Raw genomic sequence first — 56,106 nt, forward strand, 5'->3', positions numbered from 1 at the left:
AGCAGATCCGCTCGCTGCAGAAGCGGGTGGGCATCACCGCGGTCTATGTGACGCACGACCAGGAGGAGGCGATGGCGATCTCCGACCGCATCGCCGTCATGGAACGGGGGGTCATCGTTCAAATCGGCACCGCTCACGACCTCTACTATCGCCCGGCCACCGAGTTCGTCGCCCGCTTCATCGGCCGGACGAACCTCTTGGCCGGCCGCGTCCTGTCGGCGGGCGAGGTCGAGGTCCAGGGCATGCGTATCGCTCTTTCGACGGGCCGGCCGATAGGCGCCGCGGTCCGGCTCGTGATCCGGCCCGAGATGGTCGGCATTGTGCCGGCGGATTCCGGCCCGCCGGTCGGCCGGGTCGAGCAACGCACTTTTCTCGGCGAGAAGACCGATTACATGGTGTCGCTGGGTGACGCCATGCTGCAGGTCTCCACGATTGACCACTATCGCAAGCCGCTGATCAATGTCGGCCAGTCGGTCGCGGTGCGTTTCCATCCCGAGGGCATTCACATTCTGGACTAAATGGCCTCTCGAGCGATGGCGCGCTCGCCGACCGGACCAGGGCACCGCTTGTCAATCCGGCCGATTTGCTGAAATTCTCGGGCGTGCGCCGGGTCCCCTCGGACCGACCGCGTCTCTGACGGGCAGTGACCATGCGTTTGCGCTGGAAAATCGGGCTGATCGGCGCTGCCGTGCTGGCGACAATCGCGGCTATCCTGGTGCTTTTGCCCCATGTGATCGACGTCGAAGCCTACAAGCCAGGGCTGATCACGGCGGTGCGCGACGCTACGGGCCGTGAACTCGTGATCGATGGGCCGATGCGCCTTTCGGTCCTTCCGGTGCCGGGCATCGGTGCGGGCAAGGTCCATTTCTCCAACGCCGTCGGTGCCAAGGGCGCACAGATGATCGACGTGCGATGGGTAGCGATCACGCCTTCCTGGTGGGCGTTGCTGCAGGGACGCTTCGAGGTCGGCACGCTCACCCTGTATCGCCCGACCATCGTCCTGGAGACCGACGCCAACGGCAGGCCCAACTGGCAGTTCGATCCCGGCGGCGGCACCAGGCAGCAGCAAGGGGCACCGAGCAGCGGCCTTCATCTGGCTATCGGGCGGCTGGCCATCGTGCGTGGGAAGGTCACCTACACAAATCCGCGCGATGGCTCGACGCTCTCCGCCGAGAACGTCGACGGCGGCGCCACGGTGCGCTCGTTCGACGGCCCGTTCGAGATCGATGGCAGCGCCACGGTGAACGGCATCCCGCTCAAGCTCGCTCTCGCGGTCGGCGACGCCGGTGCCGACGGCCATCGCACGAGGCTGTCGCTCGAGGTATCGAGCGGGAAGCTCGCCTTCGATGGCAGCCTGACCGCGGTCGCGCCCGACGCTACGGCGCAGGGTCGTCTTTCTGTCGAGACCGGCCGCCTCAGCGACTTCGTGAATGCGCTGTGGGGTGCGCTGGGAGGTGAGAAACCCCGCTTCGATACGACGGGTGCCGGCCGCTTTTCGTTTGCAGGCAACGTCGTCGTTTCGCCCAGGACCGTCGCGGCCAACAACTTCGAGATCCGGGCAGGCAAGGACGAAGCCAGAGGTTCCCTTTCGCTTGTATTCGAGCCGGTGCCGACGCTCACCGGAAAGGTCTCGCTCTCGCATCTAGACGTCGACAAGTGGCTCATGATCCTGTCGCGGCCGATAGACTTCGCGCCGGCGACCGTGAAGGCCGCCATCGCACCGAGGGCGAAGGACAAGACGTCGTCGCCGTGGTCTGCGCTCGATGCCGATGTCACGGTCGACGTTGGCGAGGCACGCTATCGCCGCGGCATCATACGCAATCTCTCCCTGCCACTTGAGATCAAGAAAGGTGTAGCGACCCTGCCGCGCGTCTCGGCGCTTCTTCCGGGCGACATGAAGCTGGAAGCCGATACGGCCACCGGCCGGTTCAGCCTTTCCGGCGGCGATCTGCGCCAGACGTTGAACTGGCTGGACATCGACACTTCAGGTATCCCGGAAGGCAGGCTGCGGACGCTGAGCGTGGACGGGAAAGTGGCTTCGATGCCGGGCAGTCTGCAGGTGAGCGATGCCCGGTTTGCGCTCGATGACACGACAGGTACCGCAGGAGGGACGCTCCTTCTCAAGTCACCGTTCTCGGCGGCGCTCCATGCCGAGGCGAATCAAGTCGATCTGGAAGCCTACCGACCAACGGTATCTCCGACGCCGATGCCCGACCCTGTTGCACCTGCACCCTCATCGCAGCAAGGGGTGAAGGTGTCGCCGGCCGACACTCCCACGATCGCTCTGAAATTGAAGGTCGGCAATCTTGCCTTCCGCGGCCAAATGCTCAAGGGCGTCGAAGGCGATGTGACCGTCCAGGGGAGCCATCTCCAGCTCGCCGGCGTCAGGATCGCCGACGTCGCCGGCGCCAGGCTGGATCTCAAGGGGGCGGTGGATGATTTCGGCACCGCGCCGCACTTCGACCTTTCTTTCAATGTCGCCGCCTCCGATGCCGACCGCCTGCTGGACTATGCCGGTCTGCCACATTTCCTGAATGGGAGGATCGGGCGCGCCACCGCGAGCGGTGGCGTCTCCGGCACCTTCGCTTCCGTTGCGCTACGCGACGTCGCCACCAACTTTCTCGACACCGAAAGCCGCATCTCGGGCACGCTGTCGTTCGGCGACAATGTCGCCTATGATTTCCCCGCCTTCTTCCTGCACACCCGTGATGCGAGCGCGCTGGTCTCGGCCGCGAGTGGCCGCGCGATGTCGAGCGTCGGCTATATTCGCGCCACGGGCAGCCTCAAGGGGACGTCGCAACAGGCGCGTTTCAGCGGCGAGATCAGGGCCCGCGGGAGCCGCATGAATGGCCAGATCGAGACGACCCTCGACCGCCATCCGCGCCTCGTTGCGAATTTGAAAGTACCTGGCGTGCTCAAGATCGACCGCTGGCTGGGAATAGATCCCAAGTCGGCGGCGCACATCGCCCCGGTCGAGGACGCATCCGATCCGACGCCCAGTCCCACGACCTCGCAGCCGATCAATTTGACGGCGCTGCGTGCCTTCGATGTCAAGCTCTCCATGCAGGCGGACACGATGACCTTGACGTCGCTTACCGTCGAGCAGGCCGAGATCGAGGCGGCCTTGACTAACGGCATGGTCAAGGTGGCGAAGCTTGCCGGTGCCTTCTACGGCGGTGCCGCCTCCCTTGCCGGAACGATCGACGCATCGGGCTCGGCGCTCTCGGTCGATCTCGCGGGCGACGTGCGTGGCATCGCACTCGACCGGTTGCTGAAGGGCACGCTGGGCCGCAATACCCTCGCCTCATCCGGTTTCTCGATCGCGATCGAAGGCAAGGTGGATGCGACGGACTTGCGCATCACGGGATCGGGCATTTCCTCCCAGGAGATCCGCAATGCTCTATCAGGCGCCGCGACGGTGAGTGGTTTCCTTCATCCCGTCGTCGTCGACGGATCGCCGGCCTTCGCCAGCTTTGCCGCGAGCGTCGGCGGTATCTTCAGCGACGGTCTGGCGTTCGACGCCCAGGTGCTGAAGAGCTTCATCGGCCGACAGAATCCGCTATCCGGACAGGTCAGCCTGGGCGCCGGCGGCTTGACGATGGAGAACCAGACGATCCGCGGCGCAAGCGCGACCGCCCGGATCAGCGGGCGAGCGAGCTTCGCCGACGACATGATCAACTCGATCGTGACGCTCGACAGCGGCGCGGATCGCTACGTCACCACCGTCAAAGGCCCGCTCGCCGCCCCCGATCTCAACACGACCCGAAATTCGCTGCGTTAGGCAGCGCGATCCTTCAGGACCTGCCAGGCCTGGCGGAAAGCCTTGGCCATTTCTTCGGCCGCAAGAGCGCCGGAGAACAGCACATGGCCCTTCAGGGCGAAGCTCGGCACGCCCTGGATTCCGGCATTGCGCACCATCTGATCGTTCGCCAGCACTTCGCGGCGGCCCTCGTCGCTCACCAGCATCTTCCAAACCGCGTCCGGCTCGAGGCCGCCGGTGCCGCCGATCGCGGCCAACAGCTCGGGATCACCGATATCGGCACCGTCGCAGAAATATCCCTTGAACAGCGCCTCGACGACATCGTCCTGGACGCCCTGCTGGGCGGCAAAGCGGATCAGCCGATGGGCGTTCACGGTATTGGGCGTGCGGCTGAGCTTCTCGAGATGGAACTCGAGCCCGACGGTGGCAGCCGTATCGGTGATCCGCCGATCGATCGCCTGCGCGCGCTCCAGGCCGCCGAATTTGGCGGCCCGGTAGGCCGCCCGCTCGACTCCCTCGGGCGCCATGTCGGGATTGAGCTGGAAGGGATGCCACATCACGCTGAAGCGAAGCTGGTCCTGCTCCAGGAGTTTCAGCGCGGTTTCGAGCTGACGCTTGCCGATATAGCACCAGGGACAGATCGCATCGGAAATGACGTCGATACGTCCAGCGGGGGCGATCGTGTCCATGACAAGTCCTTTCCATTCGGCTGGTGTAACCTATACCCGCACTGCGACCTGAACAACGAGGCCCACCATGGAAAAGCCCCGCTACCGCTCCGCTTTGATCGTCGGCACCGGACCGGGGCTGAGTGCGTCGTTGGCCCGACTGTTCACCAAGCATGGCCTTGCCGTGGCGATCGCAGCCCGCCAGACGGACAAACTCGCGGCATTGGCGACAGAGACGGGCGCGGCCGTATACAAGTGCAACGCTGCCGACCCGGCGGATGTTGCGCCCGTGTTTGCCGCGCTCGACGCGACCGGCGGGCCCGATGTCGTGGTCTACAACGCAAGCGCACGCGTGCGCGGCCCGCTGGTCGAACTGGCCCCCGACGAGGTCAAGCGAGCGCTCGAGGTGAGCGCGTTCGGCGCCTTCCTGGTCTCGCAGGAGGCGGCGCGGCGCATGCTGACCAAGGGCCATGGCGCCATCCTGCTCACCGGAGCAACGGCAGGCGTCAAGGGCTTTGCGCTCTCGGCTACCTTTGCCATGGGCAAGTTCGCTTTGCGTGGCCTCGCGCAATCGATGGCCCGCGAACTGGCCCCGAAAGGCATCCACGTCGCTCACTTCGTGATCGACGGTGGCATCCGAAGTGCGGCACGACCGGTGCCGCCCAACCACCCTGACAGCCTGCTCGACCCCGATGCCATCGCCGAGACCTATTGGGCGGTGCTACAGCAACACCGCAGCGCCTGGAGCTGGGAAGTCGAGGTGCGCCCGTGGGTGGAGAAGTTTTGAACCCCGCAGTTTGCCTGTACTCGAACGAAAAGGAGCAATCCAAATGAAACGTCCGGCATCGACGTTGGCGGTCGTGGTGCTTGCAGGCATCGGCGCCGCGCTCCCGGCCTTCGCTCAGATCGAACCACCCCATCGCAAGCCCGGAATGTGGGAGCAATCCATCCAGCTCTCCGCCGACAGGACGATGACCATGCAGATGTGCATCGACGAGGAGACCGAGAAGCAATATTCGGCGATGGGCCGGAACAGGCCGGGCTGCACGCAGGAGTTCCACAAGATTCCCGGCGGCTATTCCTTCAAGGGTACCTGCGAAGGCAAGACGGCGACCGGCACGGCAGTCGGCGATTTCGACAAGGCGATCAAGGTCGAAGTCGACAGCGAAGGCACGCACATGATCTCGAACCTCAGATATCTCGGTCCCTGTCCGGCCGGCCGCAAGGCAGGCGACGTTGTCGTACCGGGCGGTCGGGTGGTGAATATCAAGGATCTGCCGCACTGACATCGGCAACCAGCATCACGCCGCGCAGCAGCCGCAGGACGGCGTGAAGGTCGGCGGCGACGTGCAGGCACTTCGCACGGACCTCGTCCGTCGGCTGCACAATGTCAGGCACCATGATTGCCATCGTGCCGGCGGCGTGCGCGGCGGTGAGTCCGGCGTTGGAATCCTCGAAGGCGATGCAGTTCGCGGGTGGCACGCCGAGCCGGCGGGCAGCCTCGAGATAGACGTCGGGGTGAGGCTTGCCGCGACCGACATCGTCGCGGGTGGCGATCGCCTTGAAGCGGTCGAGCAGGCCGGCACGTCCAAGATACCTGGCGACCGTGGCCTGGCTCGACGAGGTGGCGATGCCGAGCGGCAGTCCGCATGCCGCAAGAAAGTCGAGCAGCTCGACGGCGCCCGCCTTCAGCGGCACGCCGGCTTCGAAGGCGCGGCGGGCATGCTCGTCGAAATGGTCGGAGAAGGCTTCGAACGCGAAGCCGGGACCGTAGAAATCGCGGATCATGCCGTCGCAGACCGGGCCCGGAATGCCGATCATCGAGTGGCAGAAGGCGATCGGCATCTCGAGCCCCATCGCCACGGCGGCGGCCTGCAGGGCGTCGATATAGACGGCTTCGGTGTCGATCAGCAGGCCATCCATGTCGAACAGCACCGCCCTCACGGGTTTCGCGAACATTCTTTCGTTCTAAGCTCGGCTCAGTAAACAGCAAGGGAGAGAAGAATCATGCATATCCATAATCTCTACGTCGATGCCAGCGGGGAAACGCATTTTCGCGACATCGAGGTCGAATGGAAAGACCAAGGCCGCGGCGGCAAGACTTCAGCCGTCTTTCCGGCGACCGGCATCATCTTCCGTGAGACGCCGGGGACTTACGACTACGAATGGCATCCCGCTCCGCGCCGCCAGTACATCATCAACCTCGACGGTGCTGTGTCGATCCAGGCGAGCGACGGGGAAACGCGCATCATCGGCGCAGGCGAGGTGCTCCTGGTCGAAGACACCCATGGCAAAGGCCATTTTTCCAAGGCGGTTGAAGGCAAGATGCGCCATTCGATCTTCGTGCCGATCGAATGACGGGGGCAAGGGTGCGAAATTTCATCGCCGACCTTAGGCTTTATGCCGGTGCCGCGGGCGGCAATCGCGCTAAGCTCGCCTTGCCCGCATCAGCCGAGGAGTGAGCCATGTCCGTCGCGACCGCCGATCCCATGCTCGATATCGTGACCGCCGCGAAGCGGGTATTGCCTGGCGGCAGCTTCGGCAACATGCCGGCCGAGGTGGTCTTGAAGGACGGCAAGGGCGGGCGGATCTGGGACGAGGCCGGTCGCGAGTATGTCGACTTCCTGCTGGGTTCGGGGCCGATGTTCATCGGCCATGGCCACCCAGAGGTGACAGCGGCCGTGCAGGGCCAGGTGCCGCTCGGCACGACCTTCTTTGCCAACAACCGCCACGGCATTGCGCTCGCCGAGGCGATTGTCGCCGCGGTGCCCTGCGCCGAGCAGGTGCGTTTCGTGTGTTCGGGCACCGAGGCCGATCTCTATGCCATGCGCGCCGCCCGCGCCTTCCGCCGGCGCGACAAGATCCTGAAATTCGAGGGCGGCTACCACGGCATGAGCGACTACGCCCTGATGTCGATGGCGCCGAAGAACCCCGGCAATTTCCCCCGCGCGATCCCCGATTCGGCAGGTATTCCGAAAAGCGTCCAGGACGAGATGCTGATCGCGGCCTTCAACGACATCGAGATGACGGAAAGCCTCATCAAGGAGCACCGCGACGAGCTTGCCGGCGTCATCGTCGAGCCGTTCCAGCGCCTGCTGCCGCCGGCACCCGGTTTTCTTCAGGCGTTGCGCCGCGTCACGCAGGAGCACGGCATTCCACTCATCTTCGACGAGGTCGTGACCGGGTTCCGCTTCGCCTACGGCGGCGCCCAGGAATACTACGGCGTAACGCCCGATCTCTGCACCTTGGGCAAGATCGTGGGCGGCGGATTCGCGCTCGCGGCCATCGCCGGCCGCGCCGACATCATGGCGCATTTCGACAAGCTCGCCGTCGCCGACGAGGACTTCCTGTTCCAGGTCGGCACGCTGTCCGGCAACCCCGTCGCTTCGGTGGCGGGCCTTGCTACGCTCGAGGTGCTGAGGCGCCCCGGGACCTACGAGCGCGTCTTCCAGACGGGCCGCACGCTCATGGCCGCCCTCGACGATCTTCTCAGGAAGGCAGGCATCAAGGCGCGCGTGATCGGTGAGCCGCCGCTGTTCGACGTCGTCTTCACCGAGCAGCCGGTGCGCGACTATCGCGGCACGCTGAAAGGCGACAAGGTGATCGCTGCGCGCTTCAACCAGCTCCTGCGCGAGCGCGGCATCATGAAAGGCGAGTCGAAATATTATGTCAGTCTCGCCCACACCCAGGCCGACATCGACCACACGATCGGCGCCTGGGCCGACTCCATAAAGGCGCTGGCGAAAGACTGATTCTTTCACGAGCACACCTGTGCAAAGCAGGAACCGGTCGCGGCGTGGCCGCCGCTATGGCGCCTCCAGCCCGCGCCGCTTCAGCACCGGCGCCAAGCCGGGATCGGAGAGAGCCGCCAGGAGGGCCGTCGAGGCCTCCTGTTCGTGCGTCACGGCGGAAATGGCACCAGAGTAGGTCGTATAGACCTGAATCGCATCCGGCAGCAGTCCGGCAAAACGCACCGTCGGTACGAGGCGCAATTCACTCGCCTGCTGGAGGGCAAGGTCCGCGTCGCCGCGGGCGACCGCCTCGCCGGCCGGGCCACTCCTCACTAGAACGGCTTTCCGGCTCACCTCGGACGAGATCCCGAGCGCCTGGAAAATCTGGACCAGGGCGTTGCCGCTGGTGCTGCCCGTAGCCGGATCCATGTACGCGATGCGGCGCGCCTTCAAGAGGGTCTGCCGGAACGCCTCGACACTGTAAATATCGGGTTGCGGTGCATTGAGGCTCACGGCGACGCCGATGCCGACGCGGGCCAGCGGCGTGATCGAATCCCCGGTCACAGTGCCGACGTCGGCCAGTGCATCGAGGCCATCCGACGTGAGCACGATCACGTCGAAGGTCTCGCCGGCGCGCAGACGCCGGATCAAGGCCCCGGCGGTATCACTCACGATCGCGACCTTGTTGCCGGTCTGCTTCTCGAAGGCAGGAATGACGTCCTGCGCCACCGGGCGGAAGGCACCGGTCGTCATGAGCTTGATGTCCGCTGCCGATGCAGCTGCCGTGCCGGCCAGCATCAGGCCGAGGCTGAGGAGGATACGGGCAGCCGGTCCTGTCATGTCGGCACTCCCTGGACGATGCTGGCGACGATCACGCGGCCGCCCTTGCAGACGAGCATCGTCGAACCGTCGGCATCGATTCGCAAGGCGTGATGGACGGGCAGACGGTGCAGATCGTTGCCCGTGTCGAGGATCGCCGGCCCGTCAGTGCAGTAGACGATATGTATGCCCATTCCGACCGTGCCGCGTTCGCCTGCATCGAGGACATCGAGGTCGATCGTGACGGCGCTGCGGGCCCCGATCAGATTGACCACCTCGACCGGCCCCGCTTCGAGGCGACTCGTGACAGGCAGTTCGCCCGCGAACCGGACCGGCTTGAAGGGGCGGCGCTCGTCGATCTCGCCCTCTGGTGTCTCGAGCACGAGTCCCTTGCCGGCGATCACCATCTGGATTCGGTCGAAACCCGAATAGTCGGAGAAAGACCCGGACTCGGCAATGGGCGTGCGGCTGAACCTCCAGACTCCTTCCTGTGCCGCAATGTCGATGGTGAAGCCGCCACCGTTCTTCCAGGGCATGCGCCGATACTGCGACGGATCGAGGAGCGTGATCATGCGTCAGGCGGCGGCGACCGTCCCTTGCTCGAGCAAAGTCACGATCTCGGCCTCGGCATAGCCGTGCTCGGCGAGAAGGGCACGCGTATGCTGGCCGGACACGGGTGCCGTGCCGCGTAGTGTGCCATCCTCCTGCCGCGGCATGCCGGGTAAGGCCGGTACCGGGACGGCCACGTTGAGCCCCGCCTGGCCCAGCCATTGGATCACGCCCGTCTCCTTGACGTGCGGCTGCGCGATGAAATCTGCGTAGCTGTTCAACCGCTCATGCATCAGACGGGCGCGGGCAAGCCGCTCGCTCCAGACCGCCCAGGGTCGGCGCGCGAAGGCGGGCCGCAGGATGGCGTAAAGCGCGTCGCTGTTGGCGAGGCGCGAGGCCGCGTCAGCAAAGCGCGGCTCATCGGCCAGGCCGGGCATCTCGATCGCTGCGCACAGGCTTCGCCAATCGCGATCGTTGATGGCGACGATCGATATCCAGCCGTCGGCGATCTCGAAGACGCCACCGGGGGCCCCGCCCGGCCTCATGGTGCCGCCCTCGAGATGACAGGCCATGAGCCGGATCGATTGCAGGGCCGCTGCCGCCTGCATCAGGCTGACGTCCAGATAGTGGCCATGGGACTCGTCGCGCCGTGCATAGAGTGCGGCCGACAGCGCCTGGAAGGCGTAGAGGGCGGTCGACATGTCGACCACGATCACCGGCACCCGATGAGGGATGCCATCCTCACCCCGGTTTTCGTTCATCAGGCCGGTATAAGCCTGAAGCACCGGATCCATGGCCGGCCGCTCGGCCAGCGGTCCGGTCTGGCCGAAGCCGGAGATCGAAAGATAGATCAATCGCGGTTCGCGAGCCGCAACAGCTTGATAGTCGAAGCCCAGCCGTTTGATCACGCCAGGGCGGAAGCCTTCGAGGAACACGTCGGCGCCCTTCAGAAGGCGCCAGACCACGTGTTTGCCGGCCTCGGTCTTGAGGTCGACCGCGATGCTGCGCTTGCCCAGGTTGCCGATGATCGAGAAAGCGGTGTGGCTGCCATAGCGCGTGCCGAGCGTGCGCGCCCAGTCGCCGTCGCCAAGGCCCTCGACCTTGATGACCTCGGCGCCGTGCTGGGCCAGCAGCATGGCGCAGTAGGGCCCGGCAATTCCCTGGCTGAGGTCGACAACCTTCAATCCGCTGAAGGGCGCATCGTAGCTCATCCACTCCTCACTATCGGCATCCGGTGCGGCGTCTGGCTCATGGCGGTTGCCTCCGATCGATACGGTGGCCCACCATAGCGCGGGATTCGCAGGAGCTTCCATGTCGACCATCCGGCATCTTTCGTTCATCGGTCTTGAATATGCGTTCGCGCCGGAGAAGGCCTACGGCATGTCGCGCGGCGGCGGCTTTCGGCGGCAAGGCGGGCTTGTCGAAGTGGAGACCGATGCCGGCGTAACGGGAATCGGCGAGGCGTTCGGCAATCCCTTCGTCACGCGGGAGTACTTCCGCATGATCGAGCCGTTCTTCGTGGGCAAGAGCGTGTTCGACTTCGAGCATATCGAGGCCCGCATCAGAAACTCGATGTACCATCTGGGAGTCGGCAATCAGCTCACGGCCTGCCTTGCCGGCATCAACGTCGCCCTGTTCGATGCCATCGCCCGCGGCTTCGGCGTGCGCCTTTGCGACCTCGTCGGAGGTTGCCGCACGACGCGCATTCCAGCCTACGCTTCGACCGGCTTTTTCTCAGACGATCCGGCGCGCCAGCTTTCTCACATGCTCGCCGAGGCGGCCGGGCATCCCTACGCCGGCGCCAAGATCAAGATCGGCCGTGGTCTCAAGAGCGACCTCGAGCGCGTGCGCCAGGCGCGCACCGCCTTGGGGCCGGACAAGCTCCTGATGGTCGACATCAACGGCGCCTATACGGTCGACGTGGCGCTCGAATGCGCACGCGCCATCGCACCGTTCGACATCCACTGGATCGAAGAACCCCTGCCGCCGGGCGACTTTGCGGGCTATGCCGAGCTGCGCGCCCGCTCGCCCATTCCCGTTGCCGCCGGCGAGGCCCATCATACCATGCGCGACTTCCGCGCCCTGATCGACGGCCGCTGCGTCGACATCGTGCAGCCGTCGATTCCCGGCGTTGGCGGTCTTACCGAGGCGAGGCGCATCGCCACGCTGGCCCTCGCGGCGAACGTCCGGCTCGCGCCGCACGTCTGGGGCGGCGCGGTCGGGCTCGCGACCGCCTTGCACTTTGTCGCTGCGCAGCCCGCTTCGCCACATGTCGATCACCCGCCGCATCCGCAGATGCTCGAATACGACATGAGTGACAATGCGCTGCGCACCGAGCTTCTCAAGACGCCGCTGAAGCTGGACGGCGGTCACGTCCTCCTGCCGGAGGGACCCGGGCTCGGCATCGAGCTCGACCCTGCGACCGTAAAGCGCTACCGGGTTTGCTGAATGAGGGAGGGCGTGCCAACATCGCGTTTGCGGTGCGCGAGACGCCGCTTTTGTCGGGGAACTTCGCGTATGGTCAAGGTCGATCGTCGTTCAGTCGTCGCAGGCGCCGCGCTTTTCGCCTTTTCGCTGCCGTCCGCTGCCGACGCCCAGCAAGCGATCAAGATCGGTGTCCTCTATCCCTTGAGTGGCAATGCCGCGAGTGCCGGCAATATCGCCAAGACGGCGATCGAACTCGGCGCCGATCTCGTCAACAAGGGCGATCCCGAGCTCGGCAAGCTGATGCCCATCGCCAAGGGTGGTGGCCTCTCCGGGCTGAATGGCGCCAAGATCGAGCTTGTCGTCGCGGACAACCAGGGTACTCCGGCGGCTGGCCAGAACCAGGCGCTGAGACTCATCACTCAGGAGAAAGTGGTGGCCATCCTCGGCGCCTATCAGTCGGGCATCACCCAGACAGCGAGCGCCGTCGCCGAGAAATACGGCGTTCCGTTCCTGACGCCCGAGTCCACCGCGGCTGATCTCACCGAGCGCGGCTACAAATGGTTCTTCCGCACGACCCCTATCGCCACGAACTTCGCCAAGGCCTACTCGGATTTCCTCAAGCAGCAGAAGGCGGCCGGTCGGAAGGTCGATTCGATCGCGATCGTCTACGAGAACACCGAGTACGGCAAGTCGACGTCCACAGCGATCGCCGATCTGTTCGCCAGGGAAGGCCTCAATATCGCGATGAAGGTCCCCTATTCGGCGAACTCCACCGATGTGCAGCCGCAGGTCCTGCAGCTCAAGGAGAAGAGCCCGGATGTCGTGATCTTCATCTCCTACACGTCCGATGCGATCCTTTATGCCAAGACGATGAAGTCGCTGAACTGGAAGCCCGAGATCATGGTGGCTGACGACTCCGGCTTCAATGATCCGGCCTTCGTGAAATCCATGGGTTCCGAGGTCGAAGGACTGATCAGCCGTTCGGTCTTTGCGCCCGGGAAGCCCGGCAGCATTCCGGCAATTGCCGACGCGCTCTACAGGAAGAAGAGCGGCAACGACCTCGAGGACGGCTCGGCACGTGCCCTGCAGGGCTTCCTGGTTCTGGTCGATGCCATCAACCGCGCCAAATCGACCGATCCAGCCAAGGTTCGCGAGGCGCTGGTCGCGACCGACATGAAGGCCGACCAGATGGTCGCGGGCTACAACGGCGTGAAATTCGATGCCAAGGGCCAGAACACGCTGGGATCGAGCCTCGTCATTCAGATGCACGGCGGCAAGTACGTCGCGGTATGGCCGAAGGAGAAGGCCACCGCCGATATCAGTTTGCCCTACAAGGGCTGGACGAAATAAGACTGAACCAACCGAGAAACGTCATCCTTGGGGAGGCAACGATGTTGAAGGCACTTCGCGCGGGGCTCGCGGTCGGCGTCGCCGCGGTGGCCCTCGCCTGCACCACGCAGGTATGGGCCCAGCAGACGGTCAAGGTCGGTGCGATCTATCCGCTCAGCGGCAATTCCGCGAGCGCGGGCAACTACGAGAAGATGGCGCTCGAGCTCGGCGCCGACATCGTGAACAACGGCAATCCCGACCTCGCCAAGGTCCTGCCGCTTGCCAAGGGCGGCGGCCTGCCGGGACTGAAGGGTGCCAAGATCGAGATGGTCTTTGCCGACAACCAGGGCACTCCGGCCGCCGGCCAGAACCAGACGCTGCGACTGATCACGCAAGAGAAGGTGGCGGCGGTGATCGGCGCATACCAGTCGGGTATCACGCTGACGGCGAGCGCCGTGGCGGAGAAATACGGCATTCCCTTCCTCAACCCCGAGTCGGTCGCGGCAAACCTGACGGAGCGCGGCTTCAAATGGTTCTTCCGCACGACGCCCGTGGCCGCCGACTTCGCCAAGGCCTATTCCGCCTTCCTCAAGGAGCAGAAGGCAGCGGGACGCAAGGTCGACTCGATCGCCCTCGTGCACGAGAACACCGAGTACGGCAATTCGGTCGCCAGCGTGATCGGCAACACCTTTGCCAAGGACGGCCTCAACGTCGGCATGAAGGTCTCGTACTCGGCGAATTCGACCGATGTGCAGCCGCAGGTCCTGCAGCTCAAGGAGAAGAATCCCGACGTCGCGATTTTCATCTCCTACACGTCGGACGCCATTCTCTATGCCAAGACGATGAAGGAGCTGAACTGGAAGCCCGCCATCCTGATCGCCGACGACGGAGGCTTCAACGATCCGGCCTTCGTCAAGGCGATGGGTTCGGTGAGCGAGGGCCTGATCAGCCGTTCGGTCTTCGCGCCCGGCAAGCCGGGCAGCGTGGCCGCGATCTGCGATGCGCTCTACAAGAAGAAGACGGGCGACGGGCTCGACGACGTCTCGGCGCGCGCCTTGCAGGGCTTCTTCGTCATGGCCGACGCGATCAACCGCGCGGGCTCGACCGATCCGGCCAAGATCCGCGATGCGCTTCGGACGACCGATCTCAAGCCCGAGCAGCTGGTCGCCGGCTACGACGGCGTGAAGTTCGACGACAAGGGACAGAACATCCTGGCCTCCACCCTCGTCACGCAGCTCCGCAACAGCCAGTACGTCTCGGTCTGGCCGAAAGCGCGGGCGACGCACGAGCTGGTCCTTCCCTACAGAGGCTGGTAGGCGGATGATCGCCGCGGGCGAGCCTGCATGACGACCGCTCTTCTGCTGCAGGTCGTGGTGAGCGGCCTGCTGCTGGGTGCCGTCTACGCGCTCTTCTCGTCGGGCCTCAGCCTGATCTGGGGCATGATGAACGTCGTGAACTTCGCGCACGGCGAGTTCGTCATGCTGGGCATGTATACGGCCGTGGTGGTATGGACGGCTCTGGGTGGCGGCCCCTGGGCTTCCGTCCCGGTCGCCACCATCCTGATCGCGACGCTCGGCGTCCTCGCCTATTTCCTGCTCGTCAGACACATCATGCGCGGGCCGATGCTGGCGCAAATCCTGGGTACGTTCGGCCTGGCGCTGTTCCTGAGGTACGGCGCCTTGTGGGTCTTCGGCGCCAACTTCAGGACCCTGCCGGACGACCTTGTCGGCCACTCCTTCGTCCTCGGCAGCATCCGCTTCGAGGGATCACGGGTTCTGGCCGGCGCCGTCGGATTCATCGTCACCCTGCTGTTGCACCTGCTGCTGACGCGCACGGCGGTCGGCAGCCGCATGCTGGCCGTATCCGAGGACGCGACAGCCGCGCAGCTCATGGGCATCCGGCCACAGCGCATGCAGGCCCTCGCCTGGGCCCTGGCCGGCGCGGCGACCGGCATCGCGGGCGCGCTGATCGCCACCTTCTTTTACACGTCGCCCACGGTCGGCGAGACGCTCGCCATCGTGGCCTTCGTCACCGTAGCCCTCGGCGGTTTCGGCAGTGTCCTGGGAGCGCTGGTGGCCGGCCTGCTGATCGGCGTGGTCGAGTCGCTCTCGGCCTTCCTGATCGGTCCGGTTTACAAGGACGTGATCGTCTATGCGGTGTTCGTGCTGGTGCTGTGGTTACGGCCGCAGGGCCTGATGGGCAAGGCATGATGACGCCGCGCCGCCTTCTGCAGCTTGCAGCCATCGTGCTGGTGCTCGCCTATCCGATTCTGACGGCCGGCTCGCCGGTCTGGCAGCGGCTCGGTGCGCTGGTGCTGCTCGCCGCCATCAGCGCCTCGGCCTGGAACATCGTCGGCGGCTATGCCGGCCAGGTATCTGTGGGACACGCGGTGTTCTTCGGCATCGGCGCCTATTCCGCCGTGGTTGCCTTCGTGCACCTCGATCTGCCGCCTATACTGGGCGCGCCGGTGGGCATGTTGCTCAGCGTGGCCGTCGCCGTCGTGGTCGGCGTGCCGACGCTTCGTTTGTCCGGGCACTATTTCAGCATGGCCACCATCGCCGTCGGCGAGCTGGTGCGCGTGCTGAGCTCGACCAGCGACTGGCTGGGCGGCGCGCAGGGGCTCGGCGGTCCCGCCATGCCCCGTTCGGTGTTCGACCTCTCCTTCGTCTCGGCCATGCCCTACTACTACATCTTCCTCACGGTCCTCGCGGGGCTGCTGGGGCTCACCTGGTGGATCGAGCGCGGACGCATGGGCTTCTACCTGCGCGCCATCAAGGACAGCGAGCGCGCCGCCCGCTCGCTCGGTGTCTCGGCGGGACGCTACAAGCTCCATGCCTACATGCTGAGCGCGGCCTTCACCTCGCTCGCGGGTTCGCTCTATCTCTGCATGTTCGGCTTCGTCGATCCGGAGTCGGGCTTCGGGATCCTACTTTCGGTCAAGATGGTGGTTATGGCAGCCCTCGGTGGCGCCGGACAGCTCTTCGGGCCGCTGGTCGGCGCCTTGATCCTGGTACCGCTCGAGGAGCTGTCGAACAGCCTGCTGGGCGGGCAGGGGGCCGGCATCACCTTCGTGGTCTATGGCGCCATCATCGTGATCATCGCTCGCTTCCTGCCAAGCGGCCTGCTGTCATTGCTGGAGCGACGACCAGGCAGAAAGACAAAGACAGCGCCCGCGGTCGCGAGCCCTGCGAGCGGCCATGCTGATTGAAGCGCGCGGCATCACTCGCCTGTTCGGCGCGTTCAAGGCCGTGGACAACGCCTCGGTCACGGTCGAGGAGGGCGAGATCTTGGGCCTGATCGGGCCCAATGGCGCGGGCAAGTCGACCTTCTTCAACTGTCTGACGGGCGATCTCGCGCCGAGTTCGGGCAGCGTGCATTTCGCCGGCGTCGACGTGACGCGTGAGCCGCCGGAGGCGCGGGCGCGCCTCGGCCTTGCCCGCAGTTTCCAGGTGCCGCTCACCTTCGAGTCGATGTCGGTGCTCGACAACGCGATGATCGGCGCACTGCTGCGTCATCCCCACGCCGGGGACGCGCGCACCAGGGCGCGGGCGGTGCTGGAGCGCGTCGGCCTTGGCCCGCTCGCCGATGCGCCGGCCAGAAGCCTCGGCACGCCCGGCCGCAAGCGCCTGGAGATCGCCCGTGCGCTCGCCTCGGAGCCGAAGGTATTGTTGCTCGACGAGGCCATGGCCGGCCTTACGCCGACGGAGGTACGCGAAGCCATCGAGCTGGTGCGCCGCATCCATGGCGACGGCATCACCATCGTGATTGTCGAGCACATCATGGAGGTCATCACCTCGCTCGCCCGGCGGGTCGTGGTGTTTCATCAGGGGCGCGAGATCTCTCGCGGAACGCCGCGCGAGGTGACCAGCGATCCGCATGTGATCGAGGCCTATCTCGGCCGGCGCAAAGTCAAGCATGCGGGGGATGGATGAACCCGCCGCTTCTCAAGATCGATCGTCTCGAAGTGCGCTACGGCGATCTGATCGGAGTAGCCGACGTGTCGCTCGAAGTGCCGCGAGGTTCGGTCGTAGCGCTGCTGGGCTCGAACGGCGCCGGCAAGACCACGACGCTGAACGCCATTGCGGGTATCGCCCGCGTTTCGGCGGGTACCATCGCCTTCGACAGCGAGAACATCACCGGCCAGCCGGCCTACGCCATCGTGCGCAAGGGCCTTGCCCTCTCGCCCGAGGGCTGGCGGCTCTTTGCCCAGCAAAGCGTCGAGAACAACCTGTTGCTGGGCGCGACGCCGCTCGCTGACCGCGGCTGCATCCCGCGTCTTCTCGAGCGCGTCTATGCAGCCTTTCCACGGCTGGCCGAGCGGCGGGCGCAGCGCGCGGGGACCATGTCGGGCGGCGAGCGCCAGATGCTGGCCGTGGGGCGCGCCTTGATGAGCGAGCCCAAGCTCCTGCTGCTGGACGAGCCGAGCCTCGGTCTTGCGCCGGCGATCGTCGATTCGATGTACGACAGCTTCGCCGCCCTCCACAAGGACGGCCAGACGATCCTGCTCGCCGAGCAGTCGGTCGACGTCGCCCTCGAGGCTGCCGACCATGCCTATGTGCTGCAGGTCGGCCGCACTGTCCTTTCCGGGCCGGCCAAGGCGATGGTCGACAACCCTGACGTGCAGCGCATCTATCTTGGCGTCGAGTGACGAGTGCTGCGTTCGATCAGAACTGGGCGTGCAGTCGGCCGCTGAGGACGTGCACTGGCCCGCGGTCGGCGTTGAAGGCGGGGTTGACCAGGAGCTGATAGTCCGCAGTCGCGATCAGACCCTTGACCAGCTGTAGCGCGTAATAGGCCTCGAGTACATTTTCCGACGCATAGTTGATCCGGCCATCGCCAACCAGCGGGCCAAGCCCTCCGGCGGCGAAGAAATCGACATGTGGTCCCGCCAGCGTGTTGATGGCGCCGCCTATGCCGATTCTGTCGTCGGCGCGACCCCACGACGTGCCCTTGATCGAGACACCGAGGGACAGGCTGCGATCGATGTCGGTGAAGGCCATGATCTCGTTCTGGCCGTCATTCCAGCTCCAGCGCCCGAATACGCCGATATCGTCGGTGATCTCCTGCTGGAGATTGAGGTAGTAACCGTATTTGATACGTCCCTGGCGCGTCTGCGCGATCGTGTTGTCGGCCGTCACTCCGGCGACATTGGCCAGCGCCACAGCATCGTTGTACGAGCCTGAAAAGACGCTGTTGATGAAGCCGCCGATCTTCAATGCGCCGGGTCGGCCGAAGGGTTGGAACCGCAGCTCCAATTCGCTCACATAACCGCCGCGCGCGAACAGGTTCCAGTCGAACAGATTGCCGTTGGACTCCGTCGGCATCAGGAAATAGCCGGCCCGCAGTGCCCACTGCTTCTGGTTCAGCTCCGCGGCGAGACCGTAGGTCAGGCCGACGCGGTCGGCGGCATAGTCGAAAGCACCAGCGGCCCAGATCGACCAGTTGAGGAAGTCGACGCGCGTATCCTGGGCGTAGTCGTTGGTGTCGAACAGGTCGTGCACGGCGAACTTGCCGACCTGCAGCGTGATCCGAGATATGTCCTTGTCGCCGGCAAGCTGGCCGTAGTCGCTCTCGATCCTCTCGCGCTCGCCGCCCAAGCCGAATTCCTGCCGCAGGAAGAGACGCGAGGTGTTGTAGCGCGGGAAGGGGAAGTTGGATTTCTGCGCCTCGCCGTTGGGATAGCCGCCGGCGCCCACGGTGTTGGCGAGGCCGAAGCCCTGCAGGAGTTCGGGGTTGTAGTAGAGCTCCGCGCCTTGCCAGAGGCGCATGCCGAGGAAGGCGGAGACCGTCCACGTCTCGCGCGACTGGCCGCCGCCCGGCAGGCTGTTGGGACCGTCGTAGGGCGCCTGGAAGGGCGGATAGCCCTGGAAGATGAAGGTCGTCTGGCCGTGAATTTCCCAGGAGCCCGGACCGCGATCGGCGATTCTGCCGTCTTCGTCACGGTTGCCCCGGGCCCCGAAGTGATAGTTGAGACCGACGCGGAATTGATGCAGGTCGTACTGCGAGTCGTATCGCGCCGGCGCCGAGGCGAAGCCGAAGCCGCTCAATCCGAGGTGGGCATAGAGATATTCCAGCCGGGCGGACCAACCGGGAGCGAGCGCGTAGTCAAGGCCGCCGCCCAACGCGTAGCCGACGCGCCATTGGCCTGGTGCGGCATCCTCGTTGCCGGTGGTCAGATCGGTGCGCGAATAGCGCGTGCTGGCCCAGGCAAGGCCGGCGGTGACGAACGGCGTCCATCCGCCCAGCGTGTAGCCGATGCGGCCGCGCAACGTCCCCAGATATTCGAGCTGTTCGTTGCCCGAGCCCGAGTCGGTGGCGCGGTAGGACAGGACCTGGTCGAGATCCTGATAGTTCGCGAACGAGAGATCGGCTTCGATGCCGAGCATCCAGCGTGATGGCAGGTTCCATTCGTAGCCGCCCTGCACGCCGCCGAAGAGGGTGCCGAACAAGGTGGTGCCGCCAGCCGAGGAGACGCCGCCTGTCGGATCGCCCAGCGTAGCCGCGGCCTTGCCGAACAGGTAGCCGACGTGGCCGCCGAAGTAGAAGCCACTGGATGCGGAAGCAGGGTCGACCGCCATACCGGGGCTGGTCTTGAAGATGACAAGCGCGGCGATCATGCCGGCGGCGGACGTGGAGAAACCTCGGCCTGTCTTCATCACGCTTCCTGTAGCACGCGGTCACGAACGCCCGTAACAGGTTCAAACGCGCATCAGCGCGCGCACGTGCGCCGCAGTCGCAGCGGCCAGGGCCTCGAGGTCGTAGCCACCTTCGAGCGCGGAGACGACGCGGCCCTTGCCATGTCGGTCGGCGATCGACATGAGCTGCTCCGTGATCCAGCGGAAATCATCTGTCTCCAGACGCAGCTGCGCCAATGGATCGCGCTTGTGGGCGTCGAAGCCCGCCGAGACGATCAGCAGTTCGGGTGCGAAGCGATCGAGCCGGGGCAGGATGCGCTCGCTCCAGCCGGCACGGAACTCCCCGCTGCCGCTGTTGGGGGCGAGCGGCACGTTCACTACATTGCCGTCGATGCCATGCTCGCGCGCGGAACCTGTCCCGGGGTAGAGCGGATATTGATGGGAGGAGCCGTAGAACAGCGACGCATCGACCTCGACCACCGCTTGTGTTCCCTGGCCGTGATGAACGTCGAAATCGAGGATCGCTACCCGCGCGATGCCGTACTGCGCCTGGGCATGCCGCGCGCCGATGGCGACATTGTTGAACAGGCAAAAGCCGCCGGGAACATCCGGCGTCGCATGGTGACCCGGCGGCCGCACCGCTGCGAAGGCGGTGTCGATGCCGCTGCCGTCGAACACGGCATCGACACCGGCGACGACGGCGCCGGCAGCGTGGAGGGCGGCTTCGGCGCTGCCGGCGCTCATCGCGGTGTCGGGGTCGATCATGACAAGCTCGCCGGCAGGCGGCTGGATGCCGAGAATCGCTTCGACGTAGTTCTCCGGATGAACCCGCTGGAGTTGCTCGAGGGTAGCCGCGGTTGCTGCCGCTCGGTGAAGCAGCGCGAAGGATTCGTCTTCGAGCGCAGCCATCACGGCGCGCAGCCGGTCGGGACACTCCGGGTGGTACTCACCCGGATCGTGCTCCAGAAACGAGGGATGGCTGATCAGCAAGGTCGACATCGGAGCCAGTGTAGAGAGGCTCGACGCCCAAGGCATCCCGGTTGACGTTCATTGCATTGGCCGCCAACTTGGCGGGCAAATGCCCGTTCCAAGTGCGCTTGTCTGTGTTCGTTGCGGCGCCCGCCATCCCATCGACCATTATGCCAAGGACTGCCGGGTCTGCCGCGCCAGGGGGGCGCCGGCCAATCTCACCGTTGCCTATGACGAGCAGCCCGGACAGGGTCTTCGCCGCAATTCGCCCTTCGGGTCGGTGCGCTCGATGTGGCGCTGGGACAGCTTCCTGCATGCGCCGGCCACCGAGGCGGTAACGCTGGGCGAGGGCAACACGCCGCTTCTGCCGGCGCCGTCCCTCGGCCTGGGCGACGTCTGGATCAAGGACGAGTCGCGCAATCCCACCTGGTCGTTCAAGGACCGGCTGGGCTCGGGCGCACTCACCATGGCCCGGCGCTTCGGCGCCAAGATGATCGCCTCGAGCTCGTCGGGCAACGCAGGCGCCGCCGCCGCGGCCTATGCCGCCAAAGCCGGCATTCCCTGCCTGGTGTTCACGTTCGTGGGATCGGCCGGTCCGCTGGTGCTGCAGATGCGCGCCTATGGGGCCATGGTGGTCAAGGTGACCGACAAGGCCGATCGCTGGCGGTTGCAGTCGCTCGGCGTGCGCGAGTTGGGCTGGTATCCAACGTCGCCGTTCTTCGGCCCCGTGGTCGGCAGCAATCCCTACGGCATGGAGGGCTACAAGACCATCGCCTTCGAGATCGCCGAGGCCTTCGGCTGGGAGCCCCCCGACTGGTGCATTTTGCCGGTCTGCTACGGCGACGCCCTCTACGGCATGTGGAAGGGCTTCGAGGAGCTGAAGGCATTGGGCTGGATCGTCCGCACGCCGCGCTTCGTTGCAGCCGAGGTCTCGGGTTCGCTCCCGGCGGCGCTTGTCAGCGGCGATCCAATGCCTCCGGATGTCGGGCGCAATGCAGCCTCGATTGCCACCTCGATCGGGGCGGCGCAGGCGACCGTGCAGGCCCTCGATGTGCTCCGGCGCTCCGGCGGGACCGCGGTGACGGTTGGCGACGACGAGATGCGACGCTGGGTCGTGGCGCTCGCAAGCAAGGAAGGCATCTGGCCGGAGGCCTCTTCCGCCGCGCCCTTCGCCGCTATCGAGCGGCTGCGGGCGGAAGGCACGATCAAGCCGAACGAACGCTGCGTGGCGCTGCTCACGGCGGCGGGCCTCAAGGATCCCGATCCGATCGAAACGGCACTCCCTGAGCCGCCGCTCGTGACCGGCGGCCTGTCGGAGCTGCTGGCTGCGCTCAAGACCACGTACGGCTTTGCCCATGGCTGAGTTCGGTGTCGCCCTGGATGGCCGCGCGCCGATCGCCGCCATTGCCGAGCAGGCGCACGTCGCCGAGCAGGGCGGCGCCTCGACGCTCTGGATCGCCTGCCACCTCTTCCTGCGCGATCCGGTGACGACCGCTGCGCTGGCATTGGCTGCCACAACGCGCATCAAGATCGCATTGATGGCGATGAGTCCGTACTCGATGCATCCGGTGTACATAGCCATGGCCGCGGCGAGCCTTGCGGAAGCGTATCCGGGCCGCGTGATCCTCTGTCTGGGATCGGGCGCGCCGGCCGACCTGAAGGCCGCCGGCATAGCTTCACCACGACCGCTGCTGACGATCAGCGAGTCGGTAAAGGTCTGCCGCTCCCTGTTTGCAGGCAAGGTCGCCGATTTCGACGGCAAGGTCTTCAAGGTCGCCGGCCGCCGGCTGGCGAACGCATCAGGCGACATTCCGATCGTGGTCGCGGCCTCGCGGCCCAACATGCTGCAACTCGCAGGCCGCGAAACCGATGGCGTGCTGGTTTCGGCTGCGACCTCGCCGCCCTTCGTGAAAGCGTGCCTCGACCACGCCGCAGCAGGTGCGGCCGGCAGGCCGTTCCGCAAGTGCGGCATTGTCTATACGCGACTCGGTGCGACCGAGAAGGAGAGTATCGATCCCATCCGCCGGCCCATCGGCTTCGTGCTGCGCGGCGCGCATCATGCCGACAACATTCGTCTTGGCGGCGCTTCGCTCGATCAGGCCGCGCTGGCGGCCGCGTATGCGGCGGAGAACTGGAATGAGGTCGATCGGCTGGTGGATGACGATGTCGTGCGCCGCCACGCCGCTTGCGGGACGCCGGCGCAGGTCAGGGCGAAGCTTGCGGAGTACCGCGGCTTCGGACTCGATGAGATAGTCATCGGCGGCATCGATGATGCGTCGGCCATCGCCGCGGCCTTGGCGGCGGCACATGGATAGAGGATGAAGTTCAGCATCAGCCTGCCCACGGGGTTCGAAGGGGTGATGTATCCGGTTCCCTTCGTCCAACCCGGCGATTTCGCGCGCCTGGCCCGGCTCTGCGAGAAGCTCGGCTACCATTCGGTCTGGGGCAACGATCACATCCAGACCCAGCATTATGTCCGCGAGCTGTTTCCCGACACGCCGCCCAACTTCTACGAATTGATGACGGTGCTCTCCTTCTGTGCCGCCGCCACGACCCGGCTGGAAGTCGGCACGGCACTCGCCGTGCTGCCGATGCGCGATCCGTTCTGGCTCGCCAAGACCGCGGCGACCCTCGATCAGCTCTCGAACGGCCGACTCGTTCTGGCGCTCGGCATCGGTGCCTACCGCGAGGAATTCGTTGCCTGGGCGCCGCGGCTCGCGGCCAAGGCCCGGCGCGGCGAGATGATGGACGAGGGCGTGGCGCTGATGCGGCGGCTGTTCGGCGAGCGGCGCGTGACGCACGAGGGCAAGTACTATGCCGTGCGCGACATCGAGATGTTTCCCAAGCCCAGACGTCGGCCCTTCGCGCTCTGGATCGGCGGCCACAACATGGAGGCGGTGGAGCGCGCTGCTCGCGTCGGCACCGGCTGGCTGCCCGGCTGGCGGCCGTGGCTCGAGCTCGCGGAGCGCATCAAGCTGCTGAAGGCGCGGGCTGCCGAGCTCGGCCGCGATCCCTCTGGGATCGAGATCGCACCGCAATTCTCGCTCACCATCGCCCGGACCGCCGAGGAGGCGGAGAAACGCTACATGGCTTCGGGCCTGGTCGCGCATCGCAAGTCGCTCGCCTATACCGGCCGCGATCTTTCCCAGCAGCTGGTGGCGAATCTCGTGGGCTCGCCCGACCTGATCCGCGAGAAGGTGGAGGGGCTGCGCGAGATTGGTGTTGATCACGCGTGCGCCCTGATGATCCCGGCCGACTCGATAGCCGAGTTCGAGGATCAGGTGGAGTGGTTCGCGAACACGGTGATGTAGCCCTTGCTCTCCCGCGGTACCCGCGATGGGAGGTTAGGCAAACTGTCTGATCACCGTTTCACCGAAACGGCTGAGACCGACCTCGAGGTCGGGCAGGAAGGCGTGCACCGGCAGGATAATGCGGTCGATGCCGCGACGCCGGCGCTCCTCGACCGCCGCCTTGGGATCCTTGCCAGATTTGGGCAGGGCATCGGGACAGCCCGCCATCATCTCGATCGCCTTGGGATCGCGACCGCTAGCCTGAGCTGTATGCCGCACGAGATCGAACAGCGGGAAGGTATCGACCTGGGAGCCGATCGAAGGAAAGAAGCCGTTCCCCAGCCGGCCCGCGCGCTTCGCTGCCGCTTGCGAATGACCGCCGATCACGATCGGCACGCTGCCCCGCACCGGCTTGGGGTTCGAGCTGACCTCGTGGAAGTTCACGAACTCGCCCGAGAAACTCGCGCCATCCTTGGCCCACAGCGCGCGCATCGCCGCGACGTATTCGTCGGATCGCTTGCCGCGCTTCTCGAAGGGGATACCCAGCGCTTCGAATTCCTCTTTCAGCCAGCCAACCCCGATGCCGAGTTCGACCCGGCCACCGCTCATGTGATCGAGGGTCGCCACCTGCTTGGCGAGCACCAGCGGATGGCGCAGCGGCAGGATGATGACACCCGTCATGAAGCGCAGCCTGGTCGTGACGGCAATGGCCGTGGCCATCCAGATCAGTGGATCGGGCAGGGATACGGTGCGATCGCCCGGAAGCCGGCCGGATGCGGCATATGGATAGGTCGAGGTGTAAGTGTCGGGATAGACGACATGGTCGACGGCGATCACCGAGTCGAAGCCCGCAGCTTCCGCCAGTCGCGCGAGCCGCGTCGCGCCGGCCAGGTCGGGAAAGGTGTTGTTGCCGAAATGGAGGGTGAACTTCATGGCAGCAGGTCCGCGACAGCCTTGCGATAGCGCGTGATGGCGTTCAGATGGTCGTCGAAGGTCTTGCCGGCGATACGCTTGTGGTGCGCACTCACGTAGGTCGTGTGCGCATTCACGTGGGTGACGCCCGCCTTCTTCCAGAAGCTGATCTCGCGTCGCCAATCCTCCTCGTTGCCAATGCCGGGCGACACCCAGACTTCAAGGCCAACCGATTCCGGATCGCGGCCGGCGTCGCGAATCATGCCACGGAGCTTGTCGAAAGCTTCCAGCGCCTTGTCGTTCGGTGGATAGGCCAGCGGCATGAAGCCGTCGCCGTACCTGGCCGCGCGCCGGAAAGTCGCCTCAGCATGACCGCCGAACCACACTGGCACGCGCCCCGATTTCGGTCGCGGGTTGATGCCGCCATCGTCGAGGCGATGGAATTCGCCTGCGAATTTCACGTTCGGCTGCGCCCACAGCGCCTGCATGAAGCGCACCTGCTCTTCCGATCGTCGGCCGCGCGTGTGAAAATCCATGCCGAGACCCTGGAACTCGATCTGGTTCCAACCGACACCGACGCCCAGGCGGAAACGGCCGCCGGACAAGGCATCGAGGCACGCCGCCTGCTTGGCGACGAGAGCGGCCTGGCGTTGTGCAAGGATCAGCACGCCGACGCAGAAGCCCACCTTCTTCGTGACGCCCGCAAGGAAGCCGAACAGCACGAACGGATCGTGGTAGGCGGTGGCGTTGGAGCCGATGCGCTCGCCGGCGGGAATGATGGCAGGATTCGCCCCCAGCACGTGATCCGGGCAGACCAGATAGTCGAAGCCCAACCCTTCCGCCGCTTGTGCGTAGTCGCGCATCACGTCGGGACCGGTGCCGATGTCGCCGACCGGCAGTGAAGCGCCAAGCTGCATGGTCTCCCCCTACTCTGCCGCCGCGGCCTTGGCGGGCTTGAGGTCGGTCGAATAGCGGAGATGCACGGGCGCGTCCGCCTCGAACGGGCTCTTGAGATCGAGACTCTTGGCGATCTCACGGAGCGCCGGGAAGACCTCGGTGCCCATCAGCCGGATGCAGGTGAGCGAGTCCTCCTGGCTCACCCGGCCGTCATTGCCCCATAACGCCAGGATGCCGGGGCGCGTCTCCTCGAGGATGCGTCGGAGTCTGGCGATCACGGTCTTGGGTGTGCCGGCGATGATGCGCAGGTCGGCCATCTGCTGCTCGAAGCTGGTCTCGCCGCGCGGATTCTTGGCGCGGCCGGCGGCGAACTCGACGAAGGCGCGGCGATTGCTGGGGGAGCCGTAGCCCGACGGCGTGCTCCACACAGGATGGGCAAGCCCGGTGAACTCACCTTGCATCCAGCGGAACTGCCTGGCGTTCTCGATCGCCTTCTCCTCACGATCGGAAATGTGAACCTGGATCAGATAGCCGCGATTCTCCGGTCCTCCGACATAGCCTGTCTGCAGGGCGACGCTGTCGTAGAGCTCCCAGATCTTCTTGGTCTGCTCGATCGAAGTATTGAGCGCGATGTAGGGGTAGCGCTGCTGTGCCGCCCATACGATCGTCTCCTTGCTGATGACGCCCGGAATCCAGACGCGCGGATAGGGCTTCTGCAGCGGCACCGCCCATGGATTGACCACACGGTGCTGGTAGTGCGTGCCCTCGAAACGGAAAGGCCCGGTTTGGGTCCATGCCTTTACGATCAGCTCGTGCGCCTCCTCGAAGCGCTCCCGGTTGAAGGCGGGGTTGACGCCGGTTGCGAGTTGCTCCTGGCCGCCGCCGCGAACGAAGCCCGAGACCAGGCGGCCCCTGGAGATCATGTCGATCATGGCAAGCTCTTCGGCGAGCCGGACCGGGTTCTCCGCCAGCGGTAGCGGATTACCCAGCATCACGATCTTAACCTTCCTGGTCATGCCGGCCAGGATCGCGGCGAAGATGTTGGCCTTGGCCTGCATGCAGAACGGCGCGTTGTGGTGCTCGTTCAGCATGATGCCATCGACGCCGACCTCCTCGGCCAGCATGTACTGCTCGATGTAGTTGTTGTAGAGCCGCGAGCCCGCCACCGGATCGAAATGCTTGTTGGAGAACATCAGCGCGGTGGCACCGAAGTCGCGGCCGGCCTGCTCGGGATAGGCCGACATCGGCTGCTCGGTGAAATACATCAGGTGCATGGCGATTACCCCCGACCGATGAAATCCGTGACCAGCTTCGCAAGAAGCTCGGGTTGCTCCATGTCGACGCAATGGCCACACGACTTGACGACGTGCAGCTTGGCCTGCGGCAGCGCCTCGACATAGCGCTTGCCGGCGCTCAGCGGCACCACCTTGTCGTCGTCGCCCCAGACCACCAGCGCCGGCACGCACACCGCGCCCAAAAGGTGCGGCAGGGTCTGGCTGTACATGTAGGGTTTCCAGGCAATGCGGAAGCTCATCTCACGACAGATGTCCCACATCTCGAGCTGATCGATAGATGGCTCGGCGCCATACACGCCGTCGAATGCCTTCTGGTCGTGGAAACCTGCGCGGGCATAGTCGATGTAACCGGTGACGGCGAGATCGAGGATATCGCCTTCGGTCGGCTTGATGCCCATCGCGCCCACCAGAACCAGATGCGAAAGGTCCGCAGGCGCCATGCTGGCCATCTCGGCCGCAATCCAGCCACCGAACCCCAGGCCGATAAGGGCGGCATTGCGAAGCCCGAGCTCGCTCAAGAGACCACGATAGATGACGGCGATGTCGCGTATGCTGCGCATCCAGTCCGGCCGCTCCGAACGACTGTAGCCCGGATGATGCGGCACGAGCACGTCGTAGCTTTTCGTCAGCGCGTCGTAAAAGGGAAGGCGATCGAGCGTGCCGGTCTCGTGATGGAGCACCATGACCGGACGGCCACGGCCGGCGCGGGCCACATGGAGCCTCGTCCCTGCAGCGTCCATCGTGGAGTCGGTCCAGTCCAAGACGGCCATAAGCACTCCCTTTTCGCGGGAGCGGGAATGGTTGCAACCCGATGTTGGGGAGTCAAACGATCGCCGGCGCGGCGATTGATCCGCGGTTCGACAAACGTCAGGCGACGCTCTGCAAGAGTTTCGCCCAGCGGTCGAGTTGCGGCAGGATGACGTCCGCCTTGGCCGACTCGAGGCTGACCACGACACGCACGACACCGGCATCACGATCGCGCTTCAGCACATCCTGATCCTCGGTCGCTCCCCAGATCGTCACCGGCACCGTCGCCGGGTCGCGCTCGGCCTCGGCCGCCATCTGCAGGAACTTCGGCAGCAGATCGCGTACATTGGCGTAATCCGGCCGCACGCGGTGCGGCATCCAGCCATCGCCGTAGCGCAGGGCGCGCCTGGCGGCATAGGGGAACGCGCCGCCGACCAGGATCGGCGGGTGCGGCTTCTGTGCCGGCTTCGGCCAGGTCATCATGGGATCGAAGTTCACGAACTCGCCGTGATACTCGGGCGTGGCCTTGGTCCAGATCACCTTCATCGCCTCGATGCGTTCGCGCGCGACCTTGTGCCGGGCCTTGAAGGGCGTGCCGTGATTCTCGATCTCGTCGCTGTTCCAGCCATTGCCGACGCCGAACAGGAAGCGGCCGCCGGAGACCTGATCGATCGAGGCGACGAGCTTGGCGGTCTGGATCGGATCGCGCTGGACCACCAGGCAGATGCCGGTGCCCACCTTGAGCCGGCTGGTGGCCGCGGCCGCCCCGGTCAGGGTCACGAACGGATCCATCGCGTCGTAGTATTTCTTGGGCAGCTCGCCACCGCTCGGAAAGGGCGACTTGCGCGACAGCGGAATATGCGAGTGCTCGGGCGCCCACAGCGATTCGAAGCCACGCTCCTCCAGTGCCCTGGCGAGGTCGCCGGGCGACATGGAATAATCGGTGAAGAACATCGCCGCGCCGAGATGCATGGGTGTTTTCTCCTTCGAGCTATGCCGCGGCCTTCGTCTTCGGCCAACGGGCGGCGGCGAGCGGCAGGACCTTGTCGATCAGTCGCCGCGTCTGGGCGATAATCTCATCGCCGTTGGCGCCGACGGGCCGAAGAATGAATTTCTCGATGCCGCCGCTCACGTATTCGACAACCCGATCCAGGATCGCAGTCTCGTCGCCGATCGCGAAATATCGCTGGGCCTCGCGCCCCGTGCGCTTGGCGTAGGCTGCCATTGCGGCCGTGACGACACCGTCGCTCGCCGCGCCGAAATGGAAAGGAAAGCTGGCACCGTAGTGATCCTTGTCGATCGATCGGCCGGCTTCGGCCGTCGCCATCTTGATCGCGGCAACCACGCGTGCCGCATCGGTGGGCGTCTCGCCACCGCCTTGCCAGCCGGTCCCATATCGTGCGGTTCGTCGGATGGCGGCGTCGGACGAGCCGCCTATCCACATCGGCAGGTCGGGCTGCACCGGCCTTGGCGAGATCGAAGCGCCCGTCAGTCGATAGTGCGTCCCGGCGAAGTCCACGCTGTCCTCGCGCCACAGGCGGGCGATGATCTCCAGTGCCTCGTCGGTGCGCTTGCCGCGGGTGTGCGTATCGATGTTCAACGCCTGCCATTCCGGACCGAGCGGACTGCCGATGCCGAACGCCGGCAGCAGGCGGCCTCCGGAAAGGACGTCGATAGTCGCGCATTGCTTGGCGAGCAGCACCGGGTCGCGCAGGGCGAGCGAGACGACGTTCATGCCGAATCGCAGCCGCCGCGTGCGGCCAGCCAGCGCCCCCATGGTCGCCATGCATTCCAGGATGGGCTGGCGGCTGATCAGCCGGTCGGTCTGCCAGATCGAATCGACGCCGCCGTGCTCGCAGAGATCGACCCAGCGCCAATAGTCGGCGGCCCCGGCGAAAGGGAATTCCATCAAGCCAAGGCCGATGGCGACGGTCATGCATGCGCCTTCGCGAGTGATACCCACTGATCGAGCTGACGGAGGATCTCGTCGCGATTCGCATCCGGGATCGCCAGCAGCGCGCCGTGAATGCCGGCCTTGGCGTAGCCCGCGAGTACCTTGGCTTCGGGCGGGGCGGCGAAGACCGTGACCGAAAGCGAAGCGGGATCGCGCCCTTTCTCGGACGCCATGCGACGCAAGCGGTCGATGCCCTGCACCGGATCGAAGCCGCGTGGCCTTGGCAGCCAGCCGTCGCAGTATTCGATGATACGGCGCAGCGTATGGTCGGTCTCGCCGCCGAGCAGGATCGGCGGGTACGGGCGCTGCCGAGGCTTCGGCCACGACCAGGCAGGATCGAACTTCACGAACTGGCCGTGAAACGAGGCCTTCTCCTCGGTCCACAGCGCCTTCATGGCCAGCACATGCTCGCGCATGATCTTGAAGCGGCTGCCGTGCGTGGCGCCGTGGTTCTCCATCTCGTCGACGTTCCAGCCGCCGCCGATGCCGAAAATGAAGCGGCCGCCCGAAAGCTGGTCGAGGCTCGCGATCGCCTTGGCCGTGACGATCGGCTCGTGTTGCGGAACGAGGAGGATGCCCGTGCCGACCTTGAGTTTCGTGGTGGCGGCCGCGGCGAAGGACAAAGCCACGAACGGATCGTGGGTGTGGGAGTAGCGCTTGGGCAATTCGCCGCCGCCGGGAAAGGGGGTGCGTCTGCTGAGCGGAATATGGGTGTGCTCCGGCACGAACAGCGATTTGAAGCCGCGCTCCTCGAGTGCCCGCCCCAGCTCGCTCATGTCGATTCCGTAGTCTGTCGGGAAATAGCAAACGCCCAGATCCATGCGGAGTCCTCCCGGAATCGATTTTCGACGATACGTCCGCTAACGTCGCGCTGCCAAGCCCCGCAACGCACGGAGACGATCATGCAGCTCGGCCGCCTCGGAGTCTGGTACTCGACCGACAAATTGAACGGAGCGCAGCTCGCCGATCTGGCACGTGCTGTGGAGAAGAACGGCTACACGACTTTGTGGTATCCCGAATCGCGCGGCTACGAATCGATGTCGCTCGCCGCCTTTCTGCTCTCGAAAAGCAGCCGGCTCACGATCGGCAGCTCGATCGCCAACATCTATGCACGCGATCCATTCACCGCCCGCCGCGCCATGGTGTCGCTGAACGATCTCTACGGCGGGAGGTTCGTGCTCGGGCTCGGCGTCAGCCATATCCCGATGGTGGAGGGCCTGCGCGGCCATCGCTACGACAAGCCGCTTGGCGCCATGCGCGCCTATCTCGACGGTCTGCACAAGGACCTGCCAGCGGCGAGCGACGCGCCGGTCCTGGTGGCGGCGCTGGGGCCGAAGATGCTGGCCCTGAGCGCGGAGAAGGCCCAGGGCGCTGTTCCCTACAACGTGACGCCGCAGCATACGGCTGAGGCGGCGAAAATCCTCGGACCCAAGAAGCAACTCGCGGTCGAGCAGAAGGTGACGCTGGAAACCGACCCGGCGAAGGCGCGCTCGCTCGCCCGCAAGGAGCTGGCGCGGTACATGATGTTGCCCAATTACCGCAACAACTGGCTGCGGCTGGGTTTCACCGAAGCGGACCTCGCCAATGGCGGCAGCGATCGCTTCATCGATGCCATGGTGCTGTGGGGCGATGCCGCGGCGGTCAGGAAGGCGCTGCGCGCGCACTTCGATGCCGGCGCCACGCATGTTTGTCTGCAGCCGGTGCATGCCGATGGCGACTTCGCCGGACGCGACCGCATGCTGGCGGCGCTGGCCGACACGTAGCAACGGAGGGACAGCATGGAGTTCGGCATCGCGCTGCCGACGGCGGCGGATTCCTGGAAGCTGGTGCAGCGGGCCGAGGAATTCGGCTTCTCCCATGCCTGGTTCTACGACACGCAAATGCTGAGCGCCGACTGCTTCGTCGCCATGGGCGCCGCGGCCGTGAACAGCCGTCGCATCCGGCTCGGCACCGGCGTGCTGGTGCCGTCGAACCGGATCGCGCCGGTTGCCGCAAATGCCCTCGCCACATTGAACCAGCTCGCACCCGGCCGCATCGATTTCGGTGTCGGTACCGGCTTCACCGCGCGTCGTGCGATGGGCTTCGGCGCGATGAAGGTCAAGGACATGGCGGACTATATTGCACAGGTCTACGGCCTGCTGCGCGGCGAAACCGTCGAGTTCGAGATGGAGGGACAGAAGCGGAAGATCCGCTTTCTCAATCCCGAGCTCGCTCTCATCAACACGCGCGATCCTGTTGCACTTCATCTTTCGGCCTACGGGCCGCGTACACGCGCACTGACTGCCAAGCTCAAGGCGGGCTGGATCGACTTCGTCTCGAGTGCCGAGCATGGCATGCGCGAGGTCGAGGCCATGCGGGCAGATTGGCAGAAAGCGGGACACCCGCTCGGTGACCTGCAGGCTACGGCATTTGCGCTGGGGTGCGTGCTGCAGGAGGGTGAGCCAGCCGATTCCGAGCGTGCGTTGGCACAGGCCGGGCCGAGAGCAGCGGTAATGCTCCATCGTGCGGCAGACGAGGTGTTGTCGGGCCTCAAGCCCGGCACCACCGGGATGCCGAACGCCCGTCCAGAGCTGGCAGGTTACATCGCGCTCGCTCGAACCTTCGAACCGAGGGATGCCCCCTACCTGGAGAACCATCGCGGCCATCTGATGTTCGTGAAGCCGGAGGAAAAGCGCTTCGTCACCGCAGAACTTATCCGCTCCACGTCTTTCACCGCGACCGAAGCCGAGATCAAGGAACGCATCGATCGTCTGCGTGCCGCCGGTTATTCGCAGTTCACGATCCAGCTCGTGCCTGGCCAGGAACAGGCGCTCGCCGACTGGGCGCGAATCCGGAAGGCATTCGTGTAAAGCATGTCATCCCGAGCAAAGCGAGGGATCTTTGATCGGGTGCTGCGGAAGGTCCCTCACCTCGTTCGGGACGACACAGAATGTGGATCTGACGTGGTGCACCCATGACCAAAACTCCGCAATTCGGCATCTCGTTCAGCTTCCAGGCGCATCGCGAGCTAGGCGAGCCGTATGACAGGGCCTATCGCGAGGGGATCGAGCTTGCCGCCGAGGCGAACCGTCTCGGCTTTCATTCGGTCTGGGCGAGCGAGCATCACGGCGAAACGGACGGTTACTGTCCCTCACCCGTGGTGGCCTGCGCCGCTCTCGCGGTTGCCGCGCCGGGTTGCCGGATCGGGCAAGCGGTCGCGCTGGCTCCGCTGCATGGACATCCGCTGCGGCTGGCCGAGGATCTTGCGGTGCTCGACAATCTGTCGGGTGGTCGCGTCGAGATCGGATTGGGCCAGGGTTATCGGCCTGCCGAATTCGAAATGTTCGGCTGGTCCTATGCCAAGCGCACGTCCGCCTTCGAGGAATCGCTCGACATCCTCAGCCTCGCCTGGACAGGCGAGCGCTTCGACTACGATGGCCGCGTCTTCACCGTAGTCGATGGCCTGCTGCGGCCGCCACCGGTCACGCCGGGCCGGCTGCCGCTCTGGATAGGGGCCGCAGCGCCCAAGGCACGGGCGCGGGCGGTGAAGCATCGCGCCGGCTTCCTGGTCGCGCCGCTGATCGAGCTGGAGCATTTGGTGCGCCAGCTCCGGTCATTCGACGAGGAGGTAGCGCGACAGAACGCAGGGCCTCTGCCGCGTGCCTTGATGCGCGAGATCTTCGTGGGCGATTCGCCGGCCGACGCGATCCGCCGCCGCCAGCGCTTCATCGACGAGGTGTATCGTGTCCAATACAAGCCGGAGCGCGTCGGGCTCAGCTACACCGACCGGGTGACAGGCGAGCGCCGTCCGCTCACTTCCGACAATGCCTACTTCATGTCCGAGGGGTTCATGCAGGACCGCTGGTTCCTGGGAACACCCGCTGATATCGCCGGGAAGATTGTCGACTGGCAACCGCGCCTCGACGTCGACCACATCATCTTCCAGCCGCGGCCGCCCGGCATGTCCTTGCGCCAGGCGGTCGGTGAGCTCGAAGTGATCGCGAAGGAGGTCATACCCGTCGTGAAAAGATCCCTTACTTCACTTTCGGCATGACCTCTTCGGCGAAGACCTGCATCTGGTCCAAAAGCTCCTGCACGGAGTCGGCGGCGAAATACAGGCCGAGGAGATGGGTGACACCGGCCTCGCGGAAGGCCAGGGCCTTGTCGACGATCTCCGACGGCGAGCCGATGAGGTTGATCTCCTCGTGTGTGGCCGGCCCCTGGCCCTTGAGCGTCGACTTGGCGAGCGATACCAGATGCTTGTTCATCTGGCTCTTGCGGAAGCTCTCGATCGCGGCAGCGTGCGTCTTGCCGACATGGACGACGAATTGCGGGCAGACCTCGATCTTCCGCCAGTCGCGGCCGGCCTTCTCGGCCTCCTCGCGAAGGGCTTTCACGCCGGCGCGAATCCGCTCGACATGCATGCCGGCCGGCAACCAGCCGTCGGCCCATTTCACCGTACGACGGATATTGTTCGCGTTGTTGCCGCCGACGTAGATCGGCAGCTTCTTCTGATAGGGTTTTGGGAAAAGCTCGACGTCATGGAACTTGTAGAACTTGCCGTCGAAGCTTGCGACGCGCTCCTTGAACAGAAGATTCAGCGCCTGCAGGCCCTCATCGACGATTTCGCCGCGGTCAATCCGGCTGTCCGGTTGCAGCGCCTTGAACTCCTCGCGATAGGCGCCGATGCCGACGCCGAGCTCGAGGCGGCCCTTGCCGAAATGGTCGAGGGTCGCGATCTGCTTGGCCGCCACGACGATATCGTGGCGCATGGGCAGTACCAGGATGCCGGTGCCGACCTTGATGGTCTTGGTGTTGGAGAGGACGAACGCGTAGGTGACCAGCGGCTCCCAGAACCGCGGTGGAACCGGGAACTCGGCGCGAACGTAGTTCTGCGTCGTCATGTGGTCGTTGCCCCACACCGAGTCGTAGCCGAACTTCTCGGCCGCCTGCGCGATCCGGATCACGTTCTCCGGGTCGGAGAACGGGATCGGATAGGTCAGGCCTTCCATTCCGGTCGGCAGGCCGGCACTCACGCGCATCCTGGTGTTCCTTATTCCGCGGCGATGGCGCGCAGCTTGGCGGTGACGGCCTCGTCAATCGTGCCATCGTTGTTCAGCGCCACGCCGTAGTCCTGCCGCGCGGATTCCGCCGAGATGAATCCCTGACGCACATCGGAGGCCACGGCCGCCGCCGGTCGCGTGCGCGGATTGCCAAGCCCGCCACCGCCCGGCATCGCGATGATCACGCGGTCCTTCGGCGGCACGGTCTGCAGGCCCTTGCCGCGCAGCACCTGGCCCGACGACAGGCTGACCCGTCCAGGAGCGCCGTTGAGGCCGCCGTCACGGCCACGAGCGGGATGATCGATTCGGTCGTAGTAGGCGCTGAGGGCGAAGGGTGCCTTGTCGAGCGTGCCGACTTCCATGATCTGGCCCAAGCCGCCGCGGAACTCGCCGGCGCCACCGGAATCCTGACGATACTCCTTGCGCCACACGATGACCGGCGACACCGCTTCGTTGACCTCGATCGGCACGTTGCGGACGCCGCTCGGGAAGGCCGTAGCTGAGAGCCCGTCCGCGCCAGGCCGTGCACCGGTGCCACCGGCATGGAAGCTCATGACGCTGAACGGCTGGGCATGCACGGTCTCGGCCGGATCGCCGTCGGTGGCGCCAGGACCGCCGAGCGCAAAGAGATTCCACAGGCAGGACGTCCCTTCGGCCGGTACGTGCCCGCCCAGCGCCTGGTGCAAACAGCCGAACATGACGTCCGGCAGCATCTGGCCGGTGACGTGACGCGCCGCGACCGGTGCGGGCTTGCGCGCATTGAGGATTGAATCCTGGGGCGCGGTGACACGGATCACCGACAGCGAGCCCTCGTTGTTCGGCACCTTGGGCGCCACGATGCATTTCACGCCGAACGACGAATAGGCCTCGGTGTAACAGACAGGCACGTTGATGCCGTAGGCCGACACGCCTGACGTGCCGGCGAAATCGACATCGATGCCGGTCGGGCCGATCTTCATGGTGGCGACGAGATCGATCGGCTTGTCGTAGCCGTCGACGCGCATCGAGAACTTGTACTCGCCGGGCTTGATCTTCCCGATCGCCTCGAGCGAAGCCTGCCTCGATTTCTCCAGGACGTGGCTGCCCAGCCGGTCGAGATCGTCGATCGCGAACTCGTCCATCATCTCGATCAGCCGGCGGCAGCCGATTTCGTTGCAGGTCGCCAGGGAATAGAGATCGCCGACCACCTGCACGGGCTCGCGTACGTTGGCTGTCACGATGTCGATCAGCGTCTGGTCGACCTTGCCCGCGTGCGCAAAGCGCATCAGCGGCACGTAGAGGCCTTCCTCATGGACATTGCGCGCATCGGTCGTCATGCCCCGACCGCCGATATCGACCACGTGGCAGGTCGAAGCGAACAAGGCCACCATCCTGCCGCGCCGGAAGGTCGGCGTGACGAAAGTGAAGTCGTGCAGGTGGCCCGTGCCCTTCCATGGGTCGTTGGTGAGGAAGACATCGCCTTCCTTCATCGTCCTGGGCGGAAACTTGGCAAGGAAGTGCCGCACGGCGCGGGCCATGGAGTTGATGTGGCCCGGCGTGCCGGTCACGGCCTGCGCAAGCATTGCGCCCTGCAGGTCGAACACGCCCGCCGACAGATCGCCCGCCTCGCGGGTGGAAGTCGAGAAGCCGGTGCGGATCAGGGCCAGCGCTTGCTCCTCGACGACCGCGATCAGGCGGTCCCACATGAGCTGCAGGCGGATGGGCGAGAGAGGGTCGTTGACGTTCATTTTCACACCTTCTCCAACAGGATGGCACCGATCGGGCTCAGCCGCGCGGCAAAGCTCTTGGGCACGATCGTGGTCGTCTCGTCCTCGGCGATGATCGCCGGGCCGGGCACGTGACTGCCGATCGAAAGGTCGGCGCGATGATAGACCGCTACGTCCATCATGTCTTGGTCGGCCGGGTCGTAGACCGGCCGGCGGCCGCGCGCCTCGGCCCGCTTGTCGGCCGGCTGGGGCGGGCATTTCGGCATCGCTGGCTGCGCCGCGGCGAGCCTCAACGTCCAGTTCATGATTTCCACGCCCAGTCCCGGAATCGTCCGGCCGAAAGTCGCGGCATAGCCTTCCTCGTAGAGCTTGATCAATGTCTCCCGGGAACCTGCGTTGAACTCGCCGGCAGGCAGGTCGACTGTGATTTCGTGCCCCTGGCCGCGATAGCGCATATCGGCGGTACGCGTGGCGACAAGCCTGGCGTCCGGTGCGCCCGCTTTCACCACCGCTTGCGCCTCGGCATGCATCTCGGCGAACAGTCTGTTGACGAAGGCGGGGTCGAACTTGTCGTGGTCGAGCTGCACGTAGCGGCTGCGCACGACTTCATAGGCCACCGGCGCCATCAGGAAGCCGACCGCCGAGCCGACTCCGGCGCCCTCCGGCACCAGCACGCGACTGATGCCGAGCTTCTCCGCCAGGCGCGCGGCGTGGATCGGCGCGGCGCCGCCGAAGGCGATCATGGTGCGGTTCTGCAATTCCTTGCCGCGCTCGACGGCGTGCACGCGCGCCGCGTTGGCCATGTTCTCCTCGACGATCTCGCTCACGCCGAAAGCGGCATCGAGGCGTTTGAGGCCAAGCGCCGCGCCGACCGCATCGTCGACCGCCGCTCCCGCCTTCTCGGGCGAAAGCTTGATCGTGCCGCCGGCGAAATAGCCGGGATCGATGCGGCCCAGCACGACGTCGGCGTCGGTTACGGTGGGCGCCGTGCCACCGCGGCCATAGCTCGCGGGTCCCGGCTCGGCGCCAGCGCTTTCCGGCCCGACATTGATGCGAGAGAGCGAGTCGACATGGGCAATCGAGCCGCCGCCCGCACCGATCTCAACCATCTCGATCACGGGGATGCGCAGCGGCAGGCCGCTTCCTTTCAGGAACCGGTACTGCCGCGCCACCTCGAAGGTGCGCGAGTGCTGCGGTTCGCCGTCGTCGATCAGGCAGATCTTGGCTGTCGTGCCACCCATGTCGAACGACAGCACCTTGGCGAGGCCACACTGTCGTGCCAGCGCCGCCGCCAGGATGGCGCCGCCGGCCGGCCCGGATTCGACCAGCCGGATCGGGAACTTGCGCGCGGTCGCGAGCGCGGTAAGGCCGCCGCCGGAGGTCATCATGAAGAGCGGGCAAGTGAAGCCCTGATCCCGTAAAGCCTGGTCGAGGCGGCCGAGATAACGATCCATCACCGGCTGGACATAGGCATTGGCGACGGCGGTCGACCAGCGCTCGTACTCGCGGATTTCCGGCGACACCTCGCTCGAGAGCGTGATCGAGAGAGCGGGCAGCAGCTTGCTCAGGATGTCCCGCGTACGCTGCTCGTGCTTGCCGTCGAGATAGGCGTGCATGTAGCCGATCGCCACCGCCTCGATGCCGGCCGCTGCGATCCTGGGTGCGAGCGCACGCACCGCTTCCTCGTCGAGCGGGATCAGCACGTTGCCGCGCCCGTCGAGCCGCTCGGGAACGCCGAAGCGCAGGTCGCGTGGCACCAGCGGCGGCGGCTTCTGCATGAAGATGTCGTACTGCTCGAAGCGATGCTCGAAGGCCATCTCGATCGAATCGCGAAAGCCTTCGGTCACGATCAAGGCCGTTTTCGCGCCCTTGCGCTCGATGATGGCGTTCGTGGCAAGCGTCGTGCCATGGATGATGAGGCCGAGATCGGCCGGCTTCGCGCCTGTGTGTCTGAGGATCTCGGCGATGCCTGTCAGCACGCCCTCCTCGGGCGCCCGCGGCGTAGTGAGCACCTTCACGCTCGTACGCTTGCCCTTCACCTCGAGCGCGAGGTCGGTGAACGTGCCGCCGATATCGACCGCCAGTCTTGCCTTGTCCATCTCTGCAATACCTTCCTTTACGCCGCTGTCTGCTGGATGTTGCCGCCGAGGTACGCTTGGCGGATCCGCGGATCGGTCCGCACCTCGGCAGCCGGCCCCTCCATGAATTTGCGCCCCTGCTCCATCACCAGAGCGCGGTCCGAGATCAGGAGGGCGCCACGCACATTCTGCTCCACCACCAGAACCGTGACACCGGTCGTGGCGATACGCCGAACCGTGGCGAACACGTCGGCCTGCATTTTGGGCGACAGCCCCAGAGAGGGCTCGTCCAGCAACAGCAGGCTGGGTTCCAGAAGCAGCACCATCGCCATCTCGAGGACCTGCTGCTCGCCTCCCGACATGTTGCCGGCTTCGGTGCGCCGTTTCTCGCCCAAGAGCGGGAACAGCCCGGTCACGCGGTCGATTGCCGTCGCATGCCTCGCCGCAGGCAGGGTGTAGCATCCCATCTTGAGGTTCTCGCCGACGCTCATTGCCGGAAAATTGCAACGGCCTTGCGGTACGAAACCGATACCACGCTTGAGCCGCTCCCAGGGCGGCAGGTATTCGATCGCCTCGTCCTGGAACAGGATCTTGCCGGAGAAGAGCCGGTTGGTGCCGTAGATCGCCCGCAGGAGCGTGGACTTGCCGGCGCCGTTGCCGCCGATCAGGGTCGTGATGGTACCGGCTTCGAGGCGGGCGGAGAAATCGCGCACGATCGGATTGTTGCCGTAGCCCGCCGTGACCGAGGCTAGTTCGAGGGTGGGCAAATTCACGCCGCGCCTCTCATTTCTGCCTCGGCCATTTCCGGCGTCATGCCGAGATAGGCCTCCAGCACGCGCGGATCGGTGTGGATCTGGGCGGCGGTTCCTTCGGTGAGCTTGCGCCCCTGCTCCAGGACAATCACGTGATGGCAGAGGGTCGTGATGAATTCGACATTGTGCTCGACGATCAGGAAAGTCTCGCCCGCATGGTTGAGCTGCTGCAGCGCCACCTCTATTTCCCGGATACGGCTTGGATTGACGCCTGCCACCGGCTCGTCGAGCACGACGATCTTCGGTCGCGGCATCAGGGCGGCAGCGAGCGCCACCAGCTTCTTCTGGCCGTAGGAAAGGATGCCGGCCTCGGCGTCATAATAGCGTTGCAGGCCGACCAGCTCGGCCAGTTCGCGGGCGCGTCGCTCCGAGGCCTCGACCGCCTGCCGATAGCGCCGGGTCCGCATGAATTCGTCGATCCACGTGGCCGGATCGAACTGCTGCGCGGCGATGACAAGATTGTCGGCGAGCGACAGGCGCTCATAGACGCGTACGGTCTGGAAGGTCCGCATCAGTCCGGCGCGCGCGATGAGATGGGCGGCCCAGCCGGTGATGTCGGCGCCGGCGAGCGCCACCGTGCCGTCGTCCAGTTTCTGGAAACCCGAGATGCAATCGATCGCCGTGCTCTTGCCCGAGCCGTTGGGACCGATCAGGCCGGTGATGCTGCCGCCCTCGACCTCGAACGACACGCCGTCGAGGGCGTGGACGCCGGCATAGGCCTTGCGCAGCCCGGCGACCCTCAGGATCGCGCTCATCGCAGCGCCTCGCGCATGGCCGCGAGCTTGCGCTCGCGCAGCCAGCCGGCGACGCCCGCGGGCATGACGAACATCGCGACCACCAGGATCACGCCGTAGATGATCATGCGGAAGTCTTCTGAGAAGCGCAGCACCTCGGGCAGGGCCGAAAGCGCGATGCCGGCGGCAATCACGCCCCAGAAGCTGCCGGCGCCGCCGATGATCACGATGATCAGGAAGGTTTGCATGTAGTAGAAGTCGAGGAACGTCGGATCGATGATCCTGAGATTGAAACTGTAGACGCCGCCTGCGGCCCCGGTGATGGCCGCACTCAGGGCGAAGGCGGCGAGCTTGTAGGGCATGGGCGAAATGCCCTGGGCGCGCACGAGCGGCTCGTTCTGCTTGATCGCGACCAGGGTGCGGCCGATGCGCGAACTGCACAGCGCATAGAGGAACGCGACCGTCACCACCGCGAAGGCCCAGGCGATGAGGTAGAACTTCGCCGGCGTGTCGAACTGCTGCCCGAAGGCGCGGGGCGGCGGCAGGTTGGGAATGCCGAGAGGACCCCGCGTCAGGCCGACCCAGTCGCGTGCGATCAGAGTGACCAGCAGCGCAAAGGTGAGCGTCGAGATCACGAAGGCATGACGATTGGTGCGCAGCATCGGATAGCCGACCATGAGCGCGATGGTGCCGTTCAGCAATGCCGCCCCCAGCACGCCCGTCCAGAACGAACCGCCCAGGGTGACGACCGTAAGCGCTGCGGTGTAGCCGCCGATTCCCCAGAAGCCGAGCTGGGCGAATGAAAGCAGCCCGGCGAAGCCATAGACGAGATTGAGCGCCGATGCCGCCACCGTGAAGATCAGGGCCGAGATGCCCACGCCAATGATGTAGTTCGACGACGTGATGAAGGGCAGCGCAGCGAAGAGGAGCGCGGCGAGGAAGGCGAAGGAAAGCTTCATCCGACCCGCATGCCCCCGCGCTTGAACAGGCCGTCGGGCCGCAGCATCAGCACGACGATCATGATCACGAAGACCGCACCTTCCTGCCAGGCGGCGGCGAAGAAGCCGCCGATCCAGCTCTCGATCAAACCGAGCGCGACCGCGGCGGCGACGGCGCCGGGAATATTGCCGAGCCCGCCGATGATCACCAGCGCGAAGGCCTTGAAGATCAGGAACTGGCCCATATAGGGCGTAACGAGCTGAATCGGGGCCAGGGCCGCGCCGGCGAGGCCACAAAGTCCGGTGGCCAGGATCATTGCGTTGCGCGCGACCACGCGCGGCCGGATGCCGACCATCAGCGCCGCCTCGCGGTTCTGCGCGATGGCGCGCATGGCTCGGCCGAACTGGGTAAAGCCTAGCGTCAGATAGAGTCCGGCAAAGGCCGCGAGTGCCGCTGCCGCGCCGATAACCCGGGTCCAGGTGAGCCGAATGCTGCCGATCTCGACGCCGGCGAAGCCGTACTGCGTGTCGACCAGGCGTGGACTCGCGGTAAAGAAGTACTGCACCGTGTGGATCAGGATGATCGAGAGGCCGAGCGTGATCAGAATGCTGCGCTCGAATTCGTCAGGCCTGAGCCTTGCCAGCAGGATCTCGTAGATCAGGAGCCCGGCCAGCATTGCGGCGAAGATGGCGGCGGCGAGGGCAGGCCAATAGAGCAGACCCACCACCGGCAGCGCGAAGGTCATGGCGAAGGCACCCAGCATCAGGAGCTCGCCGTGGGCGAAGTTGATGATCTCCATGACGCCGAAGATCAGCGACAGGCCGACGGCGATCAGGGCATAGAGCAGCCCCAGCGCGATGCCGTTCAGCGTGAGCTGAAGAAGGTAGCCCGCGTCGATGGTCATTGTTGTCGCGACTTTGGCAATTCCCGGACCGAGTCGTTGACAGATAACCGAGAGTCCTGCGACCCTGCAACTATCGAAACGATGTACCGATATCCGGCACACCTGCCATGACGGCACCCAGGGCGGCGGGCCGGCGCGTGATCATGGCGCCGCGACCGCGGACGGCGCATGTCGAGCTGAAGAGGGGATCGCGCTCGCAGTCGCTCGAGCGCGGGCTCGACGTGCTGGAAACCATCGCAGCCGAAGGCGGCGAGGTAGGCGTGCGTGAGCTCGCGCGTCGCTGCGGGCTCGGCCCGACCATCGTACAGCGTCTCGTGGGCTCGCTGGCGAGCCGCGGCTACATCGAGAAGAACGACGACACATCGCGCTATCGCCTTGGTCATCGCACGCTGGCGCTGGGGGTGACGGGCGAGGGCGCGTTCGACTACGTCGTTGCCGCCCGCCGCGAGCTGGAGCGGTTGGCGCGCGAGCATCACCTGAACGGCTTCGTCTCGGTGCTGCGCGGCGGCCGCGCCATCTACCTGCTCGCCGTGCAGGCCGACGGTCCGGTCGCGATCAAGGTCAGTCCCGGCAGCGAGATGCCTTTGCACAGCACCGGCGCGGGCAAGGTGCTGCTCGCGTCGCTGAGCGACAGCGAGGCCCGCAAGGTTTTGGGCGCCCGCAAGCTCGCCGCCATCACGCCGCACACCATCACCGATCCGGCGGCGCTCGTCGCTCTGCTTCCCAAGGTGCGCCGGCAGGGCTTTGCCCTGGTCAACGAGGAGAACATTCCTGGCGTGCTCTCGGTCGGCGCGCCGATCCGCGACCGCACCGGGGCGGTGGTGGCGGCGCTGAGCGTGGCCTTTCCGAAATATCTTGATTCTGGCCTGACGCTTGCGAGCGTCGAGCCCTTGGTGACGGCATCGGCGCTGCGCATCTCGCGGCTGCTCGGCATGCCGGGCGCCATGCAAATGAATGGAACAACAGGGAGCGTGTGAGGAGGAGCATGATGAAGACGAAGACCTGGTTGGCGGCAGTAGCCGCCTCGGTGCTTGGTGTGGCGCCCGCGCTGGCGCAGCCGATCGTAATCGGCGTCTCGACGCCCAAGACGGGCCCGGCGGCAGTGGCGTCGGAATGGGAGATGTGGGGCGTCAATCTCGCGGTCGACGAGATCAATTCGGCGGGCGGCCTGCTCGGAGGCCGCAAGATCGAGCTAATGGTCCTCGACAACAAGTGCAACCCCTCCGAAGGCGTGAACGTCGCCAACAAGCTGGTCGAGGCCAAGGTGGTGGCGATCGAGGGCGCGCACTGCAGCTCCGTCCATCTCGCCAGCATGAAGATCGTCGCCGATGCCAAGATCCCGATGATCACCGGCATCGCATCGAACCCGCAGATCACGGAGTTGGCGGGGCCGGGCCGAAACGAGTACTCGTTCCGCATCAGCCCGTCCGACAGTGCCATGATGGATGCGCTCGGCATCTATCTCGGCCAGAAGAAGATGTTCAAGACGGTGTCGATCGTCGCCGAGGACACAGACTTCGGCCGCGGCGGCGCCGACGCCTTCAAGGCGGTGGCCGGCAAGGCGGGACTGAAGATCCTGTCGACAGATTATCCGCCGCAGAACACGCCGGATTTCACCAGCCTGCTCACGCGCCTGCAGCAGCTCCATCCCGACGCGATCGCCACTTTCCAGATCGGCGGCGACTCGATCAACTTCCTGCGCCAGGCGATGCAGCTCGGGGTCAAGATTCCCTATACCGGCCGCGTCGAACTGGGCGGTCGCAATCAGCCCATCATCGAGGCCGGCGGCATGGAGAACTCGATCAGCGCCTGGGTCTACAACGCCACGATCGAGGACCCGCAGAACAAGGCCTTCGTCCAGAAGATCGAGGCCAAGCACAAGTCCGAGCCCTACTTGCAGACCTGGGCGGGCTATCAGTCCATCCGCATCATCGCGCAGGCGATCAAGGACGCGAACAGCACCGAGGGTCCGAAGGTCATGGAGGCCATGCGCAAGGTGAAGATCGACAACCTGATGGGCAAGGTCGTGGGCTTCGACGACCATAATTCGATGGGCCACTATGTCGTGCTGCAGACGGTGAAGGACAGGAAGGTCGCCGTCGCCGAGCTGGTCAAGGTCGAATAGCGGTTCAGCGCGCCGTATTAGTGAGCGATCTTTGCGCTCGCCAAAGATCCCTCGCGGCGCCCGGGACAACACCAGGTAACCTGGCTACCTGAACAGATCCATCTGCTTCGGCCGCACGAGCTCCGCGGCATTGCCGTCGCGGATGGCCGGGCCGAGGCCGCGCACGATCACGACCGGTCGACCCTCGGCTGCCTGTCCCATGAGGAGCGACGCCGCGGCTGCGATTTCATCGGCATGGCCGATCTCGGTGACGCGCAGGATACGGCCGTTCATGTCGGGCTGGCCGCGCATGTCGATCAGCCCCGGGATGCCGGCCGCGCCGATCGCGGCGCCAACCGTGCCCATGCGCCAGGCGCGGCCCCAGGAATCGTTGATGACTACGCCCACCTCGACGCCCGCAAGCTCCTTCAACCGCGCCCGCAGGCGGCGCGCCGAGCCGTCCGGATCGGCCGGCAGCAGCAGCACCTGATCAGGATCGTCGACATTGGAGGCATCGACGCCGGCATTGGCCATCACGAATCCCAGCCGGTGCTGAACGATCATCACGCCGCGCACGGCCCGGACGATTTCGGTCGATTCGCGCAGGATCAGCTCGACCAGGCGCGGATCCTTGTCGACTTTCCTGCCGAGCTCCGCGGCGCGGGCCGACGGCGTCACATCCGAGAGGCGGAACAGGCGGCCTTCCGACTTGGAGACGATCTTCTGTGCCAGGACCACGACATCGTGGTCCCTGAGGCCCGCGGGTGCGATCAGGGAGGCGAGATCGTCGCCCGGCTTGATGCGCGGCAAGCCGGCAGGGGCAATCAATTCAAGGCGCTGGGCGTTAATCGAAAAACTCCGTCGCGGGAAAGAGGCCGGTAGTGATAAGCCTTTTCTCCGTCTTTGATCAAAGGGGCCGATCATGCTCAGGCTAGGCTACAAGGCATCTGCCGAACAATTCGCGCCGAAAGAGCTGCTCGACTTCGCCTGCGAGGCCGAGCGGACCGGCTTCGATTCGGTGTTCATCAGCGATCATTTCCAGCCGTGGCGCCACGAAGGCGGCCATGCTCCGCACTCCGTTACCTGGATGGGCGCGCTGGGTGCGCGCACCAGCCGGATCGCGATCGGCACGAGCGTGCTCACGCCGACCTACCGCTATCACCCGTCCATCGTGGCGCAGTCCTTCGCGACGCTGGGTTGCCTCTTCCCCGGTCGCGTCATCCTGGGGGTCGGCACCGGCGAGTCGCTGAACGAGGTGCCGGCGACCGGCCAGCCCTGGCCCGAGTTCAAGGAGCGCTATGCGCGGCTGCGCGAGTCGATCGTTCTGATGCGCAAGCTCTGGAGCGAGGAGCACGTCACGTTCGAGGGCGAATTCTACAAGACACATGACGCCACGATCTACGACCGGCCAGCCGAACTCATTCCCATCTACGTGGCGGCCGGCGGGCCGCAGGTCGCGAAATATGCCGGCCGCAGCGGCGACGGCTTTATCTGCACCAGTGGCAAGGGCACGGAACTCTACCGCGACAAGCTGATCCCCGGTGTCGTCGAGGGCATGAAGGCCGCCGGCAAACCCCCTGGCTCGGTCGACTACATGATCGAGATGAAGGTGTCGTTCGACACCGACCTCGCTCGCGCCAGGGAAGACACGCGCTTCTGGTCGGCGCTGGCTCTCTCGGCCGACGAGAAGACCTCGGTGCACAACCCGACTGAAATGGCGCGTCTTGCCGATGCACTTCCGATCGACCGGATCGCCAGCCGCTGGATCGTGTCGACCGATCCGGACGAGCACGTCGAGCGTATCGCGCCTTACGTGCAGCTCGGCTTCAATCACCTGGTGTTCCACGCGCCAGGCCCCGATCAGGCCCGCTTCCTGTCGCTTTATGCCAAGGAGGTGTTGCCGCGGTTGAGGAAAAATTTCGGTTAGTGATTGGACCGCGAGCACTCCGCTCGCTCATGCTCTCGAGCGGCCGCGACGATCGCGGTCTGGAAGATCACCGTGCAGCGACCGGCTGCCGTGGCTTGGGCAGCACGCGGCGCTTGTCGCCTTCCGTCGCCGTGCCGGCCCAGCGGCTCGCGACTTCGAGCGTGATCGGCGCCAGAGGAGCCGCGGCATGGGCAGCCGCGCGCCGATCGGCGGCGGCGTCGCCATAGAGCGTGGTACGGACGCGCACCGTGCGACCGAGATCGGCAATCAGTCGCTCCATCGCCTCGGGCGGGAGCTCCTCACCATGCTCGGCGCCGGCGGCACGGGTGATCGATTCGTTCATCAGCGTGCCGCCGAGATCGTTGGCACCGGCCTGAAGGCAAAGCTTGGCGCCCTCGACGCCCATCTTCACCCACGAGGTCTGGATGTTCCTGAAATGGGGATGCAGCGCGAGCCGGCCGATCGCGTGCATCAGCACAGCTTCGCGGAAGGTCGGGCCCAGGCGCGCCTGACCCTTGAGCGCGATCGGCGCCTCGGCGGCAACGAAAGGCAGCGGCACGAGCTCGGTGAAGCCGCCGGTCTCCTTCTGGAGGTTGCGCAGACGCAGCAAATGGCGCGCCCAATGGATCGGCCGGTCGACATGGCCGAACATGATGGTGGCAGTCGAGCGAAGGCCCACCTTGTGCGCGGCCCGCATGATGTCGAGCCACTGATCGGTCGAAACCTTGTCGGGGCAAAGGACGTCGCGCACTTCGTCGTCCAGCACTTCGGCCGCCGTGCCTGGCAGGCTGCCGAGGCCCGCGTCGCGCAGCTCGGCGAGGAAATCGGGAATCGACCGGCCGAGCGTCGTCGCGCCATGCCAGACCTCGAGCGGCGAGAAGGCATGAACATGCATGCCGGGAATCCGCTCGCGCACGGCATGGCACACATCGAGATAATGCTGACCGCTATAGTCGGGGTGGATACCGCCCTGCATGCACACTTCGGTGGCACCGCGCTCCCAGGCCTCGGCTGCACGCCGCACGATCTCCTGCACCGTAAGGTCGTATGGCGAACCGCGCAGGTTGGCCGCAAGCTTGCCCTTGGAGAAGGCGCAGAAGCCGCAGCGGAAGTAGCAGATGTTTGTGTAGTTGATATTGCGCACCACGGCGTACGAGACCGTGTCGCCCACCACGTCGCGTCGCACCGCATCCGCTGCCTGCGCCACCGCGGCGAAATCGGAGCCGCGCGCCACGAACAATCGCACGATGTCGTCTTCGCCGAGATCCGCGCCACGTGTCGCCCGATCGAGGATCGGCGCGAGGCTGGCACCCGGCCGTACCGCCGGCTGCGCGAGCGTCGCGATATCGCCTTCCGGCAGCGCCATGACGAGGCCGGGCCGCCAGTCATTGTCGCGCCTGAGCCCGCTCGCCTCGCTCATCGCCAGCACGCGCGGGCGCAGCGCGGAATCGATCCACGCCTTGTCATGCACGTAGCGGGGATAGACGGCGAGCCGCTCGGTCAACACTTTGCCGTGCTTCGCACTCTCCGTCGCGAGCCCGGCGAGCGCGGGCCACGGCCGCTCGGGATTGACGTGATCCGGCGTCACCGGAGACACGCCGCCCCAGTCGTCGATGCCCGCCTCGATCAAGCGCCCGTAGCCCGGTTCCTGCAGGTTGGGCGGCGCCTGGACCGAAAGCGTATCGCCGAAGATCAGGCGCGCCACGGCCACAGTCCACAAAAGCTCCTCGAACGAAGGCTCGGGCGCGTCCGCCATGCGCGTGTTCGGCTTGGCGCGAAAATTCTGGATGATGATTTCCTGCAGGTGCCCGTGGGCGCGATGGAGGTCGCGCAGCGCCAGCAGCGCCTCGATCCGCTCCGCGCGCGTCTCGCCAATGCCGATCAGAATGCCTGACGTGAAGGGCACTCCTGCCTCACCGGCGGCCCTGATCGTGGCGAGCCGTGCCGCCGGTATCTTGTCGGGCGCGCCAAAGTGCGGGCCGCCTCGCTCTCCCAGCCGTTCGGCCATCGTCTCGAGCATGATGCCCATCGAGACCGAGACGCGCCGCAGCTTGGCAAGATCGGTCGCGGTCATCAGGCCGGGATTGAGATGCGGCAGCAATCCGGTTTCCCTGAAGACCCGCTCGGCCATCGCGGCGAGGTAATCGAGCGTCGTGACGTGGCCCAGCGTGGCGAGAGCCTCGGCGGCGGGCTTCCACTTCAGCTCCGGCTTGTCGCCCAGAGTGAAGAGCGCCTCGGCGCAGCCGGCCGCTCGGCCTGCATGCGCGATCTCCAAGACCTGCTCGGGTGACAGATAAGCCGCTTCGCCGCGCCGCGGCGGATGCACGAAGGTGCAATAACCGCAGGTGTCGCGGCAGAGATGCGTGAGCGGAATGAAGACCTTCCTGGAGAAGGTCACGCGCTCGCCGAAAGTGGCATCGCGGAGCGCCGCCGCCCTCTCCATCAGGGCTGGCAAATCGGCCGTTTCGGCGAGGATGCTTTCGACTTCAGGCGACATGGCGGAACACATGGTACGCGGCGTGGTCGGAGACAAGCTGGGCGAGATCGGCCGGCGTGTCGATGTCGCGTGCAAGGCCGGGCCGGCGGACAAAAACCGGCTCGATGCCGACGGCCCGGGCCCGTTCGGCGTGCAGGGCGGCGCTGGGGCGGTGCGTGGCGAAGGTGAACTCGAGCACCGTCGGTGGCCGCAACAGGAGCGCGTTGGTGCCGCCGTCCTTGGCCTCGGCGATGACGACGGCGCTTTCACGCCCGGCCTCGATCAACGCGGCGATGTCAGCCGAATCAAGATAGGGCAGATCAGCCATCACCAGCAGCAACTCGGTGGCGCCTTCCGCCTCGACGGCGCGTGCCGCCGTGGTCACATCGCGGTTGAGGTCGCTGTCGTTGCCCGCGCCGCTTGCGACGCGAATCGACGACAGTCCGGCCTGCCGCAGCGTCACCAGCACGTGATCCAGCATCTTCTGTGCAAGCGCACGCCGGCCGGATGCATCGAGGACCGGCGCAAGGCGGCCCTTGGCAAGCGGCAGGGACTTCATCGGAACGACGACAACAGGCATGGGCTACGAGTGTTGCAGACGGCAGGCGAGGGCGTCCACGAATTCGAGGGTGGCGGCGGCAAGTCGCCGCTTGTCCTCGTCGGTCTGCATCATTGTGTCGACCACGTGCACCTTGGTGCCGAGGCGTTCGATCGCGGCTTTCAGTTCGGAATCCGCCTGATCGAGCACGAATCCGTCGATCAGGCCCCCGTAGTAACGCGCCACCCCCAGGGCGGAAACATCGTGGCCGAGCTCGGCCAGCATCTTTGCCGCAGGCCCCTTGATGGCCCGTCCGCCCACGATCGGAGTCACGGCCACCCGGGGTGCCCTCGTCCGATCCAGAGCCGCACGCACGCCCGGGAGGGCGAGGATGGGGGCAACGCTCAGGAACGGGTTCGACGGGCCGAAAATCACACCCCGCAGCCCCATCATGTCGAGAAGGACAGGGTTGGCGCGGGCCACGTCCGCGCCCTCGAAGCGCACCTCGCGGACAGCAGGCTCGCAGCGCCGGGCCACGAACCAGTCCTGGAAGGCAAGCTCGCCCTGATCGGTGGTGACGACCGTGTGCACCCGGTCGTCGGTCATCGGAACGATCGCGCAGCGCACGCCCAGACGCTCGGCGAGGGTGCGAGTAACGGTGAGGAGCGTCTCGCCGGCGCGCAGGCGGCGCGTGCGCTCGATGTGCGTGGCGAGATCCTTGTCGCCCAGGCGAAACCAGGTCTCCCCGCCCAGTTGCTCGAGCGCGGCCATCGCGTTCCAGCTTTCGTCCCGCCGGCCCCAGCCGGTTTCCGGGTTGGCGACGCCCGCCAGGCTGTACATGACCGTGTCGAGATCGGGCGAGATGGAAAGCCCCAGATGCTCGAAGTCGTCGGCCGTGTTCACCGCCACGGTCAGCGCCTCGGCCGGCAGCACGGTGCTGAGGCCGAGCGCAAGCTTGGCACCTCCCACGCCGCCGGCGAGCGCGAGTATTCCGCGGTCATTTTGAGCCATGGCGCAACTTAGCGCGAAAGATCGAGATGTTTGCGGAAAAGCATGCGCTTCTGCAGGAGCTGTTCGCGCAGCGATGTCTCGACCGGTACCAAGGTCGCACTGGCGCTCGACGAAGCCAGCAGTGGCCCGCCGATGCTTTGCCGCGCCAGACGTGCAGCACCCAGCGCCGGACCAGCTTGCGCTTCGGCTTGGATACGCAGCGGAATGCCGAGCGCCGCCGCCACGAGGCTCGCCCATAGCGCACTGCGTGCGCCGCCGCCGGTCAAGCTGACCTCGCCAATGGGCGCGCCGCTCTCGATGAGCGCCCCGTGCCCATCCGCCACAGCGAGCGCCACGCCTTCCATCACCGCTTGTACCAATGCCAGCGGACCGGTCTGGTGCGTCAGGCCGGAGAAAGTCGCAGTCAAGGTGGGATCGTCATGTGGCGTACGCTCACCGCCCAGATAAGGCGTGAAGACAGGTGTTTCGGCCGGCATCATTTTCGCCGCTTCCACTTCGGCCATCAGTCCGGCGAGATCGGGTGCGCGCAGCAGGCTTCCGACCCAGGCAAGCGATGCTCCGGCGCTCAGGACAACCGCATGCTGGCAAAACAGGCCAGCCACGGCATGGCGATGCGTATGCATTCCGGCGGATGTCGCCGGAATGAAGCGATCGTTGGCGACAAAATAGACACCCGACGTGCCAAGACCGATATAGGCATCACCGGGATGGACCGCGCCAACGCCGATCCCGGCACACATATTGTCTCCGCCGCCACCCGCCAGAGGCGTCCCCTTCGGGAGATGCCAGCGGGCCGCCAAGTGGGGGCGCACGATGCCCGCGGTCTCGGCGCTATCGACAAGCCGCGGCAGCATCGCGCGGCCGATGCCGCAGGCGGCAAGGAGGCCGTCGAGCCAATCGCCGGCGCGCGTGTCCATCAGAAGGGTTGCCGAGGAATCGGCACGGTCGCTCGCAGCCTCGCCCGTAAGGCGCAGCCGGATATAGTCCTTGGTAAGCAACACTTGCCGGGCGCGCGCCAGGCTGGCCGGCTCGTGCCGGGCGAGCCACAGGATTTTTGGGGCAGAGAAGCCCGGCATCGCGCGGCAGCCAACGCGCTCGGCGAAATCAGGAAAGCGCTGCTCCAATTCGGCGCCTTCGGCCGTCGCGCGGCCATCGTTCCAGAGCAGGGCCGGACGGAGAGGCCGGTCTGCCCCGTCGAGGAGAGTGACGCCGAGCATCTGGCCCGAAAGCCCGACCGCCCTCACGGCAGCCATGGCTTCCGGCGAACGGGCGGCCAACGAGTCGAGTGCTTCCTCGACCGCCCGCCACCAGTCCTCGGGCGCCTGCTCGGCCCAGAGCGGCCGCGGACGCGAAACCGAGAGTGGCGCCGCAGTCTGCGCGACCGGCTGGTCGCGCTCGTCCATCACGATCGCTTTGACCCCGGAGGTGCCGATATCGATGCCGAGGTACATCAGCCGTCGCGCAGAATGCCGAGCGCTGCCCGTGCGGCCGCTTCGTCGCAAACGAGCACCGAGCAAAGCCGCGCGCGCAGGACGCCGGCCAGGATGGCCGACTTGTTGAGGCCGCCCGAGGCGACGATCGTCATCGAGACCCGGCGCAGCATCTCGATCGGCATCGCGATCACGCGCTTGTTGACCCCGTGCCGCACCGGCTGGCCGCGGGCGTCGAGGAAAGTCCCCATGATGTCGCCGACGGCGCCCGAGTCGCGCAGCGAATCGACGGTCACGTCGCGCGGCAGCCCATAGCGGATCAGAAGCGAGCGGCGGCTGAGATCGCCGACGCTCATCAGCGCCGCGTCGATGGCCGAAAGTCGCTGCAATGCTTCACGGAACACGTCCTGCTCCAGGATCGTGTCGCGCGAGCGCGCGCTGCCGGCATAGATCGGCGCCGCGAGATAGTTGCATTGGGCGTTCACGCGCCGCGCGAATTCGCTCGCGATCTCGAAGGTGTTGAGCTCCGATCCGTAGGTGAGCCCGCCCATCATGGAGTTGATGCTGAGGTCTGGCAGGTTGGCGCTGTGCAGATGCCGGACCGTCTCGCGCAGCGTGGCGCCCCAGCCGATGCCCAGGGCGCGGACCCGGTTCTCGCCCAGATGGCGCGCGATATAATCGGCCGTCGCCCGGCCCAGCACCGCCGAGATCTGATCGGGATCGGCCGGCGTCGGAACGATGACGGCATCCTTCAGGGCGGCCTCGGCGACCAGCGCCCGCTCGAGCGCCACGCAGCCGGAAAGCCGGGAATTCACCTGGATGTTGACCAGGCCGCCTTGGCGCGCTTCTCCCAGCAGGCGGTTGACCCTGAGGCGGGTGATGCCGAGCTTGGCTGCGATATCGGCCTGGGTAAGACCTTCCATGAAATACAGCCAGGCCACGCGCACCCGGAGCTGCTCGTCGTCGTCCGTCATGAGGTCCGTCATACCCTTAAAACATTTGTATCGTACTATATACAAATGTTCTGACAGTTGATATTCGTTGACCCGTGAACCAGCAGGACTTCGAGCTCAGAAAGGCTGTCGCCGCCGCCGATACGACGCGCGACGTCGTCATTGCCGCTGATGGTCTCGGTGCGGTGCCCGCGGTGCTGGCTCGGGCGGCACCTGCCCGGACCTGCGCGATCGTGGCCGATGACAATACCTGGCGCGCGGCCGGCGCGCGGCTGGCCGAGGTACTGGCATCCGCCGGGACAGGCACGGCGTCACCGATCGTGCTGGCCGGGCGTCCACGCGTGAAGCCCGACGCCGAAACATCGCACGGCCTTGCCATGCGGCTGAGCGCCGACGGGTTGCTGCCGATCGCGGTCGGATCGGGTGTGATCAACGACCTTGTGAAGCACGCGGCGGAGGAGGCCGGAACCGCCTACGTCTGCGTGCCCACCGCCGCTTCGATGGATGGCTACGCGGCGTCGGGTGCGGCGCTGCGTGAAGGAGGGTTCAAGCGCACCCTTGCCTGTGCCGCGCCAGTAGCGATCGTGGCCGACCTCGAAGTGATCGCGAATTCGCCCGCGACCATGGCCGCCTGGGGTTATGGCGACCTTGTCGGCAAGTTGGTCGCGGGTGCCGACTGGATCGTTGCCGATGCGCTGGGGGAGGAGGCATTGAATGCCGGTCCTTTTGCCATGGTGCAGGACAATCTGGCGAGCTGGCTCGGCGATCCGGCCGGTATTCGCGCCCGCGACCGTGCCGCCCTCGATGGATTGATGCGCGGCCTTGTGATGTCGGGGCTCGCCATGCAAGCCCACGGCAACTCACGTCCGGCGAGCGGCAGCGACCATCAGTTCGCCCATCTCTGGGAAATGGAAGAGGTCACTGTCGACGGCGAGCCCGTGTCGCACGGCGCCTGTGTCGGCATCGGTTGTCTTTCGATGCTGGCAGCCTATGAATGGCTGCAGCGCCAGGCCGTCGAGTCCATCAAACCGGCAAGCCTTGCTGCCCGATCGGCATCGCTGTCGGCGCTGCGGGCCGAGGTCGAGGCAGCCTTTCCGCTTTCCTTCATGGCCGCCAATGCGGTCGCGGAAACGGCAGCGAAGGCGGCGTCGCCGGCCCAGGTCGAGCAACGCCTGCGTGCCCTCCGCGACAACTGGCCCGATATTCTCGGTTACCTGCGCGGCCGGCTGCCCAAGGCTGCGGCGGTGCGGCAGTGGCTCGAGATGGTCGGCGGTCCCTCACAGTCGGCCGCCATCGGTGTGTCACCGCAGAAGCATGCGCTGGACTATGCCCGCGCGCGCATGATCCGGCGCCGCTTCACCGGCCTCGACGTGCTGCACGACCTCGGTTGGCTCGATCGGGCCGTCGGCGATCTGTTTGCCGCCGGCGGTTTCTGGGGGCCGGCGCGCGCCGCCGCCTGATCTCAGCGTTCACTACAGGGAGGAAGACATGAATCTGACCAAGAGGTCGTTGTTCACCGGATTGCTCGCTGCGGGCGTCGCCGGCGAATTGGGCTCGCCCGCGATTGCCCAGCAGCGCGTCGAGATCCAGTTCTGGCATGCCATGGGCGGCGTGCTGGGCGAGCGGGTCGGCGAGATCGTCAAACGATTCAACGATTCGCAGACCAAATACACCGTGGTCGCGACCAACAAGGGCAACTACGACGAGGTGATCAACGCCACCGTCGCGGCCTATCGGGCGAAGAAGGCGCCGCAGATCGCGCAAATCTACGAACGTGGTTTCATGGCGATGCTGCTTTCCGGCGCCATCGTACCGGTGCAGGAGCTGATGACCGAGAAGAAGAAGCAGGTCGATTTCTCCGACTTCATCAAGCCGGTGGCGAGCTATTACCAGTACAAGGGCAAGTTGATGAGCATGCCCTTCAACTCCTCCACGCCGATCCTGTTCTACAACAAGGAGCAGTTCGAGAAGGCCGGCTTCGCGGCGCCGGCGGACACATGGGGCGAGTTCGAGAAGCAGCTCTACGCGATCAAGAGCAAGGGCGCCGCCGAATGCGGGTCTTCGCTCGCCGGCGACTACTTCTGGAGCCTGCTCGAGAACTACAGCACCGTGAACGACCAGCCGTGGGGCACGAAATCCAACGGCTACGACGGTCTCGACACCGAGTTCGTGTACAACAAGACCCGCGTGGTGCAGCAGGCGGCCCGGCTGCAGAAGTGGGTCAACGACGGCATCATGCAGATCGCGGGCCAGGGTCTCAGTCCCGAGCAGCTGTTCACCTCCGGCAAGTGCGCAACCTACTTCGCGTCGACCGCGGCGCACGGCGGGATCGAGCGCGACCCGAAGATCAAGTGGAGCGCCACCTATCTGCCGCACGAGGCGGACCTCACGGCGCGCAACAGCAGCATCGGCGGGGCGACGCTCTGGGTGATGAAGGGCCACAAGCCGGAGGAGTATGACGGCGTTGCCGACTTCCTCGAATTCCTGGCCAAGCCCGACCTGCAGGTGTGGTGGCACAAGGCCACCGGCTACGTGCCGATCTCCAGGACGGCCTATCAGATGGCGAAGTCGGAAGGCTACTACAAGGATCATCCGACTCGTGAAATCGCCATCCTTCAGCTCAACCGCGGGACGCCTACGCCCAATTCGCAGGGTTTTCACTTCGGCAACTACACCCAGGCAACGTTCGCGTTGCGCGAGGAGATGGAATCGGTGTTCGCGAACAAGAAGACACCGCAACAGGGCCTTGACGATGCGGTGCGTCGTGGCAATGAGCTGCTGCGCCAGTTCGAGAAGCTGAATGCGGGCAAGTACTAGCCTTTCTCCCGCGATGCCGGGGCCGGTCATGGCCGTGCCCCGGCGACGCGCGTCTGCGTCGGCCGGCGGCACGCAGGGGCTGAAGCGCGCCCACTACCGTGAGGCGCGCCTGCCACTCCTGTTGCTGCTGCCGCAACTGCTGGTACTGCTGCTCTTTTTCTTCGTTCCGGCGCTGCGCGCGCTGTCACAGTCCTTCGTTCTCACCGATCCGTTCGGCAACAGTGTCCAGTTCGTCTGGCTCGACAATTTCCGCAGTCTGCTGGCGAGCCCGGAATATCGGGCATCGGTCGGCGTCACCATCCGGTTCACGCTGGCGCAGAACGCCCTGACGATCGCGGTCGCGCTGGTGCTCGCGTTTGCGACCGATCGCGTCCTGCGCGGCCGAGGTCTCTATCGCAGCGTCATCCTGCTGCCTTACGCTATCGCGCCGGTCATCGCGGGCATCCTCTGGGCCTTCCTGTTCAACACCGCAGTCGGCCCGCTTTCCTTCGTCCTTCACGGTCTGGGTATCGACTGGGATCCCAATCGCAATGGCGTCGACGCCTTCCTGCTGGTGACCTTCGCCGCCTCGTGGAAGCATATCTGCTACAACTACATCTTCCTGATCGCCGCCCTCCTGTCCGTGCCTCCATCGTTGCTCGAAGCCGCAGCCG

52 protein-coding genes (1 of these 52 only partly in view) are annotated in these 56,106 nt (G+C 65.7%); 25 read left to right on the forward strand and 27 right to left on the reverse strand.

Annotated elements, in window-relative coordinates; translation table 11 throughout:
• Together VH499_RS06125 and VH499_RS06130 are read left to right on the forward strand one after the other, a co-directional pair.
• The coding region (locus VH499_RS06125; RefSeq protein ID WP_332051813.1) for an ABC transporter ATP-binding protein at positions 1–518 on the forward strand (518 nt) is incomplete at its 5' end.
• Positions 519–649: 131 nt separating this feature from the next.
• Positions 650–3,781, forward strand: a complete 3,132-nt coding sequence (locus VH499_RS06130; protein WP_332051814.1) for an AsmA family protein — start codon at positions 650–652, stop codon at positions 3,779–3,781.
• Here VH499_RS06130 and VH499_RS06135 read toward each other — a convergent pair.
• On the reverse strand, positions 3,778–4,449 hold the full coding sequence (locus tag VH499_RS06135) for a DsbA family oxidoreductase (RefSeq protein WP_332051815.1): 672 nt from the start codon (positions 4,447–4,449) through the stop codon (positions 3,778–3,780). The genes VH499_RS06130 and VH499_RS06135 overlap by 4 nt on opposite strands.
• A gap of 67 nt (positions 4,450–4,516) precedes the next feature.
• Between VH499_RS06135 and VH499_RS06140 the strand changes: the two genes are divergently transcribed.
• Together VH499_RS06140 and VH499_RS06145 are read left to right on the forward strand one after the other, a co-directional pair.
• The gene (locus VH499_RS06140) at positions 4,517–5,215 is read left to right on the forward strand and encodes an SDR family NAD(P)-dependent oxidoreductase (protein WP_332051816.1); all 699 of its coding nucleotides are present in this window, start codon (positions 4,517–4,519) and stop codon (positions 5,213–5,215) included.
• A gap of 43 nt (positions 5,216–5,258) precedes the next feature.
• The gene (locus VH499_RS06145; protein ID WP_332051817.1) at positions 5,259–5,714 is read left to right on the forward strand and encodes a DUF3617 domain-containing protein; all 456 of its coding nucleotides are present in this window, start codon (positions 5,259–5,261) and stop codon (positions 5,712–5,714) included.
• Here the strand turns inward: VH499_RS06145 and VH499_RS06150 are convergent.
• On the reverse strand, positions 5,695–6,387 hold the full coding sequence (locus tag VH499_RS06150; protein WP_332051818.1) for an HAD family phosphatase: 693 nt from the start codon (positions 6,385–6,387) through the stop codon (positions 5,695–5,697). The two genes, VH499_RS06145 and VH499_RS06150, sit on opposite strands and share 20 nt — an antisense overlap.
• Positions 6,388–6,435: 48 nt before the next feature.
• Between VH499_RS06150 and VH499_RS06155 the strand changes: the two genes are divergently transcribed.
• On the forward strand, positions 6,436–6,786 hold the full coding sequence (locus tag VH499_RS06155; protein ID WP_332051819.1) for a hypothetical protein: 351 nt from the start codon (positions 6,436–6,438) through the stop codon (positions 6,784–6,786).
• A 107-nt stretch (positions 6,787–6,893) separates the two neighbouring features.
• Complete coding sequence (locus VH499_RS06160; RefSeq protein WP_332051820.1) at positions 6,894–8,180, forward strand: aspartate aminotransferase family protein; 1,287 nt, start codon at positions 6,894–6,896, stop codon at positions 8,178–8,180.
• A 54-nt stretch (positions 8,181–8,234) separates the two neighbouring features.
• Here the strand turns inward: VH499_RS06160 and VH499_RS06165 are convergent, their stop codons facing one another.
• Genes VH499_RS06165 through VH499_RS06175 form a run of 3 tightly spaced genes read right to left on the reverse strand, consistent with a single transcriptional unit; the run spans position 8,235 to position 10,738 of the window.
• On the reverse strand, positions 8,235–8,999 hold the full coding sequence (locus tag VH499_RS06165; RefSeq protein WP_332051821.1) for a substrate-binding domain-containing protein: 765 nt from the start codon (positions 8,997–8,999) through the stop codon (positions 8,235–8,237).
• The gene (locus tag VH499_RS06170; RefSeq protein ID WP_332051822.1) at positions 8,996–9,550 is read right to left on the reverse strand and encodes a HutD family protein; all 555 of its coding nucleotides are present in this window, start codon (positions 9,548–9,550) and stop codon (positions 8,996–8,998) included. The genes VH499_RS06165 and VH499_RS06170 overlap by 4 nt, the downstream gene beginning before the upstream one ends.
• Positions 9,551–9,553: 3 nt before the next feature.
• Positions 9,554–10,738: a CoA transferase gene (locus VH499_RS06175; protein ID WP_332051823.1), complete on the reverse strand. Its 1,185-nt coding sequence runs from the start codon at positions 10,736–10,738 to the stop codon at positions 9,554–9,556.
• Positions 10,739–10,838: 100 nt separating this feature from the next.
• On the opposite strand from VH499_RS06175, the gene VH499_RS06180 reads away from it, so the two are divergent.
• The 7 genes from VH499_RS06180 to VH499_RS06210 all read left to right on the forward strand — a co-directional run bounded on the left by VH499_RS06180 (position 10,839) and on the right by VH499_RS06210 (position 17,931).
• Positions 10,839–11,975: a mandelate racemase/muconate lactonizing enzyme family protein gene (locus VH499_RS06180; RefSeq protein WP_332051824.1), complete on the forward strand. Its 1,137-nt coding sequence runs from the start codon at positions 10,839–10,841 to the stop codon at positions 11,973–11,975.
• Between the two features lie 69 nt (positions 11,976–12,044).
• Entirely contained in the window at positions 12,045–13,304 is a 1,260-nt protein-coding gene (locus VH499_RS06185) for an ABC transporter substrate-binding protein (RefSeq protein ID WP_332051825.1), read from the forward strand.
• A gap of 41 nt (positions 13,305–13,345) precedes the next feature.
• Positions 13,346–14,599, forward strand: a complete 1,254-nt coding sequence (locus VH499_RS06190) for an ABC transporter substrate-binding protein (RefSeq protein ID WP_332051826.1) — start codon at positions 13,346–13,348, stop codon at positions 14,597–14,599.
• A gap of 27 nt (positions 14,600–14,626) precedes the next feature.
• On the forward strand, positions 14,627–15,493 hold the full coding sequence (locus tag VH499_RS06195; protein WP_332051827.1) for a branched-chain amino acid ABC transporter permease: 867 nt from the start codon (positions 14,627–14,629) through the stop codon (positions 15,491–15,493).
• Complete coding sequence (locus VH499_RS06200; RefSeq protein ID WP_332051828.1) at positions 15,490–16,491, forward strand: branched-chain amino acid ABC transporter permease; 1,002 nt, start codon at positions 15,490–15,492, stop codon at positions 16,489–16,491. The genes VH499_RS06195 and VH499_RS06200 overlap by 4 nt, the downstream gene beginning before the upstream one ends.
• Positions 16,481–17,215 carry an ABC transporter ATP-binding protein gene (locus tag VH499_RS06205; RefSeq protein ID WP_332051829.1) on the forward strand — a complete coding sequence of 245 codons (735 nt, stop codon included), beginning with the start codon at positions 16,481–16,483 and terminating at the stop codon, positions 17,213–17,215. Before VH499_RS06200 ends, VH499_RS06205 begins: the two co-directional genes overlap by 11 nt.
• A complete protein-coding gene (locus VH499_RS06210; RefSeq protein WP_332051830.1) occupies positions 17,212–17,931 on the forward strand; it encodes an ABC transporter ATP-binding protein in 720 nt (239 codons plus the stop codon). The genes VH499_RS06205 and VH499_RS06210 overlap by 4 nt, the downstream gene beginning before the upstream one ends.
• A 16-nt stretch (positions 17,932–17,947) precedes the next feature.
• On the opposite strand, the gene VH499_RS06215 is transcribed toward VH499_RS06210, so the two are convergent.
• Complete coding sequence (locus tag VH499_RS06215) at positions 17,948–19,939, reverse strand: carbohydrate porin (RefSeq protein ID WP_332051831.1); 1,992 nt, start codon at positions 19,937–19,939, stop codon at positions 17,948–17,950.
• Positions 19,940–19,981: 42 nt separating this feature from the next.
• Positions 19,982–20,917 (reverse strand): histone deacetylase family protein, encoded by a 936-nt coding sequence (locus tag VH499_RS06220; RefSeq protein WP_332051832.1) that lies wholly within the window; start codon positions 20,915–20,917, stop codon positions 19,982–19,984.
• A gap of 79 nt (positions 20,918–20,996) precedes the next feature.
• Here VH499_RS06220 and VH499_RS06225 point away from each other — a divergent pair, with 79 nt between their 5' ends.
• From VH499_RS06225 to VH499_RS06235, 3 genes are read left to right on the forward strand one after another with little or no spacing between them, the layout of a single operon-like run.
• Positions 20,997–22,250 (forward strand): threonine synthase, encoded by a 1,254-nt coding sequence (locus VH499_RS06225; RefSeq protein ID WP_332051833.1) that lies wholly within the window; start codon positions 20,997–20,999, stop codon positions 22,248–22,250.
• Positions 22,243–23,202, forward strand: a complete 960-nt coding sequence (locus tag VH499_RS06230; protein ID WP_332051834.1) for an LLM class flavin-dependent oxidoreductase — start codon at positions 22,243–22,245, stop codon at positions 23,200–23,202. Before VH499_RS06225 ends, VH499_RS06230 begins: the two co-directional genes overlap by 8 nt.
• Positions 23,203–23,205: 3 nt before the next feature.
• Positions 23,206–24,198, forward strand: coding sequence for an LLM class flavin-dependent oxidoreductase (locus tag VH499_RS06235; RefSeq protein WP_332051835.1), 993 nt, complete (start codon positions 23,206–23,208; stop codon positions 24,196–24,198).
• A 33-nt stretch (positions 24,199–24,231) separates the two neighbouring features.
• Here the strand turns inward: VH499_RS06235 and VH499_RS06240 are convergent, their stop codons facing one another.
• The 7 genes from VH499_RS06240 to VH499_RS06270 form a co-directional block, all read right to left on the reverse strand.
• Positions 24,232–25,110 (reverse strand): LLM class F420-dependent oxidoreductase, encoded by an 879-nt coding sequence (locus tag VH499_RS06240; protein ID WP_332051836.1) that lies wholly within the window; start codon positions 25,108–25,110, stop codon positions 24,232–24,234.
• The gene (locus tag VH499_RS06245; protein ID WP_332051837.1) at positions 25,107–26,006 is read right to left on the reverse strand and encodes an LLM class F420-dependent oxidoreductase; all 900 of its coding nucleotides are present in this window, start codon (positions 26,004–26,006) and stop codon (positions 25,107–25,109) included. The genes VH499_RS06240 and VH499_RS06245 overlap by 4 nt, the downstream gene beginning before the upstream one ends.
• Positions 26,007–26,015: 9 nt before the next feature.
• On the reverse strand, positions 26,016–27,260 hold the full coding sequence (locus VH499_RS06250) for an LLM class flavin-dependent oxidoreductase (RefSeq protein ID WP_332051838.1): 1,245 nt from the start codon (positions 27,258–27,260) through the stop codon (positions 26,016–26,018).
• 5 nt (positions 27,261–27,265) lie between these two features.
• A complete protein-coding gene (locus VH499_RS06255) occupies positions 27,266–28,051 on the reverse strand; it encodes an alpha/beta hydrolase (RefSeq protein ID WP_332051839.1) in 786 nt (261 codons plus the stop codon).
• 97 nt (positions 28,052–28,148) lie between these two features.
• Positions 28,149–29,000 (reverse strand): LLM class F420-dependent oxidoreductase, encoded by an 852-nt coding sequence (locus VH499_RS06260; protein WP_332051840.1) that lies wholly within the window; start codon positions 28,998–29,000, stop codon positions 28,149–28,151.
• Positions 29,001–29,019: 19 nt separating this feature from the next.
• The gene (locus tag VH499_RS06265; RefSeq protein ID WP_332051841.1) at positions 29,020–29,964 is read right to left on the reverse strand and encodes an LLM class flavin-dependent oxidoreductase; all 945 of its coding nucleotides are present in this window, start codon (positions 29,962–29,964) and stop codon (positions 29,020–29,022) included.
• The gene (locus VH499_RS06270) at positions 29,961–30,803 is read right to left on the reverse strand and encodes an LLM class F420-dependent oxidoreductase (protein ID WP_332051842.1); all 843 of its coding nucleotides are present in this window, start codon (positions 30,801–30,803) and stop codon (positions 29,961–29,963) included. The genes VH499_RS06265 and VH499_RS06270 overlap by 4 nt, the downstream gene beginning before the upstream one ends.
• An 81-nt stretch (positions 30,804–30,884) precedes the next feature.
• Between VH499_RS06270 and VH499_RS06275 the strand changes: the two genes are divergently transcribed.
• From VH499_RS06275 to VH499_RS06285, 3 genes are all read left to right on the forward strand, one after another.
• Positions 30,885–31,745 (forward strand): TIGR03620 family F420-dependent LLM class oxidoreductase, encoded by an 861-nt coding sequence (locus VH499_RS06275; protein WP_332051843.1) that lies wholly within the window; start codon positions 30,885–30,887, stop codon positions 31,743–31,745.
• A 15-nt stretch (positions 31,746–31,760) separates the two neighbouring features.
• Positions 31,761–32,831 (forward strand): LLM class flavin-dependent oxidoreductase, encoded by a 1,071-nt coding sequence (locus VH499_RS06280; protein ID WP_332051844.1) that lies wholly within the window; start codon positions 31,761–31,763, stop codon positions 32,829–32,831.
• A gap of 104 nt (positions 32,832–32,935) precedes the next feature.
• The gene (locus VH499_RS06285; protein WP_332051845.1) at positions 32,936–34,015 is read left to right on the forward strand and encodes an LLM class flavin-dependent oxidoreductase; all 1,080 of its coding nucleotides are present in this window, start codon (positions 32,936–32,938) and stop codon (positions 34,013–34,015) included.
• Here the strand turns inward: VH499_RS06285 and VH499_RS06290 are convergent.
• Genes VH499_RS06290 through VH499_RS06320 form a run of 7 tightly spaced genes read right to left on the reverse strand, consistent with a single transcriptional unit; the run spans position 33,996 to position 42,197 of the window.
• Positions 33,996–35,003 (reverse strand): LLM class flavin-dependent oxidoreductase, encoded by a 1,008-nt coding sequence (locus tag VH499_RS06290; RefSeq protein ID WP_332051846.1) that lies wholly within the window; start codon positions 35,001–35,003, stop codon positions 33,996–33,998. The genes VH499_RS06285 and VH499_RS06290 overlap by 20 nt on opposite strands.
• 11 nt (positions 35,004–35,014) lie before the next feature.
• Positions 35,015–36,751: a hydantoinase B/oxoprolinase family protein gene (locus VH499_RS06295; RefSeq protein WP_332051847.1), complete on the reverse strand. Its 1,737-nt coding sequence runs from the start codon at positions 36,749–36,751 to the stop codon at positions 35,015–35,017.
• A 2-nt stretch (positions 36,752–36,753) separates the two neighbouring features.
• Positions 36,754–38,838, reverse strand: coding sequence for a hydantoinase/oxoprolinase family protein (locus VH499_RS06300; protein WP_332051879.1), 2,085 nt, complete (start codon positions 38,836–38,838; stop codon positions 36,754–36,756).
• Positions 38,839–38,846: 8 nt separating this feature from the next.
• Positions 38,847–39,581 (reverse strand): ABC transporter ATP-binding protein, encoded by a 735-nt coding sequence (locus VH499_RS06305; protein WP_332051848.1) that lies wholly within the window; start codon positions 39,579–39,581, stop codon positions 38,847–38,849.
• A complete protein-coding gene (locus VH499_RS06310; protein ID WP_332051849.1) occupies positions 39,578–40,375 on the reverse strand; it encodes an ABC transporter ATP-binding protein in 798 nt (265 codons plus the stop codon). Before VH499_RS06310 ends, VH499_RS06305 begins: the two co-directional genes overlap by 4 nt.
• Positions 40,372–41,313: a branched-chain amino acid ABC transporter permease gene (locus VH499_RS06315; RefSeq protein WP_332051850.1), complete on the reverse strand. Its 942-nt coding sequence runs from the start codon at positions 41,311–41,313 to the stop codon at positions 40,372–40,374. Before VH499_RS06315 ends, VH499_RS06310 begins: the two co-directional genes overlap by 4 nt.
• Positions 41,310–42,197, reverse strand: coding sequence for a branched-chain amino acid ABC transporter permease (locus VH499_RS06320; RefSeq protein ID WP_332051851.1), 888 nt, complete (start codon positions 42,195–42,197; stop codon positions 41,310–41,312). The genes VH499_RS06315 and VH499_RS06320 overlap by 4 nt, the downstream gene beginning before the upstream one ends.
• A 107-nt stretch (positions 42,198–42,304) precedes the next feature.
• Here VH499_RS06320 and VH499_RS06325 point away from each other — a divergent pair, with 107 nt between their 5' ends.
• Together VH499_RS06325 and VH499_RS06330 are read left to right on the forward strand one after the other, a co-directional pair.
• Positions 42,305–43,174, forward strand: coding sequence for an IclR family transcriptional regulator (locus VH499_RS06325; RefSeq protein ID WP_332051852.1), 870 nt, complete (start codon positions 42,305–42,307; stop codon positions 43,172–43,174).
• Between the two features lie 11 nt (positions 43,175–43,185).
• Complete coding sequence (locus tag VH499_RS06330; RefSeq protein WP_332051853.1) at positions 43,186–44,322, forward strand: ABC transporter substrate-binding protein; 1,137 nt, start codon at positions 43,186–43,188, stop codon at positions 44,320–44,322.
• 84 nt (positions 44,323–44,406) lie between these two features.
• Here VH499_RS06330 and cofE read toward each other — a convergent pair whose 3' ends face one another.
• Positions 44,407–45,150, reverse strand: coding sequence for a coenzyme F420-0:L-glutamate ligase (gene cofE / locus VH499_RS06335; RefSeq protein ID WP_332051880.1), 744 nt, complete (start codon positions 45,148–45,150; stop codon positions 44,407–44,409).
• Positions 45,151–45,223: 73 nt separating this feature from the next.
• Here cofE and fgd point away from each other — a divergent pair, with 73 nt between their 5' ends.
• The gene (gene fgd, locus VH499_RS06340) at positions 45,224–46,228 is read left to right on the forward strand and encodes a glucose-6-phosphate dehydrogenase (coenzyme-F420) (protein WP_332051854.1); all 1,005 of its coding nucleotides are present in this window, start codon (positions 45,224–45,226) and stop codon (positions 46,226–46,228) included.
• 67 nt (positions 46,229–46,295) lie between these two features.
• Here the strand turns inward: fgd and cofH are convergent, their stop codons facing one another.
• From cofH to VH499_RS06365, 5 genes are read right to left on the reverse strand one after another with little or no spacing between them, the layout of a single operon-like run.
• Positions 46,296–48,725: a 5-amino-6-(D-ribitylamino)uracil--L-tyrosine 4-hydroxyphenyl transferase CofH gene (gene cofH / locus VH499_RS06345; RefSeq protein ID WP_332051855.1), complete on the reverse strand. Its 2,430-nt coding sequence runs from the start codon at positions 48,723–48,725 to the stop codon at positions 46,296–46,298.
• Positions 48,715–49,284 (reverse strand): 2-phospho-L-lactate guanylyltransferase, encoded by a 570-nt coding sequence (cofC, locus tag VH499_RS06350; RefSeq protein WP_332051856.1) that lies wholly within the window; start codon positions 49,282–49,284, stop codon positions 48,715–48,717. The genes cofH and cofC overlap by 11 nt, the downstream gene beginning before the upstream one ends.
• A 3-nt stretch (positions 49,285–49,287) precedes the next feature.
• Positions 49,288–50,253, reverse strand: a complete 966-nt coding sequence (gene cofD / locus VH499_RS06355) for a 2-phospho-L-lactate transferase (RefSeq protein ID WP_332051857.1) — start codon at positions 50,251–50,253, stop codon at positions 49,288–49,290.
• Positions 50,254–50,261: 8 nt separating this feature from the next.
• Complete coding sequence (xylB, locus tag VH499_RS06360; RefSeq protein ID WP_332051858.1) at positions 50,262–51,704, reverse strand: xylulokinase; 1,443 nt, start codon at positions 51,702–51,704, stop codon at positions 50,262–50,264.
• Positions 51,704–52,657 (reverse strand): sugar-binding transcriptional regulator, encoded by a 954-nt coding sequence (locus tag VH499_RS06365; protein ID WP_332051859.1) that lies wholly within the window; start codon positions 52,655–52,657, stop codon positions 51,704–51,706. The genes xylB and VH499_RS06365 overlap by 1 nt, the downstream gene beginning before the upstream one ends.
• Positions 52,658–52,731: 74 nt before the next feature.
• On the opposite strand from VH499_RS06365, the gene VH499_RS06370 reads away from it, so the two are divergent.
• The 3 genes in view from VH499_RS06370 to VH499_RS06380 are tightly spaced (at most 28 nt apart) and all read left to right on the forward strand, a layout consistent with a single transcriptional unit that may run on beyond the window.
• Positions 52,732–54,096, forward strand: coding sequence for a sn-glycerol-1-phosphate dehydrogenase (locus VH499_RS06370; protein ID WP_332051860.1), 1,365 nt, complete (start codon positions 52,732–52,734; stop codon positions 54,094–54,096).
• A 28-nt stretch (positions 54,097–54,124) separates the two neighbouring features.
• Entirely contained in the window at positions 54,125–55,453 is a 1,329-nt protein-coding gene (locus VH499_RS06375; protein WP_332051861.1) for an extracellular solute-binding protein, read from the forward strand.
• 28 nt (positions 55,454–55,481) lie between these two features.
• Positions 55,482–56,106 carry the 5' portion of an ABC transporter permease subunit gene (locus VH499_RS06380; RefSeq protein WP_332051862.1) on the forward strand. 311 nt of this gene lie beyond the right edge of the window, so the window shows 625 of its 936 coding nt (coding positions 1–625); the start codon lies at positions 55,482–55,484; the stop codon falls past the right edge of the window.

Source organism: Reyranella sp. (assembly GCF_036558665.1).
Taxonomy (GTDB): Bacteria; Pseudomonadota; Alphaproteobacteria; order Reyranellales; family Reyranellaceae; genus Reyranella.

Coding starts and splice junctions, on each gene's coding strand:
- VH499_RS06130 (WP_332051814.1), top strand. CDS start 650: ATGCGTTTGCGCTGGAAAATCGGGCTGATCGGCGCTGCCGTGCTGGCG.
- VH499_RS06135 (WP_332051815.1), bottom strand. CDS start 4,449: ATGGACACGATCGCCCCCGCTGGACGTATCGACGTCATTTCCGATGCG.
- VH499_RS06140 (WP_332051816.1), top strand. CDS start 4,517: ATGGAAAAGCCCCGCTACCGCTCCGCTTTGATCGTCGGCACCGGACCG.
- VH499_RS06145 (WP_332051817.1), top strand. CDS start 5,259: ATGAAACGTCCGGCATCGACGTTGGCGGTCGTGGTGCTTGCAGGCATC.
- VH499_RS06150 (WP_332051818.1), bottom strand. CDS start 6,387: ATGTTCGCGAAACCCGTGAGGGCGGTGCTGTTCGACATGGATGGCCTG.
- VH499_RS06155 (WP_332051819.1), top strand. CDS start 6,436: ATGCATATCCATAATCTCTACGTCGATGCCAGCGGGGAAACGCATTTT.
- VH499_RS06160 (WP_332051820.1), top strand. CDS start 6,894: ATGTCCGTCGCGACCGCCGATCCCATGCTCGATATCGTGACCGCCGCG.
- VH499_RS06165 (WP_332051821.1), bottom strand. CDS start 8,999: ATGACAGGACCGGCTGCCCGTATCCTCCTCAGCCTCGGCCTGATGCTG.
- VH499_RS06170 (WP_332051822.1), bottom strand. CDS start 9,550: ATGATCACGCTCCTCGATCCGTCGCAGTATCGGCGCATGCCCTGGAAG.
- VH499_RS06175 (WP_332051823.1), bottom strand. CDS start 10,738: ATGAGCTACGATGCGCCCTTCAGCGGATTGAAGGTTGTCGACCTCAGC.
- VH499_RS06180 (WP_332051824.1), top strand. CDS start 10,839: ATGTCGACCATCCGGCATCTTTCGTTCATCGGTCTTGAATATGCGTTC.
- VH499_RS06185 (WP_332051825.1), top strand. CDS start 12,045: ATGGTCAAGGTCGATCGTCGTTCAGTCGTCGCAGGCGCCGCGCTTTTC.
- VH499_RS06190 (WP_332051826.1), top strand. CDS start 13,346: ATGTTGAAGGCACTTCGCGCGGGGCTCGCGGTCGGCGTCGCCGCGGTG.
- VH499_RS06195 (WP_332051827.1), top strand. CDS start 14,627: ATGACGACCGCTCTTCTGCTGCAGGTCGTGGTGAGCGGCCTGCTGCTG.
- VH499_RS06200 (WP_332051828.1), top strand. CDS start 15,490: ATGATGACGCCGCGCCGCCTTCTGCAGCTTGCAGCCATCGTGCTGGTG.
- VH499_RS06205 (WP_332051829.1), top strand. CDS start 16,481: ATGCTGATTGAAGCGCGCGGCATCACTCGCCTGTTCGGCGCGTTCAAG.
- VH499_RS06210 (WP_332051830.1), top strand. CDS start 17,212: ATGAACCCGCCGCTTCTCAAGATCGATCGTCTCGAAGTGCGCTACGGC.
- VH499_RS06215 (WP_332051831.1), bottom strand. CDS start 19,939: ATGAAGACAGGCCGAGGTTTCTCCACGTCCGCCGCCGGCATGATCGCC.
- VH499_RS06220 (WP_332051832.1), bottom strand. CDS start 20,917: ATGTCGACCTTGCTGATCAGCCATCCCTCGTTTCTGGAGCACGATCCG.
- VH499_RS06225 (WP_332051833.1), top strand. CDS start 20,997: ATGCCCGTTCCAAGTGCGCTTGTCTGTGTTCGTTGCGGCGCCCGCCAT.
- VH499_RS06230 (WP_332051834.1), top strand. CDS start 22,243: ATGGCTGAGTTCGGTGTCGCCCTGGATGGCCGCGCGCCGATCGCCGCC.
- VH499_RS06235 (WP_332051835.1), top strand. CDS start 23,206: ATGAAGTTCAGCATCAGCCTGCCCACGGGGTTCGAAGGGGTGATGTAT.
- VH499_RS06240 (WP_332051836.1), bottom strand. CDS start 25,110: ATGAAGTTCACCCTCCATTTCGGCAACAACACCTTTCCCGACCTGGCC.
- VH499_RS06245 (WP_332051837.1), bottom strand. CDS start 26,006: ATGCAGCTTGGCGCTTCACTGCCGGTCGGCGACATCGGCACCGGTCCC.
- VH499_RS06250 (WP_332051838.1), bottom strand. CDS start 27,260: ATGCACCTGATGTATTTCACCGAGCAGCCGATGTCGGCCTATCCCGAG.
- VH499_RS06255 (WP_332051839.1), bottom strand. CDS start 28,051: ATGGCCGTCTTGGACTGGACCGACTCCACGATGGACGCTGCAGGGACG.
- VH499_RS06260 (WP_332051840.1), bottom strand. CDS start 29,000: ATGCATCTCGGCGCGGCGATGTTCTTCACCGATTATTCCATGTCGCCC.
- VH499_RS06265 (WP_332051841.1), bottom strand. CDS start 29,964: ATGACCGTCGCCATCGGCCTTGGCTTGATGGAATTCCCTTTCGCCGGG.
- VH499_RS06270 (WP_332051842.1), bottom strand. CDS start 30,803: ATGGATCTGGGCGTTTGCTATTTCCCGACAGACTACGGAATCGACATG.
- VH499_RS06275 (WP_332051843.1), top strand. CDS start 30,885: ATGCAGCTCGGCCGCCTCGGAGTCTGGTACTCGACCGACAAATTGAAC.
- VH499_RS06280 (WP_332051844.1), top strand. CDS start 31,761: ATGGAGTTCGGCATCGCGCTGCCGACGGCGGCGGATTCCTGGAAGCTG.
- VH499_RS06285 (WP_332051845.1), top strand. CDS start 32,936: ATGACCAAAACTCCGCAATTCGGCATCTCGTTCAGCTTCCAGGCGCAT.
- VH499_RS06290 (WP_332051846.1), bottom strand. CDS start 35,003: ATGCGCGTGAGTGCCGGCCTGCCGACCGGAATGGAAGGCCTGACCTAT.
- VH499_RS06295 (WP_332051847.1), bottom strand. CDS start 36,751: ATGAACGTCAACGACCCTCTCTCGCCCATCCGCCTGCAGCTCATGTGG.
- VH499_RS06310 (WP_332051849.1), bottom strand. CDS start 40,375: ATGAGCGCGATCCTGAGGGTCGCCGGGCTGCGCAAGGCCTATGCCGGC.
- VH499_RS06315 (WP_332051850.1), bottom strand. CDS start 41,313: ATGAAGCTTTCCTTCGCCTTCCTCGCCGCGCTCCTCTTCGCTGCGCTG.
- VH499_RS06320 (WP_332051851.1), bottom strand. CDS start 42,197: ATGACCATCGACGCGGGCTACCTTCTTCAGCTCACGCTGAACGGCATC.
- VH499_RS06325 (WP_332051852.1), top strand. CDS start 42,305: ATGACGGCACCCAGGGCGGCGGGCCGGCGCGTGATCATGGCGCCGCGA.
- VH499_RS06330 (WP_332051853.1), top strand. CDS start 43,186: ATGAAGACGAAGACCTGGTTGGCGGCAGTAGCCGCCTCGGTGCTTGGT.
- fgd (WP_332051854.1), top strand. CDS start 45,224: ATGCTCAGGCTAGGCTACAAGGCATCTGCCGAACAATTCGCGCCGAAA.
- cofH (WP_332051855.1), bottom strand. CDS start 48,725: ATGTCGCCTGAAGTCGAAAGCATCCTCGCCGAAACGGCCGATTTGCCA.
- cofC (WP_332051856.1), bottom strand. CDS start 49,284: ATGCCTGTTGTCGTCGTTCCGATGAAGTCCCTGCCGCTTGCCAAGGGC.
- cofD (WP_332051857.1), bottom strand. CDS start 50,253: ATGGCTCAAAATGACCGCGGAATACTCGCGCTCGCCGGCGGCGTGGGA.
- xylB (WP_332051858.1), bottom strand. CDS start 51,704: ATGTACCTCGGCATCGATATCGGCACCTCCGGGGTCAAAGCGATCGTG.
- VH499_RS06365 (WP_332051859.1), bottom strand. CDS start 52,657: ATGACGGACGACGACGAGCAGCTCCGGGTGCGCGTGGCCTGGCTGTAT.
- VH499_RS06375 (WP_332051861.1), top strand. CDS start 54,125: ATGAATCTGACCAAGAGGTCGTTGTTCACCGGATTGCTCGCTGCGGGC.